This is a genomic window from Streptomyces roseolilacinus (genome assembly GCF_014649335.1).
GTDB classification, from domain to species: domain Bacteria; phylum Actinomycetota; class Actinomycetes; order Streptomycetales; family Streptomycetaceae; genus Streptomyces; species Streptomyces roseolilacinus.
This window is the reverse complement of record NZ_BMSV01000003.1, coordinates 631,139-683,235: the sequence shown is the minus strand read 5'-3', so window position 1 is coordinate 683,235 and position 52,097 is coordinate 631,139. Positions and strand designations below refer to the sequence as shown.

44 protein-coding genes (1 of these 44 cut by a window edge) are annotated in these 52,097 nt (G+C 74.9%); 16 read left to right on the top strand and 28 right to left on the bottom strand.

From position 1 onward, the window contains the following. From IE106_RS10285 to IE106_RS10235, 11 genes are all read right to left on the bottom strand, one after another. A partial coding sequence (locus tag IE106_RS10285) for a condensation domain-containing protein (protein ID WP_189532187.1) occupies positions 1-2,194 on the bottom strand: 2,194 nt, incomplete at its 3' end. Positions 2,195-2,293: 99 nt separating this feature from the next. Further along, positions 2,294-2,509 carry an MbtH family protein gene (locus IE106_RS10280; RefSeq protein WP_189532185.1) on the bottom strand — a complete coding sequence of 72 codons (216 nt, stop codon included), beginning with the start codon at positions 2,507-2,509 and terminating at the stop codon, positions 2,294-2,296. 238 nt (positions 2,510-2,747) lie between these two features. After that, on the bottom strand, positions 2,748-5,066 hold the full coding sequence (locus IE106_RS10275; RefSeq protein ID WP_229840225.1) for an MMPL family transporter: 2,319 nt from the start codon (positions 5,064-5,066) through the stop codon (positions 2,748-2,750). A 203-nt stretch (positions 5,067-5,269) separates the two neighbouring features. Further along, a complete protein-coding gene (locus IE106_RS10270; RefSeq protein ID WP_189532182.1) occupies positions 5,270-5,539 on the bottom strand; it encodes a hypothetical protein in 270 nt (89 codons plus the stop codon). Further along, the gene (locus tag IE106_RS10265; protein ID WP_189532180.1) at positions 5,536-5,856 is read right to left on the bottom strand and encodes an ArsR/SmtB family transcription factor; all 321 of its coding nucleotides are present in this window, start codon (positions 5,854-5,856) and stop codon (positions 5,536-5,538) included. The genes IE106_RS10270 and IE106_RS10265 overlap by 4 nt, the downstream gene beginning before the upstream one ends. Before the next feature lie 113 nt (positions 5,857-5,969). Continuing rightward, positions 5,970-6,539: a DedA family protein gene (locus IE106_RS10260; RefSeq protein ID WP_189532178.1), complete on the bottom strand. Its 570-nt coding sequence runs from the start codon at positions 6,537-6,539 to the stop codon at positions 5,970-5,972. Positions 6,540-6,722: 183 nt separating this feature from the next. Next, on the bottom strand, positions 6,723-7,478 hold the full coding sequence (locus tag IE106_RS10255) for a thioesterase II family protein (RefSeq protein ID WP_189532176.1): 756 nt from the start codon (positions 7,476-7,478) through the stop codon (positions 6,723-6,725). Continuing rightward, positions 7,475-8,047: a hypothetical protein gene (locus tag IE106_RS10250; RefSeq protein WP_189532174.1), complete on the bottom strand. Its 573-nt coding sequence runs from the start codon at positions 8,045-8,047 to the stop codon at positions 7,475-7,477. The genes IE106_RS10255 and IE106_RS10250 overlap by 4 nt, the downstream gene beginning before the upstream one ends. Before the next feature lie 171 nt (positions 8,048-8,218). Beyond that, positions 8,219-8,728 (bottom strand): O-acetyl-ADP-ribose deacetylase, encoded by a 510-nt coding sequence (locus IE106_RS10245; protein ID WP_189532172.1) that lies wholly within the window; start codon positions 8,726-8,728, stop codon positions 8,219-8,221. Between the two features lie 29 nt (positions 8,729-8,757). Then, entirely contained in the window at positions 8,758-10,179 is a 1,422-nt protein-coding gene (locus IE106_RS10240; protein ID WP_189532170.1) for a phytoene desaturase family protein, read from the bottom strand. Positions 10,180-10,301: 122 nt separating this feature from the next. Beyond that, entirely contained in the window at positions 10,302-11,132 is an 831-nt protein-coding gene (locus IE106_RS10235; RefSeq protein WP_189532168.1) for an inositol monophosphatase family protein, read from the bottom strand. A 167-nt stretch (positions 11,133-11,299) separates the two neighbouring features. On the opposite strand from IE106_RS10235, the gene IE106_RS10230 reads away from it, so the two are divergent. Continuing rightward, entirely contained in the window at positions 11,300-15,907 is a 4,608-nt protein-coding gene (locus IE106_RS10230) for a hypothetical protein (RefSeq protein ID WP_189532165.1), read from the top strand. A gap of 63 nt (positions 15,908-15,970) precedes the next feature. On the opposite strand, the gene IE106_RS10225 is transcribed toward IE106_RS10230, so the two are convergent. From IE106_RS10225 to IE106_RS10215, 3 genes are all read right to left on the bottom strand, one after another. Continuing rightward, positions 15,971-16,141 carry a hypothetical protein gene (locus tag IE106_RS10225; RefSeq protein ID WP_189532164.1) on the bottom strand — a complete coding sequence of 57 codons (171 nt, stop codon included), beginning with the start codon at positions 16,139-16,141 and terminating at the stop codon, positions 15,971-15,973. Positions 16,142-16,179: 38 nt separating this feature from the next. Continuing rightward, complete coding sequence (locus IE106_RS10220; RefSeq protein WP_189532162.1) at positions 16,180-16,371, bottom strand: hypothetical protein; 192 nt, start codon at positions 16,369-16,371, stop codon at positions 16,180-16,182. Positions 16,372-16,481: 110 nt separating this feature from the next. Continuing rightward, positions 16,482-17,318, bottom strand: a complete 837-nt coding sequence (locus IE106_RS10215; RefSeq protein WP_189532159.1) for an MBL fold metallo-hydrolase — start codon at positions 17,316-17,318, stop codon at positions 16,482-16,484. A 177-nt stretch (positions 17,319-17,495) separates the two neighbouring features. Here IE106_RS10215 and IE106_RS10210 point away from each other — a divergent pair, with 177 nt between their 5' ends. Further along, entirely contained in the window at positions 17,496-17,756 is a 261-nt protein-coding gene (locus IE106_RS10210; protein WP_189532157.1) for a GlsB/YeaQ/YmgE family stress response membrane protein, read from the top strand. 123 nt (positions 17,757-17,879) lie between these two features. Here the strand turns inward: IE106_RS10210 and IE106_RS10205 are convergent, their stop codons facing one another. From IE106_RS10205 to ggt, 5 genes are all read right to left on the bottom strand, one after another. Beyond that, positions 17,880-18,896 (bottom strand): TIGR03842 family LLM class F420-dependent oxidoreductase, encoded by a 1,017-nt coding sequence (locus IE106_RS10205; protein WP_189532156.1) that lies wholly within the window; start codon positions 18,894-18,896, stop codon positions 17,880-17,882. A 10-nt stretch (positions 18,897-18,906) separates the two neighbouring features. Then, entirely contained in the window at positions 18,907-20,310 is a 1,404-nt protein-coding gene (gene hydA, locus IE106_RS10200) for a dihydropyrimidinase (RefSeq protein ID WP_189532154.1), read from the bottom strand. A 26-nt stretch (positions 20,311-20,336) separates the two neighbouring features. Beyond that, a complete protein-coding gene (locus IE106_RS10195) occupies positions 20,337-21,644 on the bottom strand; it encodes an aspartate aminotransferase family protein (RefSeq protein ID WP_189532152.1) in 1,308 nt (435 codons plus the stop codon). After that, positions 21,641-22,480, bottom strand: coding sequence for a nitrilase-related carbon-nitrogen hydrolase (locus IE106_RS10190; protein WP_189532150.1), 840 nt, complete (start codon positions 22,478-22,480; stop codon positions 21,641-21,643). The genes IE106_RS10195 and IE106_RS10190 overlap by 4 nt, the downstream gene beginning before the upstream one ends. Before the next feature lie 708 nt (positions 22,481-23,188). Continuing rightward, complete coding sequence (ggt, locus tag IE106_RS10185; RefSeq protein ID WP_189532148.1) at positions 23,189-25,012, bottom strand: gamma-glutamyltransferase; 1,824 nt, start codon at positions 25,010-25,012, stop codon at positions 23,189-23,191. Between the two features lie 81 nt (positions 25,013-25,093). Between ggt and IE106_RS10180 the strand changes: the two genes are divergently transcribed. Continuing rightward, the gene (locus IE106_RS10180) at positions 25,094-25,891 is read left to right on the top strand and encodes a hypothetical protein (protein ID WP_229840223.1); all 798 of its coding nucleotides are present in this window, start codon (positions 25,094-25,096) and stop codon (positions 25,889-25,891) included. 25 nt (positions 25,892-25,916) lie between these two features. Here IE106_RS10180 and IE106_RS10175 read toward each other — a convergent pair whose 3' ends face one another. Then, positions 25,917-26,540 (bottom strand): hypothetical protein, encoded by a 624-nt coding sequence (locus tag IE106_RS10175; RefSeq protein WP_189532146.1) that lies wholly within the window; start codon positions 26,538-26,540, stop codon positions 25,917-25,919. A 243-nt stretch (positions 26,541-26,783) separates the two neighbouring features. Here IE106_RS10175 and IE106_RS10170 point away from each other — a divergent pair, with 243 nt between their 5' ends. Together IE106_RS10170 and IE106_RS10165 are read left to right on the top strand one after the other, a co-directional pair. Continuing rightward, a complete protein-coding gene (locus IE106_RS10170; protein WP_229840221.1) occupies positions 26,784-27,968 on the top strand; it encodes a L,D-transpeptidase family protein in 1,185 nt (394 codons plus the stop codon). Between the two features lie 159 nt (positions 27,969-28,127). Then, a complete protein-coding gene (locus IE106_RS10165) occupies positions 28,128-29,723 on the top strand; it encodes an alpha/beta fold hydrolase (RefSeq protein ID WP_189532142.1) in 1,596 nt (531 codons plus the stop codon). Between the two features lie 164 nt (positions 29,724-29,887). Here IE106_RS10165 and IE106_RS10160 read toward each other — a convergent pair whose 3' ends face one another. The 4 genes from IE106_RS10160 to pcaDC form a co-directional block, all read right to left on the bottom strand. Then, positions 29,888-30,331, bottom strand: a complete 444-nt coding sequence (locus IE106_RS10160; RefSeq protein ID WP_189532139.1) for a DUF6278 family protein — start codon at positions 30,329-30,331, stop codon at positions 29,888-29,890. Between the two features lie 69 nt (positions 30,332-30,400). Then, positions 30,401-31,180: an exodeoxyribonuclease III gene (locus tag IE106_RS10155; RefSeq protein ID WP_189532137.1), complete on the bottom strand. Its 780-nt coding sequence runs from the start codon at positions 31,178-31,180 to the stop codon at positions 30,401-30,403. 37 nt (positions 31,181-31,217) lie between these two features. Next, complete coding sequence (locus IE106_RS10150) at positions 31,218-31,850, bottom strand: MBL fold metallo-hydrolase (RefSeq protein ID WP_189532136.1); 633 nt, start codon at positions 31,848-31,850, stop codon at positions 31,218-31,220. 48 nt (positions 31,851-31,898) lie between these two features. Next, entirely contained in the window at positions 31,899-33,200 is a 1,302-nt protein-coding gene (gene pcaDC, locus IE106_RS10145; protein ID WP_189532134.1) for a bifunctional 3-oxoadipate enol-lactonase/4-carboxymuconolactone decarboxylase PcaDC, read from the bottom strand. A 286-nt stretch (positions 33,201-33,486) separates the two neighbouring features. On the opposite strand from pcaDC, the gene IE106_RS10140 reads away from it, so the two are divergent. Next, positions 33,487-35,172 carry a ribonuclease J gene (locus IE106_RS10140; RefSeq protein WP_189532132.1) on the top strand — a complete coding sequence of 562 codons (1,686 nt, stop codon included), beginning with the start codon at positions 33,487-33,489 and terminating at the stop codon, positions 35,170-35,172. A gap of 362 nt (positions 35,173-35,534) precedes the next feature. Here the strand turns inward: IE106_RS10140 and trhA are convergent, their stop codons facing one another. From trhA to IE106_RS10125, 3 genes are all read right to left on the bottom strand, one after another. Further along, positions 35,535-36,323 (bottom strand): PAQR family membrane homeostasis protein TrhA, encoded by a 789-nt coding sequence (trhA, locus tag IE106_RS10135; protein WP_189532130.1) that lies wholly within the window; start codon positions 36,321-36,323, stop codon positions 35,535-35,537. A gap of 618 nt (positions 36,324-36,941) precedes the next feature. After that, positions 36,942-37,145 carry a cold-shock protein gene (locus IE106_RS10130; RefSeq protein WP_030052720.1) on the bottom strand — a complete coding sequence of 68 codons (204 nt, stop codon included), beginning with the start codon at positions 37,143-37,145 and terminating at the stop codon, positions 36,942-36,944. Between the two features lie 409 nt (positions 37,146-37,554). Continuing rightward, complete coding sequence (locus tag IE106_RS10125) at positions 37,555-38,127, bottom strand: TetR/AcrR family transcriptional regulator (RefSeq protein WP_189532129.1); 573 nt, start codon at positions 38,125-38,127, stop codon at positions 37,555-37,557. Between the two features lie 86 nt (positions 38,128-38,213). On the opposite strand from IE106_RS10125, the gene IE106_RS10120 reads away from it, so the two are divergent. Further along, positions 38,214-38,675 (top strand): nuclear transport factor 2 family protein, encoded by a 462-nt coding sequence (locus tag IE106_RS10120; protein WP_189532127.1) that lies wholly within the window; start codon positions 38,214-38,216, stop codon positions 38,673-38,675. A gap of 192 nt (positions 38,676-38,867) precedes the next feature. Here the strand turns inward: IE106_RS10120 and IE106_RS10115 are convergent, their stop codons facing one another. Beyond that, entirely contained in the window at positions 38,868-41,669 is a 2,802-nt protein-coding gene (locus IE106_RS10115; protein ID WP_189532125.1) for a M4 family metallopeptidase, read from the bottom strand. Between the two features lie 521 nt (positions 41,670-42,190). Here IE106_RS10115 and IE106_RS10110 point away from each other — a divergent pair. From IE106_RS10110 to IE106_RS10070, 9 genes are all read left to right on the top strand, one after another. Next, positions 42,191-42,718 (top strand): hypothetical protein, encoded by a 528-nt coding sequence (locus IE106_RS10110; protein ID WP_189532123.1) that lies wholly within the window; start codon positions 42,191-42,193, stop codon positions 42,716-42,718. Positions 42,719-43,088: 370 nt separating this feature from the next. After that, on the top strand, positions 43,089-45,218 hold the full coding sequence (locus IE106_RS10105) for a hypothetical protein (protein WP_189532121.1): 2,130 nt from the start codon (positions 43,089-43,091) through the stop codon (positions 45,216-45,218). Positions 45,219-45,303: 85 nt separating this feature from the next. Beyond that, positions 45,304-46,815 (top strand): GT4 family glycosyltransferase PelF, encoded by a 1,512-nt coding sequence (gene pelF / locus IE106_RS10100; RefSeq protein ID WP_189532119.1) that lies wholly within the window; start codon positions 45,304-45,306, stop codon positions 46,813-46,815. Further along, positions 46,812-48,227, top strand: coding sequence for a hypothetical protein (locus IE106_RS10095; RefSeq protein ID WP_189532117.1), 1,416 nt, complete (start codon positions 46,812-46,814; stop codon positions 48,225-48,227). The genes pelF and IE106_RS10095 overlap by 4 nt, the downstream gene beginning before the upstream one ends. Before the next feature lie 79 nt (positions 48,228-48,306). Then, on the top strand, positions 48,307-49,308 hold the full coding sequence (locus tag IE106_RS10090) for a GDP-mannose 4,6-dehydratase (protein WP_189532114.1): 1,002 nt from the start codon (positions 48,307-48,309) through the stop codon (positions 49,306-49,308). Positions 49,309-49,339: 31 nt separating this feature from the next. Beyond that, complete coding sequence (locus IE106_RS10085; protein WP_189532112.1) at positions 49,340-50,053, top strand: nucleotidyltransferase family protein; 714 nt, start codon at positions 49,340-49,342, stop codon at positions 50,051-50,053. Positions 50,054-50,059: 6 nt separating this feature from the next. Continuing rightward, complete coding sequence (locus tag IE106_RS10080) at positions 50,060-50,989, top strand: NAD-dependent epimerase/dehydratase family protein (RefSeq protein ID WP_189532110.1); 930 nt, start codon at positions 50,060-50,062, stop codon at positions 50,987-50,989. Further along, entirely contained in the window at positions 50,986-51,648 is a 663-nt protein-coding gene (locus tag IE106_RS10075) for a spherulation-specific family 4 protein (protein ID WP_189532108.1), read from the top strand. The genes IE106_RS10080 and IE106_RS10075 overlap by 4 nt, the downstream gene beginning before the upstream one ends. Then, a protein-coding gene (locus tag IE106_RS10070) for an endo alpha-1,4 polygalactosaminidase (protein WP_189532106.1) crosses the window boundary here: on the top strand, positions 51,645-52,097 show its 5' portion. The gene runs 336 nt beyond the window's last position; the window shows 453 of its 789 coding nt (coding positions 1-453); its start codon is at positions 51,645-51,647; the stop codon falls past the right edge of the window. The genes IE106_RS10075 and IE106_RS10070 overlap by 4 nt, the downstream gene beginning before the upstream one ends.

Sequence of the window (52,097 nt, the reverse complement as noted above, 5' to 3'; positions counted from 1 at the left end):
CCACCAGCAGGTCCAGGAACTCGTCGGGCGAGCGGGTCACCTCGCTCGGCACGACGACGAGGGTGCCGCCGTGCAGCAGGGCGCCCCACATCTCGAAGACGGAGACGTCGAAGGCGTACGAGTGGAACAACGACCAGACGTCCGTCTCGTCGAAGGCGTAGTGCTCCTGCGCGGTGGCCATCAGCCGCACCACGTTGGCGTGGGTGAGCGTCACACCCTTCGGACGGCCCGTGGAGCCGGACGTGTAGATCACGTAGATGGCGCTGTCCGGACCCGACAGGGACTCCGGAGGGGTCGCCTCGTACGCGTCGAGCACCGCGCCGTCCCGGTCCAGGACCACCGACTCGCCGTCGAAGACCCCGGCGAGCAGGCCGACCTGGGCCTCGGTGGTGACGACGGTGCGCACCCCCGCGTCGGCGAGGACGTACCCCAGCCGCTCGACGGGGTGGGCGGTGTCGAGGGGGACGTACGCGGCGCCGGACTTCAGGACGCCGAGCAGGGTGGGGACCAGGTCGACGCCCCGCTCCAGGCAGACGCCCACCAGCGACTCCGGCCCCACCCCCAGACCCCGCAGGTGCCGCGCCAACCGGTTCGCCCGCGCGTCCACCTCCGCGTACGTGAGCACCTCCCCACCGGCCACCACCGCCACCGCCCCCGGAGCACGCGCCACCCGCTCCTCGAACAACCCGTGCACCGTCCGCGTGACGGGTCGGGCGCCGAGGGGGCCCGCGGTGACCAGGGCGCGCTCGTCGTCGTCGAGGAGGTCGAGGCGGGACAGCGGGAGCGTCTCGTCGTCGACGGCCTGCTGGAGCAGCCGCACGAAGTGCCGGCTCATGCGGCGCACGGTGTCCTGCTCGAACAGCGCCGTGGCGTACACGAACTGGCCGTGGAAGGTGCCGTCGGCGGCGGAGTTGACCTGCAGTTCCAGGTCGCACTTGGCGACGGAGCCGGTCGCCGCGTACGGCTCGATGGTGAGGCCGGGCAGGGTGACGCGCTCGCCGCCGCGCTCGTGGAGGGTGAACGCCACCTGGTAGAGCGGGGTGCGGGACATGTCCCGTTCGGGCTGGAGTTCGTCGACGAGGCGGGCGAAGGGGACGGCCTGGTGGTCGTAGGCGCCGATCAGGTCGTCGCGGGCCTGCTCGACCAGGTCGGCGAACGCCGGGTCGCCCTGCCAGCGGGCGCGCATCACGAGGTTGTTGACGCCGTAGCCGATGAGGCCCTGCAGTTCGGGGCGCGTACGGCCGGAGGCGACCGTTCCGACGGGGATGTCGCGCCGGCCGGTGTAGCGGGCGAGCAGCGCCTGGAAGGCGGGGAGCAGCACCGAGAAGGGGGTGGCGTTGTGCGCGAGGGCCAGCTTGTGGACCTTCTCCGACAGCCCGTCGGGCAGGGTGAAGGGCACGTCGGCGCCCTCGTGGCCGCGGTGCCCCGGCCGGGGCCTGTCGGCCGGCAGGTCGAGCGGGCCGATCCCGGCGAGCCGCTCGCGCCAGTACTCCAGGTGCGGGGCGAGGGCGCCGCCGGCCTCCTCGGCGCGCTGCCACGCGGCGTAGTCCGCGTACTGGACCGGCAGGGCGGGCAGTGACGGCTCCCGGCCTCCGGCGAACGCCTCGTACAGGGAGGTCAGTTCGGCGAGCAGGACGCGGGTGGACCAGGCGTCGAAGGCGATGTGGTGGAAGACGACGCTGAGGAGGTGGTCGTCCTGCGCGATCCGCAGCAGCCGGGCGCGGACCGGCCAGTCGTGTTCCAGGTCGAAGGGGGTGCGGGACGCCCGCGCGACGAAGTCGGCGGCCCGCCGCTCGCGTTCGGCGGCCGGGACGCCGGTCTGCGGGTCGAGGGGCAGGCCGGCGGGTGCGGGCGGGTCGATGATCTGGGCCGGCTCGCCCCCGGTCGTCGTGTAGCGGGTGCGCAGGACCTCGTGGCGGGCGAGCAGCGCGTCCCAGGCCCGTTCCAGGGCCGGTGCGTCGAGTGCGCCGCGGATCCGGAAGGCGAGCGGCACCAGGTATTCGGCGCTGTCGGGGTCGAGCCGGTTGAGGAACCACATCTGCTGCTGCCCGAACGACAGCCGGAGGGTTCCGTTCCGGTCGGCGGGGGGAATGGCCGGGCGGCGGCCGCGGGAACGTCCGCCGCCGAGCCGGTGGCGGAGGAGCCTCTCCTGAAGGGCGTCGACTTCGGCCTGCTTCTTCTTCTCGACGCTCATCTCTTTCCCGTCCTCCTGCTGCCGCCGCTGTTGAGTGACCCACGGGCGCCCGGCCGCGGGCCGGGCGTTCTCTCTCGGATGTGCCGGGACGGCGCGCGGTCAGCCCGCCGCCTGCTCCATTCGGCGACGCAGGCTCAGGGGGCGCATGTCCGTCCACACCTCACCGATGTGCGCGAGGCATTCGGCGCGTTTTCCCTCGGTGCCCTCCGCGCGCCATCCTGCGGGAAGGTCCCGGTCGGCCCACCAGAGGGAATACTGCTCCTCGTCGTTGACCACGACGCGGTAGACCTGGTCGTCGTCCTGCTCGTCAGCCATGAGAATTCCTTCGCGGTGGACATCGGATAACGGGATTCCTGGTATTCCCCACTCTGCTCGTGCAGTTTTCTCGCGGCCCCGATACTCCGTCTATACCGGAGCTATTCGGCGAAGGGGCCCTCCCGCCGGGCGGCCGGCCGGAGCCGGGCGCCCGGGCGGAAGGGCCCGGGTCGTGCGGTGGTGCGGTGGGACGGCGATGCGGTGGTGCGGTGGGGCGGGGCGGCGGTGCGGGTGCGGGTCAGCGCGGGTCGGCGGACCGGTCGGCGGGCGCCCGCCCCGCGGTTTCGGTGGCCAGGGTCCCGTACGCGTCGGCGGGCGCCGCGGCGGCCGCGGCGACGGGCCGCCGCCGTTCGCCGCCACCGCCGGGAACCCACCCCAGCCACCCGGGCAGCGTCCAGGCCCGTTCGCCGAGCAGGGCCACGGCCGCGGGCAGCAGCACCCCGCGGACGAGCGTCGCGTCGATGAGGATCGCCACCGCCATGCCCACGCCCATCATCTTGTTCTCGATGGCGGACAGCGTGATGAAGACGGTGAACACCGCGGTCATGATGACGGCCGCGCTGGTCACGACGCCCGCGCTGGCGGCGATGCCGCCGACGACGGCGTCCCGCGTGGAGGCCCCCGCCAGCCGGCGTTCCCTGATCCGGCTGAGGATGAAGATGTGGTAGTCCATGCTCAGGCCGAACAGGATGACGAACATGAACAGCGGGAGCCACGCGGCGACGCCGCCGTAGGGCGTGAAGCCGAGCGGCGAGCTGAGCGCGCCGCCCTGGAAGACCCAGGTCAGCACCCCGTACGCGGCGCCCATCGACAGCAGGTTGAGAGCGATCGACACCAGGGGGACGGCGAGGGAGCGGAACACGACCAGCAGCAGGCCGAAGGCGAGGACGAGCACGAAGCCGATGACGAGGGCCGTGCGCCCGCCGAGCTGCTCCTCGAAGTCGTGGGCGAAGGCGGTGCGGCCGCCGACGGCGTAGCCGACCCCGTCGACCGTGCCGAGGGTCGCGGGCAGCGCCACCTCGCGCAGGGCCTCCAGGGCGTCGACGGACGCCTCGTCGGTGCCGGTCCCGGCCAGCGGCACCCGCACCATCAGGACATCGTCGACCCGGACCGTCGACACGGGGCCGGAGAGCCGGCCGTCGCCCGCGGCGATCCGCTCGCGCAGCCGGTCGACGGCGGACAGCACCTCGGGCGTGTCCGGCCGGCCGCCGTCCTCCTTCCAGACGGCGACGCGCGCCGGGGTCGGCGCCCCGGGGAACGCCTCCTGCATGCGGACGGCGGTGTCGACGGTGGGGGCGCTGCGGGGCAGGCTGTTGACGACGGCGGCGTCCTGGAGGCGCATGTCCGTCATGGGGACCGCCATCACGAGGAGCACCAGGGCGGCGGCGCCGCCCCACGCCTTGGGGCGGCGGACCACGGCGGCGGCCAGCCTCTGCCAGCCGCGGGACTCGACGACGGTCGTGCGGCGCTTGCCGAGCCACGGGAGGCGGCCCTTGTCGACGCGGTGCCCGAGCGCGGCGAGCAGGGCGGGCAGCACGGTCACGGAGGCGAGCATCGCCAGGCCGACGACCAGGGCCGTGCCGAGGGTGAGGCCGCGGAAGACGTCGAGGCCGGTGAGGAGGAGGCCGCTGACGCAGACGATCACGGTCAGGCCGGAGACGGCGACGACGTGTCCGGAGGTGCGGGAGGCGATGTGGAGGGATTCGGCGACACCGCGTCCGGCGGCCCGCTCCTCGCGTTCCCGCCGTAGGTAGAACAGCGAGTAGTCGACGCTGACCGCGACGCCCACCAGCAGGATCATGGAGGTGACGGCGCTGTTGACGGCGACCCACTGTTCGAGCACGGCGACCAGGCCGAAGGTGCCGGCGACGGTGGTGGCGGCCAGCAGCAGCGGGATCGACGCGGCGACGAGGGCGCCGAAGACGACGAGCAGGATGATCAGGGTGAGGGGCAGGGAGGTGGTCTCCGCGCTGGCGAGGTCCTCCTTGACGGCGTCGTCGACGGCGCGGGACAGGCTGACGTCCCCGGCCTGGGCGACGCGCACGTCCCGGTGGCGGTCGGCCACGGTCCGCACGGCCTCCGCGACGGTGTCGAAGTGGGCGTCCATCCTGTCGTTCGGGCCGGCGACGAAGAAGGTGACCAGGCCCGAGCGGCCGTCGGCGGAGACCTGCCGTTCCGTGCCGGGGTCCTTCGGGGAGCGCAGTCCGGTGACCGCTCCGGGGGTCTTGGCGAGTTCGGCCACGAGGTCGTCGGCCGCCGCGACGAGTGCCGGGTCGTCCAGGAACTTCCCGCCGCCGCCGTCGAGGGGCTGGATGAGGACGTTCTCCAGGATCGGCTCGTAGTTCCGCTGCGCGTTGACGACGCGCTTGACGACGCCCGACTCGCCCGGGTCGTCGGTGTGGGCCGCCGGTCCCGTCATCAGGGAGCCGGCGAGCACGGCGACGGCCACGAGGGCCAGCCAGCCGCCGACGGCGAGGGCGCGGTGGCGGACGGACCAGCCGGCGATCCGCTCGACGATCGCGCCCTGCCCCTTGCGGTGGGTACCTGATTCGGCCATCTTGGGCCCCGGGGGTGCGCCCGCCCCCGTCGGACCGGACTCTGCCCGGTTGCCTTGCTCACGACGCTGCCTGCTTTTGCGCAGCATGAACTAAAGTTCCTTCCCTGAAGGAGCGATCCGGTGAAAACTCGCCATCGGCGAGGGTGTTGCTTCTTCTCACCGGGCCGTCGAGTTGCCGCTCGACGGCCCGGTATCCGCAGGGGCTACTCGACCTCCTTGAGGATGCGCTCGACCGACCGCATCCGGGTCTGGACGTCCGTCAGACGCTCGTCGATGCCGGCCAGCCGGCGGTCGATCGCGTCCTGGTGGTGCACCGTCTGCTCGGCGAGTCGCCGGTAGGCGTAGTCGCGCGCCAGGATCGCCCGGGCCCGCCAGGTCGCGGCCAGGTTCCAGACGACGATGGTGACCACCACGATGACCATGCCGAAGATACCGATGGCGCCTATGACTTCCTGCCAGCCGTGGTACGTCATGACAGAGGGGTCCTTTCTCCCTCGCCGTCCGGCCGGACGGTTTCGTGCGGGCTGAGGGTCGGCGCCACAGCCGCGATGTCCTGCGGTGTCAAGTGGAGTGCGAAGGGGGTCACTTCGTAGAACTTCATGGCCTTTCCGTCGCTGGATACCTCCAGGTGCGCGGAGACCAGGCCCGCGGCTTCCAGCTTTCTCAGGTGGGCCTGCAGCAGCGCCCGGCTGATCCCCAGCTCCCGGGCCAACTGGCTGACGTAGGTACGCCGTCGGAAGAGCGCGGCCACCACCCGCAGGCGGTGCGGGTTGGCCAGCGTGGCCAGCATGCGCACCAGCGTGTCCCCGTCCGGCGCGGGCTCCGTCACGGCGCACCCCGCGGACCACGCGCCGCGAGCGGCCGCCCGCCCCCCGTCCGTCTCCGGCCCGTCCGCCGGCCCCCTCACCGTGCCGCCCGTTCCGGTCGGCGGCCGGGCCGTCGCTGCACGCCCAGGGCGATCGCGGCGACCAGCAGCGAGACCGCCGGGCCGACCAGCAGCGAAGCGGGACCGCCCCCCGTGACGAACCGCCCGCCGAGGTAGCCCAGGCCGACGGTGTACGACACGAAGAGCGCCTCGGCTATGCCGGCGCCGATCAGGTAGCGGCGCATCGGGTAGCCCACCATCCCCGCGGTCAGCCCGCCCACGCCGCGCCCGGTGGGCACGAAGCGCACGGCGATGACCGCCGGGATGCCGTACCGGTGTATCCGGTCGCTCACCCACTCCAGCATCGAGCGGCGCCGGGCGTCCCGTGACAGCCATCCCAGCGCCCGGCCCCGCGCCCGCCGCCCCACCGTGAAGACGACGAGGTCGCCCAGGACGGCGCTGGTCAGGGTGACGAGCACCAGCAGGGGCAGGCTCAGCCCGCCGGACGCGGCGAGCGCGCCCGCCCCGGCGAGCAGGGCCGAGTTCGGCACCATCGGCGGCACGGTGGCGAGGACGAGCAGCGTGTAGAACCAGTACGAGCAGTCCACGCCGATCAACTCCCTCTGGTCCCCGCGTCCTCACCTGCATACAAACGCTGGCAGGTGCAACGCCCGGGTGCAACCGCCCGCGGGGTGGCCCAGGGAAATCTGCGAGCTGACCCCTAGGGGTCGCGGCGGGAGGGGCTCGGGGTCGCCCCGGGTCCCTCCCCCGTTCCCCGCCGGGCGGCCCGACTACCGCGGCTGCCGGGCGTGTTGGCCCAGGGTGGCGGTGAGGACCGCGACGAGGGGGTCGAGCGCCTCGTCGAAGTAGAAGTGCCCTCCCGCGAGGGTGTGCCGCTCGGCGCCGCCGACGGCGTAGTCCCTCCACGGCGCGAGGTCCCCGGGCGGGACCGAGGCGTCGTCCTCGCCGCCGATCGCGACCAGCGGACAGGTCAACGGCGCGCCGGCTGCGTACCGGTAACGCTCGATCAGCCGCAGGTCGCCGCTGAGCACCGGGTAGGCGAGCCGCCACAGCTCCTCGTCCGCCTCCAGGGCCCGCGCGCCCTCGCCCCCGAGGTCCCGGAGGTAGGCGCGGACCTCGTCCTCCCCGAAGCCGATCCCGCGCGGGACGCGCTCCGCGGGCGCCTTGCAGGCGGAGACGAACAGGGCGGTCAGCGGCGAGGGGAAGCGGGGTCGCAGCCGCCGCGCCGCCTCGAAGGCCACCAGCGCGCCCATGCTGTGCCCGAAGAACGCGGTGGGCCGGTCGAAGGGGGCCTCGACGGCCCGGACGACCTGCTCCGCGAGGGCGCCGACCGACTCCGGCAGGGGGTCGGCGTACCTGTCCTGCCTGCCGGGGTACTGGACGGCCCGCAGTTCGACCCACTCCGGCAGCCGGTGCGCCAGCCCGTGGAAGGCGCTGGCGGCGCCCCCGGCGTGCGGGAAGCAGTAGAGCCGTACGGAGGCGTTCGGGCGCGGCAGGAAGCACCGCAGCGGGCTCGCCGGGGTCACCGGGCGCCCTCGTGCCCGGCCTCGGGGACGCCGACCCCGACGGCCTTCGGGACGGCCTCCTCCCGGGTCCGGGCGCGGGAGGAGGCCCGCCGGCCGCCGTCGTGCTCCGGTGCCCGCGGCCGGGCGTGTGCGGCGCCGGACGGGACGAGGGCGGGGAGGCGCTCCGCGCCGGGGGCGCCGCGGTGTCCGACGCCGAGGCCCACGCGCCCGTCGCCGGCGGTGACGGCCGGCGCCGGGCGGGCGCCGGAGCGGGAGGGGCCGGGCTCCGGCCGGGTCGTGGGCGGGACGACGCGGGGGCGGCCGTGCGCGGGGTCGCCGCAGCGCGGGCAGGGGTGCCCGCCGGGCCGGATCGCGCCGGGCGGGCCGCCGAGGCGGTGGTCGGCGAGGACGCGGCGCACGGCGGCGTGCGCCGTCGCGTGGGGGGACCCGGCGGCGTGCCGGCCGTGGACGAGGCGGAGCCCCCCGTCGTCGAGCACGGCCAGGGCGTCCGGGTCGGTCCCGTCCGCGGCGTGGCCGTGCCGGAGGCGGACGGCGCCGGTGGCGGCGGGAGGGCCGCTGCTGTCGGTCATGGCGGGCGGTTCCTGACGGGACGGGGAGCCCACGGTCGGCTCCGTGCGGAGGAGGGGGAGCGCGGGGAGGGGCCGGGGTCCCGCCACGACCGCCCCGGTACGGCGGTCCCCCAGCCTGCGCGGCCCGGCTATACCCCCGCTATACGCGCCCGCCGGCGCCCGGCGGGCCGTTCAGCCGACCTGCCGGGCGAACGCCTCGTACGCCCGCTCGTCGAACAGCACGAAGACGACCTCCTCGACCGCGGTCCTCGCGCCCCGCACCGTCTCCACCGCGATCCGGGCGGCGTCGTCCATCGGCCAGCGGTACACGCCGGTCGAGATGGCGGGGAAGGCGACGGTGCGCGCGCCGAGTCCGTCGGCGACCCGCAGCGACTCGCGGTAGCAGGACGCCAGGAGCTCCGGGTCGCCGCCGTCCTCCCGGTACACCGGGCCGACGGTGTGGATGACCCAGCGGGCGGGGAGGCGGCCGGCGGTGGTCGCGACGGCCCGGCCGGTGGGGAGGCCGCCGCCGTGGTGGGAGGCGCGCAGCGCGCGGCACTCGGCGAGGATCTCCGGGCCTCCGGCGCGGTGGATGGCTCCGTCCACGCCCCCGCCTCCCAGGAGGGAGGAGTTGGCGGCGTTGACGATCGCGTCGACGCGCCGGCGGGTGATGTCCCCGCGGACCAGGGTCAGTTTCGTCATGGGCCGATCCTGCCCCGTCCGGCGTGACCTCAGCGCGGCTGCCGGCGCAGGTGGCGCCAGACCGCCTTCGCCGCGTTGTGCCCGGACATGCCGTGGACGCCGGGGCCGGGCGGGGTGGCGGAGGAGCAGAGGAAGACCGCGGGGTGCGGGGTGTGGTGGGGGCGGAGGGTGAGGCGGGGGCGGAGGAGGAGCTGGAGGCCGCGGGCGGCGCCGCAGGCGATGTCCCCGCCGACGTAGTTGGCGTTGTGGGCGGCCATCTGGGGCGGGCCGGCGGTGGCGCGGGCCAGGACGAGGTCGCGGAAGCCGGGGGCGAAGCGCTCGATCTGCCGCTCGACCGCCTCGGTGAGGTCGCCCTCCCAGGCGTGGGGGACGTGGCCGTACGCCCAGAAGACGTGCTTGCCGGCCGGGGCGCGGCCCGGGTCGACGAGGCTGGGCTGGGCGGTGATCAGGAACGGCGTGTCGGGGGCCGTGCCGCCGGACGCCTGGCGCAGGGCCGTGTCGATGTCGCGGCTGGACGGGCCGACCTGGACGGTGCCGGCGCGGCGGGGCTCCTCGGCGGCCCAGGGGACGGGGCCGTCCAGCGCGTAGTCGATCTTGAAGACGGAGGCGCCGTACCGGTAGCCGTCGTAGAAGCCGCCGAGGCCGGCGATCCGGGCGAGCGCCGTGGGGGAGGTGTCGAAGATGTAGGCGCGGGCCGGCGGCAGGTCGTCGAGCCGCTTCACCTCGTAGTCCGTGTGGACGGCGCCGCCGAGATCCTTCAGGTACGCGGCGAGGGCGTCCGGGATGGCCTGGGATCCGCCGCGCGGCAGGGGCCAGCCGTTGGCGTGCGCGGCGAGCGCGAAGACGAGGCCGATGGCGCCGGTCGCGAGGCCGCCGAGCGGGGCGATGACGTGGGCGACGAGCCCGGCGAACAGGGCGCGGGCGCGGTCGTCGCGGAAGCGGCGCATCAGCCAGGTGGACGGGGGCAGCCCGTCGAGGCCGAAGCGGGCGAGGGTGACCGGGTCGCGGGGCAGCGCGGTCAGCGGCAGCGCCATGAAGTCGCGGGCGAGCGTGTCCCACTTGCCGGTGTACGGGGCGACGAGGCGGCGGTACGCGCCCGCGTCGCGCGGCCCGAACGAGGCGGCCGTTTCGGACACCGACCGGGACAGGACGGCGGCCGTGCCGTCGTCGAAGGGGTGCGCCATGGGCAGCGGCGCGTGGAGCCATTCGAGGCCGTAGCGTTCGAGCGGCATGGCGCGGAAGGCGGGCGAGCCGACGCCCAGCGGGTGCACGGCCGAGCACGGGTCGTGGCGGAAGCCGGGGAGGGTCAGCTCCTGGGTGCGGGCTCCGCCCCCGATCGTCCCCTTCGCCTCGAACACGGCCGTGGAGAAGCCGCGGCGGGCGAGTTCGACGGCGGCGGTCAGCCCGTTGGGGCCCGCCCCCACGACGACGGCATCGAGCATCGACGGCACCTTCGGACTCCTTCGTCAGCCGATGGCCAGGACAGCCCAGGATAGGACGCCGCGGCCCGCCGCCCGGCGGCGGGCGGCCGTCACCGGGCGGACGGCCGCCGTCGCGGGGGGCCGGCGGGGCGTCACTGGGGGCGGAGGAGGGAGGCGACGCGCGCGGCCGTCGCCTCGTCCCGCGCCGCCGTGAACGGCAGGGCGTTGCCGCCGGTGATGCGGAACGGGGCGCCGTCGATCGTGCGGTGCGCGCCGCCCGCCTCGGTGACGAGGAGGAGCCCGGCCGCGTGGTCCCAGGCGTACTCCCACGTGAAGGCGACCGCGTCGGAGGCGCCGCGCGCCACCGCCAGGTACTCCAGGCCCGCCGAGCCGCACGGCCGGGGGGCGACGCCCTCGACGGCGAGCCCCTGGAGGGCGTGCTTCTGGGCGGGCGTGGTGTAGTCGGGGTGCGCCGTGGCGACCCGGAGCGCCGCGTCCGGCTCGGGCGCGCCCGCCAGCAGCGCCTCGCCGTTCAGCCGGGCGCCCCCGCCCCGTACGGCGACGGCCATCTCGCCGAGCGCCGGCGCGTACGTCCAGGACGCCAGGAGCCTGCCGTGCCGGGCGAGGGCGACGAGCGTGCAGAAGCCGGGTTCGCCGTGGACGAACTGGCGCGTGCCGTCGACCGGGTCGACTATCCACACGGGCGCGTCGCCGCGCACCGCGTCGTACACGCCGGGGTCGGCGTGGACGCCCTCCTCCCCCACCACGACGGAGCCGGGCAGCAGCGCGGTCAGGGAGGCCGTCAGACGCGTCTCGGCCTCGCGGTCGGCGATGGTGACCAGGTCGTGCGGGCCGGACTTCTCGTCGACCTCGTGCGCGGCCAGCTGCCGCCAGCGGGGCATGACCTCGGCGGCGGCGGCCGCGCGGACCGCGTCCTCGACGGCGGACAGGAAACCGGTGTCGTCCAGAAGGTCATCGATCATGCGTCCATCACACCACGCCCCACTGACGGCCGGGGTTCCCGGAGGGCGACGCCCGGTGGCGCGGGCGGCCCGCGGCGACACCCGCCGTTCCCCCGGGGTTCGCCGCCGGCGCCCGACTCCCCTCCCGGGCGGGGGCGTTGTCGGTGGGGCCTGCCAGGATCGTCGGCATGAACGTCCACGTCCCGCTCCCCTCGGAGCTCCACAGGTCGCAGGTCTACGTCGACTGGGTGCGCGCCCACGATCCGGGCGCGGAGCCCGCCGCGCTCGCGCTGCTCGACGAGGTGGGGCGGGGGGTGCACCGGGCGCGGGAGAAGCCGGGCCGGTTCGTGGAGGACCTGGAGCGGCGGGTGCGGGAGCTGCCCCCGGCGCACCGGCCGTGGTTCTGGGACACGGTGGCGCACCGGCTGTGCGGCTGGAACGACCGGTACGCGGGGCGGGCGTTCGCCCTGGCGAGGAAGGCCGAGCGGGAGCACACGCTGCCGGTGGACACCGCGTGGCACGCGGCGAACGTACGGCTGCTCGCCGGGACCGGGGCGCTGCCCGCGAAGGAGCTGAGCGACCATCAGCGCCGGCTGGCGTCGGCCCTGGACGCCGGGGAGGCGCACGAGGAGTTCGTGCGCGTCCTGACGGCGTGGGCGGCGTCCCCGGGCGAGCTGCCCGCCGACCTGGCCCGCCGGGTCCGGGCGTCGGCCCGCGCCGCCGGGCTGGGCACGGCGGAGGACGCCCGGGTCCTCGCGCGCGTGGTGGCCGGCGCGCGCGGCAAGGCCCTGCCGGACGTGCTGCTGGACGCGGTCACGGCGCTCCTGGCGGAGCATCCGCAGGACGACGGGGTGCACGCCGCGCTGGTGGACCTGTTCCCCGACTCGCGGGGGGACGCGGCGGCCTGGCTGCGGCTGCTGCTGCGGTCCGGGGCGGCCGACGCCGTGGTGGCGGGGCGGGTGACGCCGGAGGGCGGCGTCGCCGGGTGGCTGGGCCGGTACACGCGGATGTACTCCCACGGGCGGCGGGGCGGGGGCGTGTTCCGCCAGCGCATGCCGGAGGAGCTGTTCGACCTGGTGGCCCGGTTCGCGCCGCGGCTGCGCGCGGCGGAGGTGCCGGTGCGGCTGCACGAGGACCGCTACCGCTACCCGGGGCTCGACGCGGACCTGCTCGACGCCTGCCTGGCCGAGGGCGTCGCCGTGGAGGACCCCGGGGACGCGGTGCGGCTGGAGTTCTGGGGCGAGCGGTCCCGGCGCGACCTGAAGGCCCTCGCCGCCGACCCGGTGTTCGGGCGGCGGCTGGAGGGCACGGTCCACGCCGGGCTGCGCGGGGGCGGCACGGCGATCACGCGGTTGCCGGAGAACGCGGGCATCGCCGCGGAGGTGCGCGCCCGGGTCGAGGCGCTGCTGGGGGAGGTGCGCGGCGGCGGGATCGCGGCGGCCGACGAGGCGGTGGACGCGCTGGCGAAGCTCCTGGACCGGCCGACCGCGACGGCGCTGGACGGCATCGAGGAGGCGCTGGCCGGGCTCGACCTGACCGGTCCCCTGGCGCGCGCCCTGCGGGCCGGGCTGCCCGAGGAGCTGGGCTGGCCCGCGCTGGAGGCCGTCACCGAGGAGTTCGGACCCGGCGGGGTGCGCGGGGTGACCTGCACGTGGCCCGTGCTCACCGTCTACGGGCGGGACCGGGCCGTCGCCGTCGACCAGGCGGGGCGGCGCGCCGCGTGCGCGTTCACCGTCCCCGAGGACGCGACGACGCACGTGGCGCACTTCGCGGGCGGCCGGTTCCTGGTGAGCTGGACGGCGGAGGAGGGCGGCTGCGGGACGCACGCCTTCTGGTCGGACCGGCCGGACGAGGTGTTCGAACCGGAGCACCGGATCGGCCTGCGGCCGTTCGACGGGCTTGTCGACGGCGCGTTCGGCTTCCACTTCGCCTCCTCGGACGGCGGCGGCCGGCACGACGGGAACCGGGTGCTGCGGCCCGGCGACCGGCACGGCGTCGACCACCGCGAGCTCCAGATGAGCGACGGGACGCGGTGGTGGAGCGCCAGGGTCTTCCGCGGCGACTGGGAGCGGGTCGACCCGGTCACCGGCGCGCTCCTGGGGGACCGCACGCTGCCCGCGTTCCACCGGGACGGCGGGGTTCCGCCGGGGTGGTCCGTGTTCTCCGACTCGCTCACGCTGGCGGCCCTGCCGGAGGGCGCGCCGCCGTCGCCGCTGGGGCAGGACGGGCGGCTGGTCGGCTGCCGCGTGCTGTACCGGACGCCGTACGCGGGGCCGTCGCCGCGGGACTTCCTGCTGGAGGGCGTCGACGGCCGCCGGGCCCGGTTCCGCGGCGCGGAGCCGGGACGGCGCCCGTGGGGCGTCGTGCGGATGCCGGCGGGCGGCGAGGACGCGGTGCTGGTCGATCCGGACAACGTACGGGTGCACGCCGCGGAGGACGGCTCGCTGCTGTGGGAGGCGCACGGCTTCCCCGGCGGCGAGCGGCACACGTGGCGCAGGCCGTCGGGGCACGCCGTCGGACCGGTGCCCCCGCCCGCGTACTGGCACTTCCTCACCCCGCGCGACGAGGCGGCCTCCAAGGCGCTGCGCGCGGTGGGCGACGACGCCGTGCGCGCGCTCCTCGCCGCGGGCCGCGACGGCGAGGGGGCCGTGCGGGCCGAGCTGGCGCGCGTCCTGCCCGAGGTGGCCGAGCCGCGCGTGGCGGCCGGTGCGGTGCGGGTGGCGCTGCTCGCCGCGGACGTGCTGCGGCGGCGCGAGGAGCTGTCGCGGCGCGTGGCCGTGATGCGGTCGGGCCCGGTGGTGACGCTGCCGGACGAGGTGCCCGACACGGTGCTGCTGCCCGCGCTGTACGGGCTGCTGCCCGAGCTGCGGCCGTACGAGGCTCACACGGCCCGGCCGCTCCCGGCGACGCTCACGGCGGTCGCGGCGGACGGCCGCCGGCTGCGCGGGGAGATCGACGACGAGACGCGCCTGCTGGCCCTGCCGGCGCCGCCCGGGGAGTGGGCGGCGCTGACGGGCCGGATCGACGCGGTCGGCTGGCGGGCGGCGGTGGGGACGACGACCGACGGGGAGCGGGCGGCCCTGGCGGCGCTGCTGCGCACGTGGAGCGGGCAGCCGTTCGCCGAGCGCGGCGGCCGGTGGCGTACCGGCAGGGCGCCGTACGAGGGCCTGGACGCCTGCCGGGCCGCCGGGAGCGTGCTGGTCACCGGCGCGGAGCGGGGCGGCACGGCGCGGTTCCTGCAGCGGGCCGCCGACCCCGTGCCGGACGGCGCCGAGGACGTGGTGACGGTCACCGTCGACCGGGACGACGCGGCGCGCCTGCCGCGGCTGCTGGAGCTGGTGGAGCGGCACGGCCCGCTGTCGCCGGCGCCGGAGGCGCTGGACGCCTTCGCGCGGCGGACGGGTGTGCGGCGGCCCGTCGCGGCGCTGGTCCTGGGCGGGCTGCCGCGCCGCGAGCGGTACGACGACGACCGGAAGATGCTGCGGTCGAAGCCGTACGCCGCGACGCGGGCCGTCGCCGACGCGTACGCGTCGCTGTGGCACCGGCTGGGCGCGCGGGGGCGTGCGGAGGTCCTCGCCGCGGGCATGCCGGAGGACCCGGCGGAGCTGTGGGCGCGGGGCGGGACGACCGCGGCCGCCGAGCGGATGGCGGAGGTGTGGACCAGGCTCCTCGGTACGGCGGTGTACGTCGACGAGGACCTGGCGGGCGCGGTGGAGGAGGAGCTGGGGCTCGGCCCGGACTGGGCGCGGAGCCTGGCCACCGGGGAGCCGCCCGCGGAGGTGCCGGGATCCGGCGGCGCCGGGTTCGTGCTGGTCGAGGACGGCAGGGGCGGGCTGACCGTGTACGAGGCGGCCGAGGACGGCACGGCCGGCGCGTACGTGGGGCCGCGCGTCGTGGACGGGCGGCTCGTCTCCCTCGTCCTGTGGGCGCTCACCGAGCGGCCGGCCGGCGACCCCGCGTCGGCCGCCGCCGCGGCGCTCCACGGGCGGCTGCGGGAGCTGCTGGACGATCCGCGGACGCTCGTCCCCCTGTACGGGGAGTGGAGGCTGGCGAAGGCGCTGGCCGCCGACCCGGACGTCCCCGCGTACGCGGGCCCGGTGCTGCCCTGCCCGAGGCCGCGCGCCGAGGGGGCGACGGCGGTGACCGGCGTGTACGACGACGGGACGTTCGTCGTCGCCCTGCCCGGCGGTGACGCGTTCCTGCGGACGGCGGCGCTGGGCGATCCGGAGCGGCTGGAGCGGGCGGCGCGGCTCTGCGGCGAGCTGGAGCGGCCGGTGCTGCTGGAGAGGATCGACCGGTTCCGGGAGATACGCGACGGCGGGGTGGCCCGCATGGTGGAGCGGGCGGCGGCGACCCCGGTGGGGTCGGGCGGGTACGAGCTGAACCCGGCGCTGAGCGTCCCGTCCCTGGTCGCCGAGGCGGCCGGTGCGCTCGGGGTCGGCGCGGACGCGGCGGCGCTCTACCTCCAGCTGCTGGCGCTGGCCCGGCCCACGGACCGGAACGTCCGCCGCTGGAACGGCTGGTCGCCCGCCCGGCACAAGGCCGCCCAAGCGGAGCTGGTGGCCGCGGGCGCCGTCGAGACGGGCCGGCGGGCCCGGGCGGGGCGCACGGCGTTCGTACCGGGGCCGTGGACCGAGGTGAAGGCCCCGGACCTGCCGTTGGAGACCGCGAAGCTGGCGGCGTACCGGGCGTCGGTCAGCCGCAAGGAGGTGTCGTCGGTGGGGGTCCGGCTGCTGCCGCCGGTGCCGCCGCACGAGCTGTTCGCCGAGGCGTGGGCCACCCGGCCCGCGGTCTAGCGGACGGCCGGTGCGCGTGCCGCCGCGGCGGTACGCGCACCGGGTCCGGTCCCGCGCGTCGTGTCAGGTCTCGTCCCGCACGTCGTCCGGGCTGAGCCCGGCTTCCTCCATCGCCTCGCTCAGGGTGCGCCCGGTGGCCCCGTTCTCCTGCCCGGTGCGTGTGCCTTCGGCAGGCGTCTCGACGACGTCGTCGGTGGACGTCGTCTTGGGGCGGTTCTCCTCGGGAACGGTCACGACTTCTCCTCGCGTGTCTCGCGTGTGTGCGGGGTGGCTCAGGCCGGGTGGTCGGGCTGCTGTTCGGGGGGCGTGCCGCCGCCCTTCCCGCCGCCCTTGTTCCCGCGGTCCGTGCCGTGGGCGCGACCGCCGGCCCCGGTGGGTTCCGCCGCCTTGCGGGCCTGGCTGTCCTCCGGGGTGCCCCCGCCCTTGTCGCTGCGCCGCAGCTCGGGCTGTTGTGGATTCGGCATCGGCACTGCTCCTTCCCGTGGTGCTCGCCGAAACGGCTTGCCGATCACACGGGTAGCCGCACGATTCCTTACGAAACGTGCGAAACGGCCCGCGGCGGGGTCCGGGGCGGTCACCCGGCCGGATCGGGGCCGACCGTGACGCGCTCGCCGCGCCCGCACCTCAGGAGGCGGGTGCCGTGGCCGCGGCGTTCGGCCTCCGCGAGGAAGGCGGACAGCGGGGAGCGGAACACCGGGTAGTCGTCGTAGTGCACCGGCAGCGCCCGGCGGGGGCGGATCATGTCGAGCAGGTCCGCCCCCTGCTCGCCGTCCATGGTGACCACCAGGCCGCCGGGCAGGGTCGTGCCGCCGAGGTGCACGACCGCCAGGTGGATGTCGGGGAACCTCCGGGTGATCTCGCGCAGGCCGTCGTACACGAGGGTGTCGCCCGTCACGTACACGACCAGGCGGACCTCCCCGGAGCGGTCGCCGAACTCCAGCAGGCTGCCCATCACCGGCGGCAGCAGCGCCCGTGCCGGCCCCGGCGCGTGCCGGCCCGGCAGGGAGGTGACGCGGACCGAGGTGTCGCCGTGGAGCAGGGTGTGGCTCTGCCAGGTGCGCAGCCCGGTCGCCCGGCGGAAGCCGAACAGCCCCCGCAGGACGCGCGAGGCGTGCGGGGTGGTCAGGAACGGCAGGCCGCGGTCGAGGCGGCGGCGCGCCTCCCGGTCGAAGTGGTCCCCGTGCAGGTGGGACAGGACCACGGCGTCGAGGTCCCGCTCCGGGAGGTCCAGCTCGTCGAGGGCGGGTTCGGTCCGGCGCCGCGACACCAGCCCGTACCCCAGGTGGGCGAGCTGCCCGCGGTGCAGGAAGTTGGGGTCGGTGAGCAGTGTCGACTCGCCGTAGCTGATCAGCAGGGTCGCGTTGCCCACGAAGAGGATCTCCGCGGTGCCTTCGGCCGCCGGTCGTCCCATGGCGCCTCCCTGAACGTCGCCGCCCGGCCCGGGTAACCAGGGCGCGGGTCCTCTAACGCCGCGGCGCGGTGTCCGGCGGCCACCCGGGGATTCCCGCGAAGGGCGATGCTTACGACCACCGCGGGCGGGCACGAGGAAGGACACCCGAAGGTCGGGGCAGTGAACGGAAGGAGTGTCGTGTCGTTCCTCTGGGCCATCATCGCGGGGTTGATCATCGGCTTGCTGGCGAAGCTGGTCGTTCCCGGACGTCAACCCATCCCCCTGTGGCTGACGGTGCTCCTCGGCATCCTCGGCGCCGTCGGCGGCAACGCGCTCGCCACCGCCTTCGGGGTGCGTGACACCGGCGGCATCGACTGGATCCGCCACCTGTTCCAGATCGGCATCGCGGCCGTCCTCATCTCCCTCGTCGCCCCCTTCTGGGCCCGACGGCACGCCTGACCCCGCGGTCGATGGCCGGGGCGGTCGGACACAGTGACGCTGTGTCCGACCGCCCCGGCCATCGGCCTTCCGGACGGCGCGCACGCGCGGGCCGGCCGCGCCGGGTGCCGGCGCGGCCGGCCCTCAGGTGCCGAGCGCCGGGATGACCTCGGAGCCGTACGCGTCGATCGCCGCCTCCTTCGCGTCGTGCATGCCGTAGAGCGCGAACTGGTCGACGCCCAGCGCCCGCAGCGCCCGCAGTCTGGCGACGTGGGCGGCCGGCGGGCCGATCAGGCAGAAGCGGTCGACGATCTCGTCGGGGACGAAGGCCGTGGAGGGGTTCCCGGGCCGCCCGTGATGGCGGTAGTCGTAGCCCCGGCGCTCCTTGACGTACGCGGTGAGGGCCTCGGGCACCAGGCCGGAGTGCTCGCCGTAGCGTGCCACCAGGTCCGCGACGTGGTTGCCGACCATGCCGCCGAACCAGCGGCACTGCTCCCGGGCGTGCGCGAGGGCCTCCGGCGAGTCGTCGGCGGTGACGTAGGCGGGCGCGGCCACGCAGACCGCCAGGCCGGCGGGGTCGCGCCCGGCGGCCGCCGCCGTCTCCCGGACCGCCCCGACCATCCACTCGGTCAGGTACGGATCGGCGAGCTGGAGGATGAACCCGTCGGCCTTCCGCCCGGCCAGGGCCAGCGCCTTCGGCCCGTACGCCGCCATCCACACCGGGAGCCGCCCGTCGCGGACCCAGGGCAGCCGCAGCGGCTGCCCGTCGACGACCGCCTCGCGGCCCTCGGCGAGGTCGCGGATCGCGGTGACGGCCTCGCCGAGCCGCGCCAGGGTGACGGGCTCGCGGCCGGCGACGCGCATCGCGGAGTCGCCGCGCCCGATGCCGCACACGGTCCGGTTGCCGTACATGTCGTTCAGCGTGGCGAACGTGGAGGCGGTGACCTCCCAGGTGCGGGTGCCCGGGTTGGTGACCATCGGCCCCACCGTCAGCTGCCGCGTGTGTTCGAGGACGCGGCTGTGGATGACGAACGGCTCCTGCCACAGGACGGCCGAGTCGAAGGTCCAGCCGTAGCGGAAGCCGTTGCGTTCCGCGCGCCGCATCAGCTCGACGACCCGGGAGGCCGGCGGGTCGGTCTGCAGGACGAGTCCGAAGTCCATCGGGGCCTCCTCAGCCGAGGTACTGGCAGGTGGCGCGCGGCGTGTACACGCCGTGTCCGGCACGGCCCGTGTACGTGCGGCGGTCGATGACGAACTCGCCGCGCGACAGGACCGTCTCGACCCGGCCGGTGACGGTGCGGCCCTCGTAGGCCGAGTAGTCGACGTTCATGTGGTGGGTGCGCGCGGACAGGGTCTGCGTGGCCGACGGGTCGTAGACGACGAGGTCGGCGTCGGAGCCGGGCGCGACGGTGCCCTTCTTCGGGTACAGGCCGAACATGCGGGCCGGGGCGGCGCAGGCGATCTCGATCCAGCGGCGGCGGCTGATGTGCCCGTCGACGACGGCCTGGTGGAGGAGGTCCATGCGGTTCTCGACGCCCGGCAGCCCGTTGGGGATCCTGGAGAAGTCGCCGCGGCCCAGCTCCTTCTGGCCGCGGAAGCAGAACGGGCAGTGGTCGGTGGAGACGACCTGGAGGTCGTCGGTGCGCAGCCCCCGCCACAGCGCGGCCTGGTGCTCCCGCGGCCTGAGCGGGGTGCTGCACACGTACTTGGCGCCTTCGAAGTCCGGCTCGGCGAGGTCGTCGGCGGACAGGAAGAGGTACTGCGGGCAGGTCTCGCCGAAGACCGGCAGCCCCTGGTCGCGGGCGGCGACGAGTTCGGCGAGGGCCTCCCGGGCGGAGACGTGCACCACGTAGAGGGGCGCGCCCGCGACCCGGGCGAGCTGGACGGCGCGGTGCGTGGCCTCCGCCTCCAGCAGGACGTGGCGGGTCTCGCCGTGGTGGCGGGGGTCGGTGTCGCCCCGGGCGAGGGCCTGTTCGACCAGGACGTCGATGGCGGGTCCGTTCTCCGCGTGCATCATGACCAGCCCGCCGTTGAGGGCGGAGCGCTGCATGGCGCGCAGGACGCGGCCGTCGTCGCTGTAGAACACGCCGGGGTAGGCCATGAAGAGCTTGAAGGAGGTGACGCCCTCCTCCACCAGCAGGTCCATCTCCTTGAGCGAGGAGTCGTGGACGTCGGAGAGGATCATGTGGAAGGCGTAGTCGACGGCGCACCTGCCGTCGGCCTTGGCGTGCCAGGCGTCGAGCCCTTCGCGCAGGGTGTGGCCGACGGCCTGGACGGCGAAGTCGACGATGGTGGTGGTGCCGCCCCAGGCGGCGGCGCGCGTCCCGCTCTCGAAGTCGTCGGACGCGAACGTGCCTCCGAAGGGGAACTCCATGTGGGTGTGGGCGTCGACGCCGCCCGGGATGACGTACCTCCCGGTGGCGTCGATGGTGCGGTCGGCGGTCCACGCCGCGGCGGCGGCGCTGCCGTGGGCGGCGAGCGCGGCGATCCGGCCGTCCTCGACGAGGACGTCGGCGTGGGTCTCCTCGGCGGCGGTGACGACGAGGCCGCCCCGGACGAGGGTGCGGGTGCTCATGGTGTGTCGGCCCTTTGCTCGTGGGCTTACCGGAGGGTGCGCAGGGCCTGTTCGAGGAGGGCGGCGCCCTCCTCGGCCTCGGCGACGGTGAGGGACAGCGGCGGGGCGACGCGCAGGACGCTCGTGTCGTGGCCGCCGCCCTTGCCGATCAGCAGGCCGCGTTCCCGGGCCGCTTCGAGGACGGCGGCGGCGGCCTGCGGGTCGGCTTCGCCGGTGGCGGGGTCGGCCAGTTCCACGCCGATCATCAGCCCGCGGCCGCGCACCTCCCGTACGCGGTCGATGCCTGCGCCGATGGCGCGGAGCCGTTCGATGAGGAGGCCGCCGACGCGCCGTGCGTTGCCCTGGAGGTCGTGTTCGAGGAGGTACGAGAGGTTGGCGAGGCCGGCGGCCATGGTGACCGGGGAGCCGCCGAAGGTGGAGATGGAGTGGGCGGTGAGGCAGTTCATCACCTCGGCGCGGGCGACGACGCCGCCGATGGACATGCCGTTGCCGATGCCCTTGGCGAAGGTCAGGATGTCCGGCGGGCCGCTCGCGGCGTGCGCCTGCCAGCCCCAGAAGTGCTCGCCGGTGCGGCCCCAGCCGGTCTGCACCTCGTCGCTGATCCACAGGATGCCGTGCCGGTTCAGGACCTCGCGGAAGGCCGCGTACAGCCCGTCGGGCGGGGAGGTGAAGCCGCCGACGCCCTGGATGGGCTCGGCGATCAGCGCGGCGACGTCCCCGGTCTGGCCGATGAGGTCTTCCAGGTCGGCGACGCAGGCGGCGGTGAAGTCGGCGTCGGACAGGTGCGCGAAGGGGCCGCGGCCGCGCACCGCGCCGTGTACGTAGAGCGTGCGCAGCCCGGAGTGGCCGGTGGTGGCCCAGGTGCGGTTGCCGGTGACGGAGACGGCGGAGAAGGAACGGCCGTGGTAGCTGTTGCGCATCGCCAGGATCTGGTGGGTGCGGCGGTACGCGGTGGCCAGGAGGAGCGCGGTGTCGTTGGCCTCGGTGCCGGAGGTGGTGAAGAAGACCCGGGCCTCGGGGATGCCGGAGAGGGAGGCGACGCGTTCGGCGAGCTCCACCATGGGGCGGTCGAGGTAGAGCGTCGAGGTGTGGAGGATCCGCCCGGCCTGCTCGGTGACGGCCTTGGTGACCTCGGGGAGGGCGTGGGCGGTCAGGGTGGTGAGGATGCCGCCGAAGAAGTCGAGGTAGCGGTTGCCCTCGGCGTCCCAGACGTGCCGGCCCTCGCCGTGGGTGATCTCGATGGGCTCGTCGTAGTAGAGGGACAGCCACTCGGGCAGGACCGCCCGGTGGCGGTCGTGGAGGTGCCGGTGGGCGTGGAGGGTGCGGTCGTTCACGGTCGTACCAGTCCTTCGTACGCGTCGGGGCGCCGGTCCCGGTAGAAGGCCCACTGCTTCCGTACGTCCTCGATGAGCCCGAAGTCCAGGTCGCGCACGAGGAGTTCCTCCTCGTCGGAGGCGGTGTCCCCGACGATGCGGCCGCTCGGGTCGACGAAGTAGCTGGTGCCGTAGAAGTCGTCGTCGCCGTACTCCTCCCGGCCGACGCGGTTGACGGCGGCGACGTAGTAGGCGTTGGCGACGGCGGCGGCGGGCTGCTCCAGCTGCCAGAGGTGGGCGGAGAGGCTGCGGTGCGTGGCGGACGGGTTGTAGACCAGCTGGGCGCCGTTCAGGCCGAGTTGGCGCCAGCCCTCCGGGAAGTGGCGGTCGTAGCAGATGTACACGCCGACGCGGCCGACGGCGGTGTCGAAGACGGGCCAGCCGAGGTTGCCGGGGGTGAAGTAGAACTTCTCCCAGAAGCCCTTCAGCTGGGGGATGTGGTGCTTGCGGTACTTGCCGAGGTAGGTGCCGTCGGCGTCGATGACGGCGGCCGTGTTGTAGTGGAAGCCGGGTCCCTCGGTCTCGAAGACCGGGGCGACGACGACCATGCCGGTCTCGCGGGCCAGGTCCCGCATGCGGCTCACGGTCGGGCCGTCGGGGACGGGTTCGGCCCAGCGGTAGTGCTCGGTGTCCTGCACCTGGCAGAAGTACGGGGCGTTGAACACCTCCTGGAATCCGATGATCCGCGCGCCCCGGCGGGCGGCCTCGCGGGCGTGCTCCTCGTGTTTGGCGATCATCGAGTCGGTGTCGCCGGTCCAGGTCGCCTGGACGAGCGCGGCGCGCACGGTCGGGGACATGAGCTGCTCCTTCGGCACGGCGTCAGAGAGCCTCTACGCACGTAGAGCGGTGCGTAGGAGGAGAACGTAAGCCTCGTCACATCGCGGAGCAAGACCGCCGCCGCCTCCCGCCGGACTCGATCGCGTTTCATACCCAAGTGGTCCATAACGATCGCTTCTCGCTGTGCCGCCGAACGGCTCCGATACCGCTCCGGTACCGCTCCGGGGCGGTTCCCGAGCGGCCCGGGATCAGCGGGTGACGAGGCCGGCGACGCGCAGGGCGTGGACGAGCGCCGGCCCGCGCGCCGGGGCGGCGGCGCGGACGGCGGCCGGCACCTCGGACACGGGGCCGTGCGCCTCCCCGCCCCGCCCCCGGGCCCGCGGCCCGACCAGCGCGGCGACGGCGTCCCGTACCGCGGCGCGTCCCGCCGCGTCCCCACCCGGGACCGGGGTGCGGCGGGAGCCTCCTCCCGGCCTCTCCCCCGGCCCCGCGCCCGCCCCCGAACCGCGCGGCGCGCGGCGCGGCGACGGGCGCCGGACCGGGGCCGGGCGCCGGCACCGAGCGAGCGCCGGGTGCGCGGGCCGGGCCGGGGCCGGGGGTGGGCGCCCCGGGCCGGTGGGGGGCGGGCGCCGGGGGGTTCCGACGGCCGGAACCTGGTACGGAGCATGCGAACCCAGCCGTGTCACGGTGCGGCCACAGCCGGTTTCCGGCCGGGACCGGCTCGCCCGTCAGCCCGCCGGGCGGACGACCATCGCGGATCCGCCGCCCCGGCGGACCGTCTCGGCGGCCGCCACCCAGCGCCCGTCCGGGAGCCGCTGGATCCCGGTGGCGGCACCGATCTCCGGGTTCTCGCGGAAGGCGTGGCCCAGTGCGGCGAGGCGGGCCCGCAGCGGGCTGCGGTACAGGCCGGGTTCGAGATCCGTGACGGGCTGGTTGCGCTGGCTGGCGCGCGGCGCGGCGATCGCGTCGACCAGGGGGAGGCCCCGGTCGACGACGCCGGTGAGGGTCTGCAGGACGGTGGTGATGATGGTGGCGCCGCCGGGCGAGCCGAGGGCGAGGACCGGCCGGGCGTGCCGGTCCAGGACGATCGTCGGGGACATGGAGGAGCGGGGACGCTTGCCGGGGCCGGGCAGGTTCGGGTCGTGGACCGCGGGGTCGGCCGGAGCGAAGGAGAAGTCGGTCAGCTCGTTGTTGAGGAGGAAGCCGCGGCCCGGCACGGTGATGCCGCTGCCGCCGGTCGACTCGATGGTGAGGGTGTACGCGACGACGTTCCCCCAGCGGTCGGAGGCCGTCAGGTGCGTGGTGTTCTCGCCCTCGTACGTCGTCGGCGCCGCCCTCCCGCCGGTGGCGCACGGCTCGGGGTCGCGCGGGTCACCGGGGGCGAGCGGGCTGGTCAGCGCCTTGTCGTCGCTGATGAGGCAGGCCCGCGCGTCGGCGAACCGCTGCGACAGCAGCCCCCGCACCGGGACGTTCTCGAAGGCCGGGTCGCCGACCCACCTCCCGCGGTCCGCGAAGGCGACGCGGCTCGCCTCGACGAGCCGGTGCAGGTACCTCTCCTGGGAGGCGCGCGACAGGTCCGTGCCCTCCAGGATGTTGAGCGCCTCGCCGACCGTGGTGCCGCCCGACGAGGAGGGTGCCATGCCGTACACGTCCAGGCCCCGGTAGGAGACCTTGGTGGGGCGCCGGGACACCGTCTCGTACCCCGCGAGGTCCCGCACCGTCAGGTCGCCGGGCCGTACGGTCCGGGTGGCGCCGGGCCGCACGGGCGGGGTGCGGACCGTGCGGACGATGTCGCGGGCCAGGTCGCCCCGGTAGAGCGCCCCGGTGCCCTGGCGGGCGAGCTTCTCGTAGGTGCGGGCGAGGTCGGGGTTCTTCAGGACCGAGCCGACGACGGGCAGTTCGCCGCCCGGCAGGAACAGCTCGGCGCTGGCCGGGAAGTCCCGGAACCGGTCCTCGTTCTCGCGGGTCTGCGCGCGGAACGTCTCGTCGACGACGAAGCCGCCCCTGGCCAGCCGTACGGCCGGCTTCAGCAGGTCCCCCAGCGACTTGGTGCCCCAGGCGTCGAGTGCGGAGTCCCAGGTGGCGGGGGTGCCGGGCGTGCCGACGCCGAGGCCGCTGGTCATGCCCTCCGCGAAGGGGATGGGCTTCCCACCCTCCAGGAAGAGGGACGCGTCCGCCGAACGGGGCGCGGTCTCGCGGCCGTCGACGGTGTGGACGGTGCGGGTGCGGGCGTCGTAGTAGACGAAGTAGCCGCCCCCGCCGATGCCCGCCGAGTACGGCTCCGTGACGCCGAGGGCGGCGGCGGCGGCGACGGCGGCGTCCACGGCGTTGCCGCCCGCGCGCAGCACCTCGATCCCGGCCGCCGACGCGTCGGCGTCGACGCTCGCGACGGCCCCGCCGTACCCGACGGCGACCGGTTCCTTGACGGGTGCCGGGGCGGCGGGTGCCGGGGCGGACGGCGCGGGGCCGGGTGGCGGTGCCGCCGCGCCGACCGCGAGCACCGTCGCGGCGACGGCGGCGAGGGAGACGTTCCGTACGGTGGAGCGACGCATTCGGGTTCCTCCAGTCAACGGCCGTCCGCGCAGCGTAACTTCACACCGCACGGCACGTCAGGACCGCTAGCATGCGCGCCCATGGACCAGGACCTGTGGAACATCGTGCTCGGCGTGGCCGCCAGTGGGCTCAGCGCGTCACTCGGATGGCTGGCCCGCGCGGCGCTGTCCCGCCGCCGTCTCCGCCGCAAGCAGGGCTTCTTCGGGTTGCCGGACGACTCCGACTGCCTGCTGGTCGTCAATCGGGAGGCGGGCGGCGAGGGCGTGCACCGCAACGACGTGTTCGCGTTGCTGGAACTGTCCGCGCTGATCCGCGACTGCGGCGCGCACGCCCGGATCGTCCGGCACGACCGGGCCGTCCAGGGCTTCGGGGACCGTACGGAGTTCTGCCTCGGCGGGCCCACCTCCAACCAGCGGATGGGGGCGCACCTGCGCACCCTCCTGCCGGGGCTGGTGGTGGAGCAGGGCCCCGGCAGGAGCCCCGACGTGTACCGGATCGGCGAGGAGGCGTACCGGGCGGAGCACGGCGTGAGCGAGTACGTCGTCCTGGCGCGGCTCACCGCGGGCGAGGGGCGGCGGCCGGTGTTCCTGTTCTGCGGGCAGAAGGCGATAACGAACCAGGCGGCGACCCGCTACCTGGTCCGCCACCACGAGGAGCTGGCCCGCCGCCACGGCCGCGGGCCGTTCGCCCTGCTGCTGAAGGTGGTGAACTCGGAGGCGTACGGCCCCGACGTGGTCGAACTGGTGGCCGACGTCACGAGCGCCGCCACCCGGCCGGCCCCGTCCCCCACCCCGGCCCCGGCCCCGGCGGACACCGGGGACGCCCCGGACACGCCGGACGCCGCCGGCACGCCGGACGCGGGGGCCGTCGCCCCGTGAGGGGGCGGGGACGGAAGGCCGCCCCTCAGGCGTCCGGGTTCTGTCCGGTCGCGGCCTTGCGGACGCGTTCGACCTGGAGCCGCGCGAACTGCCCGAGGGTCTTCTCGTCGGTCACCCCGCTGCCCTGCATGCGGATGAGCACCGCGCCGGCGCGCATGAGGACCTCGCTGTCGCCGTCGCCGTCGGCGAACGCCTCCGCCGCCTGCGCGCCCGTGTCGACCTTCAGGTCCCGGGCGCCGCTCCCGGCGTCCTCGCGCTCCTGCGCGACCGTGCCCTTCATCGCGACGGAGGCGTTCTCCGCCGTGTCGAAGGAGTAGACGCTGTACTTGATCTTCTCGTCCGACTCGTCCGACGCGCCGCTGCGGTAGTAGCGGCCGCCGCCGCCCGCGACGAGCCCCGCGCAGTTCGACCCGGTCTCCTCCTGGCAGGACTCCAGGGCGCGCTCACCCGTCGCCGACTCGGGGTCGCGGGCCTTCCACCCGTCGGGCGCGGAGAGCTTGCCGGGCAGCGCCATCAGCATCCGGCCCTCGTCGAGGGTCAGCGGCCTGCCGTCCTCCCCCGTCCAGTCCGCTCCCCCGTCGCCCCCGCACGCGGTCAGGGCGACCATCAGCGCCGCGACCCCCGCGATTCCCCGTACAGCACCGGCCACCGGACTTCCTTCCCTCGGCCATGAAATTGATCATGTCCACTCAACCGCATGGCCGCTTCCCGCCTCAACTCCGTTACACGCGGCGGACTTCGCCGTAGCGGGTTCAGGACATCCGCGCGCGCCGGCGCACCCCCTGTCGGGCGCCTCACACCCCGCCCCCGTGAAATCTTCGGATCCCCGGCAACCCGGCGCCGCCGTTCCCCCTCTCTCCCTGCGACAGAGAACGCATCGGAGGTTGTCCCGTTGAGCCGCACACGTGTCCGTACCCCGCTCCGCACCACCGTCCTCGCCGGTACCGCGGTTCTGACCGCGGCCCTGACCGCGTGCTCGGGCGGTGGCGGCGGGTCCTCGACCGGCGGGGACGGCAAGGCCAAGCCCGAGACGCGCATCACGGTGAACCTGTCGGGCAAGCAGGCCAGGCCCGGCAGCCCCGTCGAGGTCACCCTCGCGGAGGGCCGGCTGGCCCAGGTCACCGTCACCGACTCCAAGGGCGCGACCCTCGACGGCAAGGTGTCGGCGGACGGCCGGACCTGGACGTCCACCCGCAACGCCGCCCCCGGCACCGGCTACACCGTCGAGGCGCGTGACGCGGGCGGCGGCACGGCGAAGGCCGACTTCGCGACCGCCGCGCCGGAGAAGGTCAACAAGCTGAGCCTCGCCCCCGGCAAGAACAGCACGGTCGGCATAGCGCAGCCGCTGTCGATCGTCTTCGACCACCCGGTCAAGGACAAGGCGGCCGTCGAGAAGGCCCTGAAGGTCACCACCTCGAACAACACCGAGGGCTCCTGGGGCTGGATGCAGGACTGGTCCGGCAAGGACCGCGTCGACTGGCGCCCCAAGGAGTACTGGGAGCCGGGCACGAAGGTGACGCTCGACGCCCGGCTGAACGGCGTCGACTCCGGCCCGGACGGCGGCTGGTTCGTCCGCGACTACGCGACCGGCTTCACCGTCGGCAGGAACCAGGTGGTCAAGGTCGACCTGGACGGCCACCGGCTGAAGCTCGTGCGGGACGGGCAGCTCGTCCGGGACGTCCCCATGTCGGCGGGCACGCCCGGCGGCGAGAAGGCGTCCTGGCGCGGCCGGACGGTGCTGATGTCGAAGGAGGGCACCATCAACATGCGCTCCGAGACGGTCGGTCTCGGCGACGCGTACGACAAGATGGTCGACTACTCGATGCGGCTCACCTGGTCCGGGATGTACGCGCACGCCGCGCCGTGGAACGCCCGGTACATGGGCAACGCCAACCGCAGCTCGGGCTGCATCGGCATGACCGACGACAACGCCCGGTGGGTGTACGACCAGGTGCAGGTCGGCGACCCGTTCGAGATCGAGGGCGCCGACGCCAAGGGCACCCAGGCGCTGAACAACGGCTACGGCGAGTGGAACCTGTCCTGGAGCGAGTGGCAGGCCAAGAGCGCCCTGCGCTGACCCGGAACCGGCCCGGCCGGCCCTCCCACGGGGGGCCGGCCGGCGCAGGGGCCGATTGTTACCGTCGCGTGATCGACCCAGGTGTTACCTTGGGTAAACCCAGGCGGTTACCGTCGGGTCACTTTCAACCACCGCAGACACGCGAGTGAGGAGTGACCCGTGGGACACGCACGCACGGCCATGCGGACGGCGGCCGTCGGCACCGCCGCGGCCGTCCTGGCGACCGGGGCGGCCTTCGGGCTCGCCCCCTCCGCCACGGCCCGGCCCGCCGCCACGACCGCGGCCGCCGAGACCGCCGGCATCCGGTTCGTCGACATCGCCGGCGACGGCGGCACCGTCCTCAAGGCCAACGTCGTCCTCCCCGCCGGCGCCGACGGCACCCGCCGCCACCCGCTCATCGTGCTCCCCACCAGCTGGGCCCTGCCGCAGGTGGAGTACCTCGCCCAGGCCCGCGAGCTCGCGGACGCCGGGTACGTCGTGGTCAGCTACAACTCGCGCGGCTTCTGGCAGTCCGGCGGCCACATCGAGGTCGCCGGCCCGCGCGACGTCGCCGACGCCTCCAAGGTCGTCGACTGGGCCCTCGCCCACACCCCCGCCGACCCCGACCGCGTCGGCATGGCCGGCGTCTCGTACGGCGCCGGGATCAGCCTCCTCGCCGCCGCGCACGACAAGCGGATCAAGGCCGTCGTGGCGCTCAGCGGCTGGGCCGACCTCATCGACTCCATCTACAGCGGCCGCACGCAGCACCTCCAGGCCGCCGCCCTGCTCGGCGGCTCCGGCCACCTCACCGGCCGCCCCGGCCCCGAGCTCCAGAGCATCCTCTCGGGCTTCCTCTCCTCGGACCTGGGCCGCGAGCAGGAGATGATCGACTGGGGCCGCAAGCGCTCCCCCGCCGCCCACCTCGACCGCATCAACGCCAACGGCACCGCCGTCATGCTCGGCAACGCCTGGGGCGACACGATCTTCCCGCCCAACCAGTACGCCTCCTTCTACGAGCGGCTCACCGGCCCCAAGCGCCTGGAGCTGCGCCCGGGCGACCACGCCACCGCCGAGCTCACCGGCCTGTTCGGGCTGCCCAACGACACCTGGACCAGCGCCCACCGCTGGTTCGACCACCACCTCAAGGGCGCCGACAACGGCGTCGACCGCGAGCAGCCCGTCCGGCTCAAGTCCCGCACCTCCGGCGGCTACGAGGGCTACCCCGACTGGACGTCGGTCGGCGCGCACGAGAAGCGCCTCGCCCTCGGCGGCGAGCAGGAGGTGCGCACCGGCGTGGACTCCGGCGCCAACGGCGGCATCGTCATGCTCTCCAACGCCCTCGACCAGTTCCTCCGGATCCCCCCGGTCGTGTCGGTGCCGCTGCTCCCCCGCTCGCACGCCGCCGTCTGGCAGTCGGAGCGGTACGCGACGGCGCAGCGCGTGCGCGGCACGGCGAGGCTGCACACCACCGTCACCGCCACGGCGGGCAGCGGCACCCTGGTGGCGTACCTGTACGACGTGGGCCCCCTCGGCGTCGGCAAGCTGGTGAGCAACGCCCCCCACACCTTCCACGGGAAGACGCCGGGCGAGCCGTTCACGGTGGACCTGGAGCTGTTCTCGACGGCGTACGACGTGCCGGCCGGGCACCGGCTCGCCCTGGTCGTCGACACCGTCGACCCCCTGTACATGGAACACAACCCGGCCGGCGCGCGGCTGACCTTCTCCTCGCCGCCGTCCGACCCCTCGTACCTGTCGGTGCCGCTGCGCGCGGAGTGATCTCCGGCCGCTGCCGGACCGTACAGGAGACCTCCCTCCCCCTTTCGCAGGCGCCGGGGGGCCAGCGCAAACTATCCAGCGCCGGAAGAGACCTCACGTCTCGACACGCAAATCGGGCATTAGCGGTATTTCACGACGAAGCGGAACAAGCGGGGCGGCCAGGGCTAACGGCCCTCGGCCGCCTCGCCGTACACCTGGGACAGCTGGGGCGACCCGGTGATCGCCCAGTCCAGGCCCGCGCCGACGACGTCGATCTCCCGCCCGGAGGCCAGCCGGACCACGGCGCGGCCGCCGGGCAGCACGTCCCACACGGCGCCCGGCACCGTGCGCACGATCACCGTGCCGAGGTACAGGCCCGCGTCGTTGCCCAGCCAAGGCAGCTCCTCGGGGTCCTCCCGCCAGTGCGGCGGCAGCTGGTCGAGGGCCTCCAGGGAGCGCGGCGTGTCGTCGAGCGGCACCCCCGCCTCCTCGGCCCGGGAGCGCAGCAGGGCGCACTCGGAGAGCAGGCCGGCGACGCCCTCCGGATCCCTCTCGAAGACGGAGGCGAGTGTCGCGCTCCGGCCGCCGCCGCGCCGCTTGCGCCAGGAGTCCAGGAAGGGGAGATTCATACGGCCAGCGTGGCACCCTGCGGGCCCCCGCACTACAGGACGCGCGCGGCCGGTACGGGCGGGGCCGGGCTACAGGTCGAGGTCGACGACGACGGGGGCGTGGTCGGACGCGCCCTTGCCCTTGCGCTCCTCGCGGTCGACGTAGCCGTCCTTGACGGCGTCGGCGAACGGCTTGTTGCCGTACACCAGGTCGATGCGCATGCCGCGGTTCTTCGGGAAGCCGAGCTGGCGGTAGTCCCAGTACGTGAAGGGGTGGTCGTACTTGAGGGGGCGCGGCACGATGTCGTCGAGGCCCGTCTCGCGCAGCGCCTCCAGCGCGGCCCGCTCGGGCGCCGTGACGTGCGTGGAGCCCTCGAAGAGGGAGCGGTCCCACACGTCGGCGTCGGTGGGCGCGATGTTGAAGTCGCCGAGTACGGCGAAGGGCCGCGGGCCCGCGGCGTCCCCGGCGACGGCGGCCCGGAGGGCCTCCAGCCAGCGCAGCTTGTACGCGTAGTGGTCGTGGGCGACCTCGCGGCCGTTCGGCACGTACACCGACCAGAGGCGGACGGGGCCGCAGGTCGCGGAGACCGCCCGCGGCTCCTGCACGCCCTCGTACTCCGGTCCCCCGGGCAGTCCCGACACCACCTCGTCCAGGCCCACCCGGGAGACCAGGGCCACGCCGTTCCACCGGCCCGTGGCGTTCACCGCCGACTCGTAGCCGAGCTCCCGCAGCTCGGCGGCGGGGAACTGCTCGGCGGCGCACTTGGTCTCCTGGACGCACAGCACGTCCGTGCCGCTGCTCTCCAGCCAGGCCAGCAGACGGGGCAGCCGAGCGGTGATCGAGTTGACGTTCCAGGTGGCGATACGCATGCCGGACAGCCTAACGGCGGGGTCCGACAACGGGCGCTCACAGCTCCGTGTACGCCCCCGGGGCCAGCCGGCGGTGGTCGGCGCCGCCGAGCTCGCCGATCCGCAGGTCGTACAGGGGCCGGGCGAGCGGGGCGAGCAGCGCGTCGTGGACGTCGATGGCCCGTCGCGGCTTCACCTCGCGGACGTAGTCGATCACCTCGGAGATCTTGTTCCAGGGCGCCATGACGGGCAGCAGCAGGGTCTCCACGGGCCGGCCGGGGACGGTCAGGGCGTCGCCGGGGTGGAAGACGGCGCCGTCGACGAGGAAGCCGACGTTGGTGATCCGGGGGACGTCCGGGTGGATCACGGCGTGCAGCTCGCCGTGGACCTCCACCTCGAAGCCGGCGGCGGTGAAGGTGTCGCCGTCGCCGACGGTGTGGACGCGGCCGGGGAAGGCGGCGGAGAGCTGGTCGGCGACGCTGCGCAGGGTCCAGATCTCCGCGGCGGGGTTGGCCTCCATCCCCGCGCGCAGACGCCCCTCGTCGAAGTGGTCCGCGTGTTCGTGGGTGACGAGGATCGCGTCGGCGCCGAGCGCCGCGTCCTGCTCGCTGAACCCGCCCGGGTCGATGACGAGGGTGCGTCCGTCCTTCTCCAGCCGCACGCAGGCGTGCGCGTTCTTGGTCAGCTTCATGACCCCATCCTGCCCTGCCCGTTGCGCCCGCGCCGCGCCGCGCCGGGCTCAGGGCTCCAGGGTGGTCTCCTCGCGGATGACGCGGGCGGCCACCCGGAAGGCGGCGTTCGCGGCGGGGACACCGCAGTACACGGCCGTCTGGAGGAGCACCTCGCGGATCTCCGTGGGGGTCAGGCCGTTGCGCAGGGCGGCACGGGTGTGCACGGCCAGCTCGTCGAGGTGGCCCCGGGCGGCGAGCGCGGTGAGGGCGACGCTGCTGCGGGTGCGGCGGTCGAGGCCGTCGCGGGCCCACACCTCGCCCCACGCGTACCGGGTGACCAGCTCCTGGAAGTCGCGGGTGAAGTCGTCGGCGGCCTCCAGGGCGGCGTCCACGTGGGCGTCGCCCAGGACCTCCCGCCGGAGCCCGAGACCCGCGTCGTACGGGTCGGGCCGGTGCGGCGCGGGCTGTTGCGGGGCCGCGGGCGCCGGGACCTGGGCGGGCTGCGCGGCCGCGGGGGCGGGGGCCGCGGCCGGGGCGGGGGTGAGGGCGGCGGGCGCCTGGGGCGGTACGGGGACGCCCGCGAGGGTGTCCTGCCAGGACCCGGCGAAGTGCCGTACCAGCAGGTCGGTGACGGCCGCCGGCTGCTCGACGGGCGCCAGGTGCGCCGCGCCGGGGACGACGGCGAGCCGGGCGTCGGGGATGCCGGCGACGAGGGTGCGGGCCTCGGCGGGCCCGGTGACGCGGTCGTCGGAGCCGACCAGGACGAGGGTGGGGACGCCGACGCGGCCGAGGTCGGCCCGGACGTCGAAGGTGGCGAGGGCCTCGCAGGCGGCGATGTAGCAGCCGGGGTCGGTGGTGCGGACCATCTGGACGGCCCAGTCGACGATCGCGGGCTGGGCGGCGGCGAAGGCCGGGGTGAACCACTGGTCGGGGGCGAGGCGGGCCATCGGTTCGAGGCCGTGGGCGCGGACGACGACACCGCGCTGCCGGTGCTCGTCGGCGGTGCCGAAGCGGGGCGACGCGGCGATCAGGGCGAGGGAGGCGAGCCGGTGCGGGGCGCGCAGGGCGAGGTCGGCGCCGACCGCCGCGCCGAGCGCCGCCCCGGCGTACCCGAAGCGCTGGACGCCGAGGCCGTCGAGGGTGGCGAGGAGCCGGTCGGTGAGCCCGGCCACGGACGGGACGGGTTCGGCGGGGGCGCCACCGTGTCCGGGCAGGTCGAAGCGGATCACCCGGTAGCGCGGGATCAGCTCCGGTATCTGGCGGTCCCACATGTGCCAGGTGGTGCCGAGGGAGGGGCCCAGGACCAGGACAGGGGCGTCCTCCGGCCCGTCGAAGCGGTACTGCAGGGTGCTCGGTGGTGTCTCGCTCACCCGTCAGACCCTCTCACCTCTCGCGGACGCCCCCGTGATCGGGGGTGGGTGGACGCCGTCCCGGCCGGCACGAGCCGCGTGAGCCGTTCGGCGTCCCGCGCGACGGCCCTCCGCACCCGTGCCCGGCCGGCTGATCGGGAAAGCGCGTGAGCGCATCGGGAGAGGCCGTCGCACCGGGATCCCGTCGGGGTGTTCCCCGGCGGGGCCCCGCCGTCCCACCCGCTGCCGCAGGGAGATCCCCCAGGCAACGGATCATGCCGCCCCGCACCACGGGTAACGTCAGGGTATGAGTCATCCACACCCCGAACTGAAAGCCGCCCCGCCCCTTCCCCGAGGAGGGCTGCGGGTCATCGCCCTGGGCGGTCTGGGGGAGATCGGCCGCAACATGACCGTCTTCGAGCACGCGGGCAAGCTGCTCATCGTCGACTGTGGCGTGCTGTTCCCCGAGGAGACCCAGCCCGGCGTGGACGTCATCCTCCCGGACTTCACCTCGATCCGGGACCGGCTGGACGACATCGTGGCCGTCGTCCTCACCCACGGTCACGAGGACCACATCGGTGCCGTGCCGTACCTGCTGCGCGAGCGGCGCGACATCCCCGTCGTCGGCTCCAAGCTGACGCTGGCGTTCCTGGAGGCCAAGCTCAAGGAACACGGAATCCGGCCGCGCACGGTGCGGGTGCGGGAGGGAGACCGGCGGGGCTTCGGGCCCTTCGACTGCGAGTTCGTGGCGGTCAACCACTCCATCCCGGACAGCCTCGCGGTCGCGATCCGCACCGGCGCCGGCATGGTGCTGCACACCGGTGACTTCAAGATGGACCAGTTCCCTCTCGACGACCGCATCACCGATCTGCGCGCCTTCGCCCGGCTCGGCGAGGAGGGCGTGGACCTGTTCCTCACCGACTCCACCAACGCCGAAGTGCCCGGCTTCACCACCTCCGAGCGTGAGCTGAACCCGGCGATCGAACAGGTGATGCGCACCGCGCCGCGCCGGGTCATCGTCTCCAGCTTCGCCAGCCACGTGCACCGCATCCAGCAGGTCCTGGACGCCGCTCACCAGCACGGCCGCAAGGTCGCCTTCGTCGGCCGGTCGATGGTCCGCAACATGGGCATCGCCCGTGACCTGGGCTATCTGAAGGTCCCGTCCGGTCTGGTCGTGAGCACCAAGGAGCTGGAGAAGCTCCCGGACCACAAGATCGCTCTGGTGTGCACCGGCTCCCAGGGCGAACCGATGGCCGCGCTGTCACGGATGGCCAACCGCGACCACGTCATCCGCATCGGCAAGGGCGACACCGTCCTGCTCGCCAGCTCCCTCATCCCCGGCAACGAGAACGCCATCTACCGGGTGATCAACGGACTCACCCGGTGGGGCGCCCACGTCGTCCACAAGGGCAACGCCAAGGTGCACGTCTCCGGACACGCCAGCGCCGGGGAACTCGTCTACTGCTACAACATCGTCAAGCCCCGCAACGTGATGCCCGTCCACGGCGAATGGCGCCATCTGCGGGCCAACGGCGACCTCGCCATCCGTACCGGCGTCGACCCCGACCGGGTCGTGATCGCCGAGGACGGCGTCGTCGTCGACCTCGTCGACGGGCGCGCGTCCATCACCGGCAAGGTCCCCGCCGGCAACGTCTACGTGGACGGCATGGAAGTCGGCGGCGCCACCGAGGCGTCCCTCAAGGACCGCCTCACCCTCGCGGAGGAAGGCGTGGTCACGGTGGTGGCGATCGTCGACGCGGACACCGGCGCGCTCACCGAGCCCCCCGACTTCCTGGCCCGGGGCTTCGTCCACGACGACACCACCTTCGAGCCGGTCATCCCCGTCATCGAGAAGACCCTGGCCGCCGCGGCCGAGGAAGGCGTCGGGGACGCGCGCCAACTCGAACAGCTGGTCGCCCGTGCCGTGGCGAACTGGGCGTTCCGCACCCACCGCCGCAAGCCCCTCATCATCCCCGTCATCATCGACGCCTGAGCCGCGGCCCGGCCGTACGGTCCCCGGCCGCGGTCTCGTCGGCGTCACGGCCGGGCACGGGAGTCGGCGGCCGCCCCACCCTTGGGGACGGCCTCCGAGGTGTCCGGGACGTCGAGCCGGCGTCACGGTCACGCCGTGCGGGGGGCGTGCGGGGGTCCCGTCCACCCGTACGCCGGCACCCGCGACGGGACCGGCGGGCACGACCGGGACGACGACCGGTCGTACTCCGCGGAACGGGCGCGACCGGGGCGACGACCTTGGCGGCGACTCCGGCGGCAAAGACCCCGGCGCCCGTGGAGTCGCCCGGCGTGGTCGCGCGCACCCTGGGTGACCAGCGGCGCGGGCCCGGACGCTGTCGCGGGTCAGTGGGTGGTGGCCAGGAGGATGGCGGTGTAGTGCGCGGTGAAGGCCGCCACGGTCAGGGCGTGGAAGACCTCGTGGTAGCCGAACCAGCGGGGTGAGGGGTCGGGCCGCTGCAGGGCGTAGACGACCGCGCCCGCGCTGTAGAGGAGGCCTCCGACGACGATCAGGGCGACCACGGCCGCCCCGCCGGTGTGCAGGAAGTCGGGCAGGTAGCGCACCGGCGCCCACCCCAGGGCCAGATAACACGGGGTGTACAGCCAGCGCGGAGCTCCGACCCACAGGACCCGGAACACGACGCCGGCCACGGCTCCGGTCCATACGATCCACAGCAGCGTGGACCGCTGTTCCGGCCGGAGGAGGAGCACGGCCAGGGGGGCGCAGGTGCCGGCGATGATCAGGAAGATGTTGGCGTGGTCGAGCCGTCGCAGAAGGGCCTCGCCCAGGGGTCCCCAGGTGCCGCGGTGGTAGACGGCGCTCGTCGCGAACAGCAGCCAGGCGGTGACCGCGTACACGGCGCAGGCCAGGACCGCTTGCGGAGTGCGGGCCTGGCAGACGAGCACGACGCCCGCGATCAGTGTGGCGGGGACCATTCCGGCATGGAGCCAGCCACGCAGTCTCGGCTTGATCGGTTCGACCAGGTCGGCCGCCCGCTCCACCAGGGCGGAAACCGAGTGGTCCTTCCCCTCCGCGTGTCCGCCGTGCGATCCCTCGGGCGGTCCGTCCTCACGGCGCTCTCCAGGTGCTGAGGCGACGTGACCGTGTTCGACTTCAGCGGCATCACGGCACACAGCTTCTCGTTCTCCCTCGGGCGGCGGGGCGTCACTGGCGGCAACGCGGCAATGCTAGACGGCGGCGTTCACGGGAGGTCGGTCCACAGCCGCGTCGCCGGGGCCGGGCCGGCTCGCCACCGCGTGGACTCCGGCCCGGTCGGCCTTCCGCCGACCGGGCCCGCCGAAGCCGGGTGGAACGGCCGGCCGGGGGAACGGCCAGGGGTTCCGAACGGGCGTTTCCGCTTGCCCGCGCGCCAGGGCCGCCGATGCTTCCCGAGGTCCGCTCCCACGTGTCCACCGCCCTCGCGGACCAGGGGGAACACCGGCTGGACCCGGCTTCGCACCTCGGGGCCGGCCGGCTCGATGCGGAGGCCGTCGGGCACCGCGCACCCGCTGCCCGTCGGCCTGGAGGCGCCCTCACCGGGCGACGCTCGGAGCGACCGGGGCCGGGGAGTCCGGCCGAGGTCGCACCCGCCTCCGCCTCGACGGATCAGGGACCGCGCAGCCACGGCTGCGCGGTCCCTGATCCGTGTACGCCCGGCCCGGAAGCAGACCCTTCGCCCGCCGGGCGGCGAGGCCCCACGGGCGGCGCTCCCCGGACGCGGCGTGCGCGGCCCCTCGGGCGGGTCCGCGAGGTCAGGCCAGGTTGATGTTCTCGGCCTGCGGGCCCTTCTGCCCCTGGGTGACGTCGAACGTCACGGCCTGGCCCTCCTGGAGCTCGCGGAAGCCCGTGGAGTTGATCGCGGAGTAGTGCGCGAAGACGTCCGGGCCGCCGCCGTCCTGGGCGATGAAGCCGAAGCCCTTCTCCGCGTTGAACCACTTCACAGTTCCCGTTGCCATGTCTGATGCCTTCCAGTCGATGAACGCCTCCCACTTCCTGTGGAAGGCAGAGGTGATCGCCCTGGTCCCTGCGGCACAGCACAGCAAAACGCCCACACCGGAGGCGTGGGCAAGAGGGAATTCCGAACCACGACAGCTGACACAGACGTTACACGCCCACACGTCGCGTCACCACAGGAAACGATCACACCGCACGGCAGACCGGGCGCGCGGTGCCCGCCGGCACGGAGGGGCACACTCCTCCCACGCCGCCGCGGCCGGGGGCGCCGGTCCGGGGGCGCGGGGATCGCGGTCGCCCGCGCCACGGCGGTCACCCGCCCGCTCACGCTCCCGTGCCGCCCGGGGCTCCCGCGGGAGGGAGCGGGGTGATCCGCCGGGCCCCGGGAGGAGGGGAGGCCGGGGCCGCGCGTCACGGGCCGGGGGTTCCGAGGAGCGTCGCGGCGGCCGTGCGCGCGTGGTGGGCCGGGGTCGGGTCGCCGGTGATGCCGGCCGTCACGATGGCCCCTTCGGCGAGGAGGAAGACCGGATCGGCCGCCGGCAGCCCGGCGGCGTGCGCCCATGTCGCGATCTGGTCGCGGAACGCCCGCTTGTGCGACCTGACTTCGGCCAGTACGGCCTCGGACGACGGGCCGAGCTCGCCGTGGGCGTTGATCCAGGCGCAGCCCCGGAAACCGGGTTCCGCGAACCACGCGGCGAGCCAGTCGAAGATTGCGAGCACGCGTTCGCGGGGGTCCTGGACCCGCTCGACGCAGGCGGACAGGTCTCCCCTCCAGCGTCGGTCGCGGCGCCGGAGCACCGCCACCACGAGGTCCTCCTTCGTCGGGAAGAAGCGGTAGATCCGCTTCAGCGGCAGGCCGGACGCCGCGCGGACCTCGTCCATCCCCACCGCCTGGATGCCCCGCGCGTAGAAGAGCCCCTCCGCCGCGTCGAGCAGGGCGGCGCGGTCCAGGCGGTTCTGTTCCTCGGTGAGGGGGGCGGGCATCCCGGCTCCTTGACGTTGAGAACGATCGTTCCCTACCTTAGGCCCACCAGATGGAGAACGCTCGTTCTCCACGTGAGGAGGTCATCGTGCCGGAAGGCCGCCCGCCCTGCCCGCCGTTCACGCGGGAGACGGCTCTGCTGAAGGTCCAGGCCGCCGAGGACGCGTGGAACACCCGCGACCCCCGGCGGGTGGCCCTGGCCTACACGCCGGACTCGGTGTGGCGGAACAGGGACACCTTCGTCAGCGGGCGCGAGGAGATCGTCGCCTTCCTGACGCGGAAGTGGGAACGCGAGCGGGACTACGCGCTGCGCAAGAGCCTCTGGGCGTTCCACGAGGACCGCATCGCCGTCCGCTTCCAGTACGAGTGGCGCGACGCGGAGGGCCGGTGGTGGCGCAGCCACGGCAACGAGCTGTGGGAGTTCGACGGGCACGGCCTCATGCGGCGCCGCGAGGCGAGCATCAACGACGTCACCATCGCCGAGGCCGACCGGCGCATCCACGGCCCCCGGCCGGCGGAGGAGTACGGGGCCGACCTCCCGCTCCGGTAGCGCCCGCCCCCGCCCCGCCCGGCGGCGCGCCGTACGGCCTCCGGGCGGAGGCGCCGGCCGTCCGGCGCGGCGCCGGGCGCGTCCCCGAGCACCCGGCCCGCCCCCGTTCGCCCGGACGCACAGCGCCCCGGTGACCGTGCGACCGGCCCCGGGGCCGTGCCGGCGGGACCGGGGCGCCCGCCCGGGGTGGGGTCAGCCGCACCGGCCCGTGGGCCGGGCGCGGGTCACCACGCCGGTGGTGCCCGTCGTCGCGTCCAGCCACACCACCCGGCTGCCGCCGACGGCCGCGGGGTGCGTCTGGCTGCCGCGGTTGCAGGAGACGCGGCCCCGGTAGGTGCCCTGCCCGCCGGGGGCGCCGGCGGCGGTGAACTGGTGGAGCTTGGGGGTCGCCTCGTTGCCGAGGGGGGCGTCGGGGTCGTAGGCGGCGACCGTCACGCTGTCCCCGGACGCGGTCAGGTCGTGGACGCGCAGCGGGCCCCATCCGGCCTCCGGGGCGAGTTCCACCACGCCGGAACCGTCGAGCGGGGCGCGGAACAGGGCCGTCCCGCTCCCGGCCGTGTCCCGCTCGGCGAGCCAGAGGACGTGGGTGCCGTTGAGGGCGGTCGGACCGTGGCTCGTGGTGCTCGGGGCCTCATGGACCACCGTGGTCCCGCCGGTGGCGGCGTCGACCACGAGCGTCCTCCACTCGTACGCGGCACGAGTCGCCAGCGACACCCTCCGCCACTCCTGGTAGGCGACCTTGCCGCCGCTGACCGAGGGGGAGTAGGCCCGGCGGTAGGTGCCCCCGCCGACGGTCCTGACGTCCGCCGGGTCCTTCAGGCTCAGGTAGGCCACGCCCGAGCGCCCGCCGACGTTCGCGTAGCCGAAGGCGACGAGGTCGCCGTCGACGCCCGTCGCGCTTCCCCCGCCGCGGCCGGCCCACAGCTTCCGCACGGGGCCGCCCGCGAGCGGCCGGGCCAGGATCTCGACGGCGCCGGGGCCGTACGCCTGCCACACCACCGTCGTGCCGTCGGTGGCGGGGTTGACGTGGTGGCGGCCGTCGTTGGGGCTCATCAGCCTGGGCCAGCCCTTGCCGTCGGCACGGCCGGCCCACACGGAGTACGGCTCCGAGCCGTCCTCGTTCGACTTCGACGCCGCCCACCAGCCGCCGCCCGCTCCCAGGCTCGTACCGGTCGTGTTGACCCGGTCCAGGAGGGGGTCGGAGTCGATGCCGAGGGCCGACTCCCAGCCGGGCACGATGCCGTGGGCGGTGAAGGCGCGGCGCAGCGCCCTCAGCCCGTCCCCCGCGACCGAGAGGTCCTGGGCGGCGGCGAGCACGGCGTTCCGGCCCTCGGTGAAGCCGTCCAGGGGGGTGAGGTATTCGGTCAGGGCCCTGTAGACGACCTTGTCGGCGAGGTCCGCGCCCAGTTCCTCGCGGGCGTCCCACAGCGCGCCGCCGAAGATGGTGGAGTTCAGGTGGACCCCGCCGTTGTCGTTGAGGAAGTCCAGGCCGAGGAAGGATCCGGTGGTGGTCCGCCCGTCGTCCAGGTCGCGCAGGGCGCACTCGCGGGGGGTCCTGGTGCGGCAGAGCCGCTCGCCGAGGAGGCCGGAGTCGGGGTCCGTCGCCGGGATGCCCAGCACGTCCGTCTCGACGGCGTTGCCGAAGTAGTCGGCGACGGCCTCGCTCAGGGCGCCCGACTGGCCCGCGTAGACGAGGTTCGCCGAATGCTCGATCACGCCGTGCGTCATCTCGTGGCCGACGACGTCCAGAGCCGCGGACAGCGGCCGGTACTCCTCGTCGCCGGTGCCGTACACGGTCTTGTGCCCGTCCCAGAAGGCGTTGACGTACGGCTCGCCGAACTCGGTGACCCCCACCAGGGAGTCGATGTCCATGCCGCGGCCGTCGAGGCTGTTGCGGCCGTGCTCGTGACGGTAGTAGTCGTGGACCCGCGCGGCGGCCCAGTGCGCGTCGACGGCGCCCGCCCCGGTGGCCTCACCGCCGAACTCCGGGGTGGGCGAGGAGAACTCCCGGACGCCTTCGGGCCATTTCCCGCTCACGTCACCGACATGGGTGCCGCGGGCGTCCCAGGTCGTCAGGGCGCGTTCGCCCTGGCCGTCGTCCGGTATCCGGGTGCGGTCCCGTAGCACGTACAGGCCGCGCTCCTCGTCACGGGAGACGTCCAGGTCGACGGCCGTGCCGTCGAGCCGGACGCCGCCGCCCGTCTCCCGCGCGGTCGTGGGGCGCGGCCCGGCCGCCTCCGGCGCGGGCGGCCCGGGGGTCCGGACCGGTGTCCGGAACGTCTTGATGCCGCTGTAGCCGAGGACCGGGTAGCCGGTGCGGGCGTCGACGTACACCTCTCGCAGTACGGGCTCGCCGCCGGCGGGATCGACGCCGTGCACGGTGACGTGCCGGGTGAGGACGCCCGTCCCCCTGGGCAGGACGACCAGGCCGCGGGCGGTGCCCCGCAGCGGGGACGACTCCTCCTCGCCCTCGCGCGGCGCCGTCGCGAAGTTCTCGGCGCCCAGGTCGTCGAGGACCCGGTCCACGGCCCGTTCGACGGCGAGTTCCTCCCCGACCTCGGCCGTCGTACCGGTGGTCAGCCCGGTGAAGTACCTGCCGGAGGTGCCGGTGACGATCCGCTCGCCGCCCCGGTTCTCCATGCGGACGACGTACTGGCCGCCCAGGACGGGCACGCCCCGGTGCCGCTGCTGGAACCGTACGGACTCCCGGGTCCCCGAGGCGGTGGTCCCGGCGGGCACGAGGTCGCGCCGGGCGTGCGCGATGCGGTACCGCCCCTCCTGCGCCTCCAGGTACGCCCGGGCCGCGCCCGCCGCGCTCCCCGAGTCGGGGGCGTGCTCCCGGATGCCCCGGACCAGGGCCGGTGTCCCGGTCCCCTCCCCGGGAACCACCTGCCCCGGGCCGGGCGGTGGCACCCCCGCCCCGGTCGCGGCGCCCGCGGGCACCGCCGGAACGAGGAGGGCGGCGACACCCGTCAGCACCGCCACCCTCGCCATACCGCCCAGCCGCCGTCCGCGGCCCCTGGTCCCTCCGAAGTGACGCACGGCCCCCCACACCCCCACTGGTCGCCGGTACCGGCGGCGCAGCGCCCCGGCAGGGGCCATCGAAGCGGTGGCGGGCCGTCACATCAACGGGGAGGAAGTGGCCACCGGCGACTTCCGGCCGACCGCCTTCGCCCGGCACGGGGCACGGGGCAGGGGGCACGGGACGCCGGGCCGGCGGGCGGCGGCCCACCGGGGGGAGCGCACGGCCGGCCCCGGGCGCGGTCCTGCCGGGCGGAGGCGGTGCGACGGGTACCGGCCAATACCTCCGCCCTCGTCCTTCCGGGGTGCCGGGCCCGGCCCCGTCACCGGCGCCGTCCGCCGCCCCGCCTCCACCGTGCGCGTATGCGCTCCACCCCCCGCCTGCACAGTTACCTCACATCTGCTTCACGGAACACCCGCTTTCGGTCGCCTTCACCCTGAGTGCCGGCATGGGGGCAGACGGTGCACCCGCTCCGTGTCTAGCCTCCCGGGCCATGCGATCACCCTCGATGAGACGCTTCGGTCTCGCCACCGTCCTCGCCCTCGCCCTCGCCGTGTTCGGCCTGGCCCCCTCCGCGAGCGCGGCCGACCCGAGCCCCGCCGACCTGAAGTTCACCACCAGCGCCGCCACCACCACTCCGGGCGGCACGGTGAACCTGACGATGACCCTGACCAACAACAAGACCTACGACCTCTGGTTCGTCTACCAGACGCTCAACCCCACCTGGCTCACCACGCAGCGCCCCGACCTGAAGTACGCGATCACCGGCTGCAGCCTCGCCACCGCCGACGGCAGCACCCCCTGCTCCGGCACCGGTCCCTCCGACCTCGGCAGCAACTACAACGCCCCCATCGCTCCCGGCCAGAGCCGGACGGTGACCCTGACGCTGCAGATCGCCGCCGACTCCGGCTGCAACGGGAACATCGGCTTCTACTCGTACTTCTACGCCGAGTTCAGCGACAGCACGAGCCACAGCGGCGGCCCGGTCTACACGCCCGAGACCCGCGTCCTCTGCGCCTGACGCACACGCCGGACGAGGCGTTGGCCTAAAACCGGCCAACGCTTCCCGGCACCGCGCGAACCGCACCCACGTCTTCCTCACCGGCGGGCCCCCGGCCCGCCGGTGAGGCACACTTCCTCCACCTGCGCGACCTTCCCGGCGCGGGGCGGGGTGGGCCCGGGCGGCGGGCCCGCCCCGCCCCGTGATCACCCCCTGCGGTTTTCCGCCAGGTTTCGCAGCACGACCACAAAACGCACACAGAGACCTCACCATGTGACGCGACGGACGCGTCGACGACCGACCCCTGAAGGGGGAAGCCGGCGTCACGCGAGGGGGTGCGTCCGCTCCGCGGAGCGATGTCCCCCCCTGCCCTGGGAGGGGACACCACCGCATGAAGCGGACCATACGCACCGCCCTGCTCACCGCGGGCGCACTCATAGCCACCCTCGGCGTACCGGCCACGGCGGCACCCGCCGGCGCGTCGGCGCCCCGCATCGACCTGCGGGTGCTGATCGTGAGCGACGGCGGCCCGTCCACCGAGGCCATCGCGGCCGAACTGGACACCGCCGGAACGCCGTACACCGAGATCGACCTCACCCGGTCCGACCGGCCGGTGATCGACGCCGGCTACCTCGCGGACACGGTCGGCGGACGGGACCGCGCGAAGTTCCAGGCCGTCGTCCTGCCCAACGACAACCCCTTCCCCGCGAACTCCGCGGAGATGGCCGCGCTCGTGGCCTACGAGAAGACCTACGGCATCCCGCAGGTCGACGCGTACACGTACGCCCGCCCCGAGGCCGGGCTGCAGTACCCGGTCCACGGCGGCTACTCCGGCAGCGTCGACGGGGTGCGGGCCGAGGTGACGGCCGCCGGCCGCGCGGGCCCGTTCGGCTACCTCGACGGCCCGGTGCCGTTCGAGGACAACTCCCCTACCGTCGGCGAGAGTTACGCCTACCTGTCGACACCGGTGGCCGGTGCCGACTTCACCCCGTACGTCCAGGCGCCGATCCCGGGCACGACGAAGCGCGGCTCCCTGGTCGGCGAGTACCGGCACGACGGGCGGCGCGAACTGGTCGTCACCTTCGTCTACAACCGGCACCAGCAGCAGTTCCGGCTGCTGGCCCGCGGCATCGTGCGGTGGATGACCGGCGGCGTGCACCTGGGCACCTCCCGCAACTACTTCGCCGTCCACGTCGACGACGTGTTCGCGGCGGACGACCGCTGGAACACCACCCTCAACTGCACTCCCGGCGACGTGGACTGCACGGACCCGAACGCCGTCCCGGACCCGATCCGCATGTCGCCCGCGGACGTCGACCACGCCGTCGCCTGGCAGCGCGAGCGCGGCTTCACCCTGGACTTCGCCTACAACGGCGCCGGCAGCGCCGACCACCGCGAGGACAACAACGGCGCCGACCCGCTGGCCGACAGGCTCCTCGCCCAGCGGAACGAGTTCCGCTGGATCAACCACACGTACACGCACGCCTTCCTCGGCTGCGAGCAGGACACCACGGTGGTGCCCTGGCGGTGCGCCACCAACGCCGACGGAAGCACCAAGTGGGTCAGCCGGTTCGAGGTCGCCGACGAGATCGCCCACAACCGCGTCTGGGGACAGCTCGCCGGACTCCCCCTGAGCAACGACGAGCTGGTCACCGGCGAGCACTCCGGCCTGCGGGTGCTGCCCCAGCAGCCCTCCGACAACCCCAACCTGGCGCTCGCCCTGGGCGACACCGGCATCACCTGGCTGGCCTCGGACAACTCCCGCGAACCGCAGCAGCGGCGGGTCGGCCCCGCCACCACGGTCCCCCGCTACCCGATGAACGTCTTCTACAACGCCGGGCGGGCCGCCGAGCAGGTCGACGAGTACAACTGGATCTACACCAGCCGCGCCCAGGGCGGCAGCGGCATCTGCGAGGACAACCCGGCCACCACCACCTGCCTGCCCGCCCCGCTCGACCCGGCCACCGGCTACACCGGCCACATCGTGCCCCTGGAGCGGCGGATCGCCCTCGGCCACGTCCTCGCCAACGACCCGAAGCCGCATTTCATCCACCAGTCGAACCTGGCCGAGGACCGCATCGCCTACCCGGTCCTGGACGGCGTGCTGGACGCCTACGCCACGCTGTTCGCGGACAACACCCCGGTGGTCAACCCGCGGATGAGGGACATCGGGAGGGAGCTCCAGCGGCGTGCCGCGTGGCGGGCCGCCGTGCGGGACGGGCGGGTCACGGCCTACCGCGTCGGCGACACCGTCACCGTCGACGGCCCGGACGGCGTGGCGGTCCCCGCCACCATGCCGCAGGGCACCACGCGCGCCGGCACGGCCTTCGGCGAGGCGTACGCCGGCGAGCGGTCCGGCTGGACCACCCCCGTCCTCACGCCGCTCACCCTCACCCTGCCGGCGTCGGCGCCCCCCTCCACGGCCGGCGCCGGCGGCGCCGCACCGGCCACGGCCCCCGCCCCGGACACCCGGGTGCCCGAGGGCGTGGCCGAGCCGGTGCTCCCCGGCACGGCGGACTGACCGGCGTACGGCACCGGGCCCCGGCCGCCCACCGGCGGCGGGGGCCCGCACGACCCCTCCCACACCTCGGCCGTGGAGCACAACCATGCACGTTCACCACGGCGCGCGGCGCTCCGGCGCACCACGCGTCACTCTGCTCACCGAAGGCACCTACCCGCACAGCCACGGCGGTGTGAGCGTCTGGTGCGACCAGCTCGTCACCGGCATGCCCGACCTCGACTTCGAGGTCATCGCCGTCACCGGCACCGGGCGCGAGCCGATCGTGTGGGACCTGCCCGGACACGTGTCGCGCGTCGTGACCGTGCCGATGTGGGGCGCCGCTCCCCCCGGTCGCCCGCCCCGCGGCCGTGCCCGCCGCCTGCTCGCCGACGCCTACGAGCGGTTCCTGACCGCGCTGGTCGACCCGTCCGCCGAGGACGGTTTCGCGCCCGCCCTGTACGCACTGGCCGGGGCGGCGCGGGACGGCCTGCTCGGCCCCTTCCTGCGGGACGACGCGGCGATCACGATCCTGACCGGGGTGTGGACGCGGCCCGGGCTGGCGGTTCGGGAGGCGAGGCCGACGCTGCACGACGCGCTGACCGCGACCTCCCTGCTGGAACACGCCCTGCGCCCCCTGGCCGCGTCGCCGCCCGTGGAGGGCGTGGCGCACGCGGTCAGCGGCGGTGTCGCCGCCCTGCCGGGGCTGGCGGCGCTCGAACGGCACGGGGTTCCGCTGCTGCTCACCGAGCACGGCGTCTACCTGCGCGAGCGCTACCTCGGCTACCGGACCGCTCCGTACCGCTGGCCGGTCAAGGCGGTGGTCCTGGGCTTCTTCCGGCTGCTGGCGGAGGAGACCTACCGCCGGGCCGCGCTCATCACCCCCGGCAACCGCTACAACCGGCTGTGGGAGGAGCAGGGCGGGGCCGACCCGGCGTCGATCCGCACGGTCTACAACGGCGTCGACCCCGCCGCGTTCCCCCCGGCCGGGCCCGAGCCGGAGGACCTCACCCTGAGCTGGGCCGGGCGGGTCGACCCGATCAAGGACCTGGAGACCCTGATCCGTGCCTTCGCCCTCGTCCGGGCCCAACTGCCCGACGTCCGGCTACGGCTGTTCGGCGGGACGCCCCGGGGCGGGGAGGGCTACCGGGAGGGCTGCGAGGCGCTGGCCGCCGAACTGGGGCACGCCGGCGCCGTGACGTTCGAGGGACGCGTCGACGACATCAAGGACGCCTACGCCGCCGGGAACGTCGTGATGCTCTCCAGCATCAGCGAGGGCTTCCCGTTCACGCTGATCGAGGCGATGTCGTGCGGGCGGGCCACCGTCTCCACGGACGTGGGCGGGGTGCGGGAGGCCGTGGGCGACGCGGGACTGGTGGTGCCGCCGCGCGACCCGGACGCGATGGCCGCCGCCGCGCTGGAGCTGCTGCGCGACCCGGCCCGGCGCCGGGCCATGGGCGAGGCGGCCCGGCTGCGGGTCATCGAGCAGTTCACCCTGCGCCAGACCATCGACACCTTCCGCTCCATCTACCACGAGCTGTCCGCGGCCGCGGAGGAGACGCCCGCCCGGATCGTCCTGCCCGCTCCGGCGGTCACCGGCCTGGGGAGTCTCACCGGATGAGCGGGCCGATACCCCTGGAGCCCGTCGGCGCCGACCAGGAGACGCTGGCGCTGCGGCTGGCTCGGCCGCCGCGGCCCCGCCGCCGGCCCCACTGGGCCCTGGACGACACCACGCTCGCGATACGGCTGCCCCGCCAGGGGCCCGACGAAGAGGCCGTCAGCGCGCTCGCCGCCGAACTGGCCGACCGCATCGGCCCCGCCGTCCACCCGTACGAGGTGGCCGCGCTGCTGGAGTCGGAGGGCATGACCGCCTCCCTGATCAAGGACCGCTACGGCCACCCGAACCTGTTCTCGCTGGCCTCCGCGCTGTACGCGAGGGTGCCCCGGACGTTCCCCGAGCCGCCGCCCGCGGCCGACCCCTGGCGGCCCGACACGGCGCGCTGCCTGCTGCGCGGGGTGCTGTTCGCGCTGCCCGCCCTGGCCTACCTGCTCACCGCCCCGCTGTGGCGGGTCGACCGGCACGCCACCGTCCTGATCGTCGCGGGCGTCGCCTCCTGGGCGTGGGGGCAGGCACTCGGCCACCGGGCGCACCTGCGGCTGGTGGCGGGGCGCCGGGAAGCGGCCCGCACCCTGCTGACCGGGGCCCTGCTCGGCGCGGCGGTGGCGACGGGCCTGGCCGCCCTGCCCGCCGGGGGCGGTCCCGTCACCGCGGTGGCGGCGGCTCAGTCGCTGTACCTCGCGGCGGCGGGGGTCCTGCTGGTCCTGGGCCGGGAGCGGCTGCTGCTGGCCGCGCTCAGCCCGCTGATCGCCGGTGCCGCGGTGCTGCCGTGGTGGGAGCCCGGCCTCCCGCTGCGGACGGGGCTGCCGCTGCTGGCGCTGCTGGCCACGCTCGCCGCCGCCGGACGGGTCCTGTGGACGGGCCTTGCCGCCCCGGCCGCGTCCGACGGGCCCCGGCCGCGGCTGCTGTCCTCGCTCCCCTACGGCCTGTTCGGGCTGGCCGCGGCGGTCCTCGTCACGCTGGAGGGCCGGCGCGATCCGTACGCGGTGATCGCCCTGACCGTGAGTATGGGCCCGGCCGAGTGGCTGCTGTACCGCTACCGCGGCTGGTCGGTCGCCGCGCTGCGGGTCAGCGCCACGCCCCGGGGGTTCCTGCTCCGCTCGACCGCGGTCCTCGGGCTGTGCCTGTCCGGGTACCTCCTGCTGTTGCTGCCCCCGGCCCTGCTCACCGGCTCCGGCCCGGCCGCGCTCCTGCCGCTGGCGGCCGCCTTGTGGACCGCGCTGCTGCTCCAGGCGTTCGGGGTGGCCTGGCCGCCGGCCGTGCTCTGCCTCCTGGCCGCCGCCGGTGCCGGGGCGGTCACCTGGCTGGACCTGCCGCCCGGCCCGGCCGCGCTGCCACCGCTCTGCGGGGCGGCCGCGGTCTGTCTCGCGGCCTGCGCGGTCCGTGTGCTCGGCAGGCCCTCCCCCCACTCCTGACCACCGGACGGCCGCTCCCGGTACCGCTCCCGGAGCCCCGCGGCCTCCCCGCCACCACCCGACGAAAGGAAGACCACAGGTGACCTCCGCACCGCTCGCCGCCGTCACCGGAGCCGAAGGGTTCATCGGCTCCCACCTCACCGAGGCGCTCGTCGCCTCCGGCCACCGTGTCCGGGCCATGGCCCAGTACAACTCGTTCTCCTCCTACGGCTGGCTGGAGACGCTGCCCGCCGACGTCCTGGACCAGGTGGAGATCGTCCTCGGCGACGTCCGCGACCCCGGCTCGGTGCGCGGCCTGCTCGACGGCGCCGACTGCGCCTACCACCTCGCCGCGCTCATCGCGATCCCGTACTCCTACCAGGCCCCGCACAGCTACGTGGACACCAACGTCACCGGCACGCTCAACGTGCTGGAGGCGGTGCGCGCGCTGGGCACCCCGCGCCTGGTGCACACCTCCACCAGCGAGACGTACGGCACCGCGCGGACCGTGCCGATCACCGAGGACCACCCCATCAACACCCAGTCGCCGTACGCCGCCTCCAAGGCGGGCGGCGACCGGCTGGCCGACAGCTACCACGCCAGCTTCGACACGCCCGTGGTGACGCTGCGGCCGTTCAACACCTTCGGGCCGCGGCAGTCGATGCGCGCGGTGATCCCCACCGTCATCGGGCAGGTGGCGGCCGGGCAGCGCACCCTCACCCTCGGCGATCTGCGCCCCACCCGGGACTTCACCTTCGTGGCGGACACCGCGCAGGCGTTCCTGGCGGTGGGCACCGCGCCGGCTCAGCGGGTGGTGGGCCGCACCTTCAACGCCGGGACGGGCGGGGAGATCTCCGTCGGCGATCTCGTCGCGCTGATCGGCAAGGTGATGGACGCGCCCCTCGACGTCCGCGAGGACCCCGCGCGCCTGCGGCCCGCCAACTCCGAGGTGATGCGGCTCGTCGCCGACGCCACCCGGTTGACCGCGGCGACCGGCTGGCGGCCGGGCCACACGCTGGAGGAAGGGCTCGCGCGGACCGTGGAGTGGTTCGGCGAACCGGCCAACCTGGCCCGCTACAAGACCGGCATCTACAACATCTGACCCGACCGGCAGCACCCGCAGGAGGTAAGCCATGCACGCAGTCATCCTTGCCGGAGGAAAAGGCGTCCGGCTGCGGCCGTACACCACCGCGCTGCCCAAGCCGCTGGTGCCCATCGGCGACCAGCACGCCATCCTGGAGATCGTGCTGCGGCAGCTGTCCACGGCCGGCTTCACCCACTGCACCATCGCCATCGGCCACCTCGGCGAGATCATTCGCGCCTACGTCGGCGACGGCTCCCAGTGGGGCATGGCCATCGACTACGCCACCGAGGAGAACCCGCTGGGCACCATGGGCCCGCTGCTCACCCTGCGCGAACGCCTGCCGGAGAACTTCCTCGTGATGAACGGCGACGTGCTCACCGACCTGGACTACGCCGACGTGCTGCGCCGGCACGAGGCGTCGGGCGCGCCGCTGACCATCGCGACCTACGCCCGCAAGGTGCGCATCGACTTCGGGGTGCTGACCACCGACCAGAGCCGGGTCGTCGCCTTCACCGAGAAGCCCAGCATCGACTACCGGGTGTCCATGGGGGTCTACGGCGTCTCCCGCTCCACCCTCGACGGCTACACGCCCGGGCTGCCCCTGGGCTTCGACGAGCTGGTGCTCGACCTGCTCGCCGCCCAGCGGCCGCCGCACGCCTACGACTTCGACGGCTACTGGCTGGACATCGGCCGTCCCGACGACTACGACCGGGCCAACGCGGAGTTCACCAGCCGCAAGTCGCTTCTGCTCAAGGGAGCCTGACCTTCCATGCACATCCTCGTCCTCGGGGCCACCGGTTACCTGGGCGGCCACGTCGTCGAACGGCTGCGGGCCCTGCCGGGCGCGCGGGTCCTCCTCGGCGGCCGCTCCCCCGCCGCCGACGTCACCTGCGACCTCGCCTCCGACCGCCCCCGTGAGCTCGCGGCCGCGCTGGCCCGGGTCGCGCCCGACGCCGTCGTCAACTGCGCGGGCGCGACCGGCGGCGACGCCCTCACCCTGGCGGAGGTGAACGCCCGCGGGCCCGCCGTGCTGTGCGCGGCGCTGCGGGAGGCCGCCCCCCGGGCCCGCCTGGTGCACCTGGGCTCGGCCGCCGAGTACGGGCCCGGCGCGCCCGGCCGGCCGGTGGCCGAGTCCGGGGCGACCCGTCCGGCCGGCCCGTACGGCGCGACCAAGCTGGCGGGCACGGTGGCGGTGACCGCGTCGGGACTGGACGCGGTGGTGCTGAGGGTGGGCAACCCGGTGGGCCCCGGGGCCCCGTCCACGGGGCTGCCCGGCCGGGTCGCCGCGCTGCTCGCGGACGCCGGGCGCGACCCGGGGGCGACGCTGCGGCTCGGGGATCTGTCCGCGTACCGCGACTTCGTGGACGCGCGCGACGTGGCGGAGGCGGTGGCGCTGGCGGTCACCGCTCCGGGGCCGCTGCCGCCGGTCCTCAACATCGGCGGCGGCGACGCGGTCCCGGTGCGGGAACTGGTGCGCAAGCTGGCGGACGTGGCCGGGTTCCGGGGCCGGATCGTGGAGGAGGACGCGGGCGGCTCCACCCGGTCCGCCGACGTCTCGTGGCAGTGCTCGGACACCACCGCCGCCCGCGACGCCCTCGGCTGGCGGCCGTCGCGCTCCCTGGAGGCGTCGCTGGAGGCGCTGTGGGCGGCCTCGGGCGCGCGGTCCCGCGGCAGCGCCGGAGGAGTGGCGGCGCGGTGAGCCTGCTGGTTCCCCTCTACGTCCACCCGGCCGAGGACCCCGCCGCGTGGCACCGGCTGATCACTCGGGCCGCGGGCACCTTCGCCGTCGTGCTCAACCCCGCCAGCGGGCCCGGCGACAGCCCGGATCCGGCGTTCGCCGCCGCCGCCGAAGCGCTGCGCGCGGCGGGGGCCCGGCTGCTCGGTTACGTCGACACGGACTACGGCGCGCGGGACCCGGCCGGGGTCATCGCCGATCTGCGCAGGCACCGGGAGTGGTACGGCGTGGACGGCTGCTTCCTGGACCAGGTGACCGCCGCGCCGGACGGGCTGCCGGCCTGCCGCCGCCTGGTGCGGTCCGTGCGCCGCCTCGGTGCCTCGCCCGTCGTCCTCAACCCGGGGGTCCATCCCGCTCCCGGCTACGCGCGGCTCGCCGACCTGACCGTCACCTTCGAGGGCCACTGGTCCCGGTACGCGTCGACGTTCAGCCGCCCCGCGTGGGCCGCCCGGCATCCGCCCGAGCGGCTGTGCCACCTGGTCTACGGGGTGCCCGAACCGCTCGTGCCGCTCGCCGTGCGCACCGCGCGCGAGCGGGGCGCCGCCGTGTGCGGTCCGGTGACGGGCGAACCGCCCAACCCCTGGTCCCGGCTGACCCCGGCGCTGGCCGAGGCGGAGCGGTGAGGCGGCTCGCGGCGGCCGTGGTCGCCCTGTCCCTGGTGGCGGCCCTCGCCGCGTGCTCCGGGGGCGAGGGGTCCGGCGCCGGGGGCACCTGGTGGCGGCCGCGCCCCGGGCTGGCCTGGCAGTGGCAGCTCGACGGCAGGGTCGACCCGTCCGTCGACGTGCCCGTCTACGACATCGACGGCTTCGAGAGCAGCGCCTCGGACGTCGACCGCCTGCACCGGGACGGACGCAAGGTGATCTGCTACGTCAACGTCGGCGCCTGGGAGGACTTCCGCCCCGACCGGGACGCCTTTCCCCGCTCGGTGCTGGGCGGGCCCAACGGCTGGCGGGGCGAGCGCTGGCTGGACATCCGCCGGACACGGGCACTGCGCCCCGTCATGGAACGCCGGTTCGACATGTGCCGGGACAAGGGGTTCGACGCGGTGGAACCGGACCTGATGGAGGGCTAC

Coding starts and splice junctions, on each gene's coding strand:
- IE106_RS10280 (WP_189532185.1), bottom strand. CDS start 2,509: ATGGCTGACGAGCAGGACGACGACCAGGTCTACCGCGTCGTGGTCAAC.
- IE106_RS10275 (WP_229840225.1), bottom strand. CDS start 5,066: ATGGCCGAATCAGGTACCCACCGCAAGGGGCAGGGCGCGATCGTCGAG.
- IE106_RS10270 (WP_189532182.1), bottom strand. CDS start 5,539: ATGACGTACCACGGCTGGCAGGAAGTCATAGGCGCCATCGGTATCTTC.
- IE106_RS10265 (WP_189532180.1), bottom strand. CDS start 5,856: ATGCTGGCCACGCTGGCCAACCCGCACCGCCTGCGGGTGGTGGCCGCG.
- IE106_RS10250 (WP_189532174.1), bottom strand. CDS start 8,047: ATGACCGACAGCAGCGGCCCTCCCGCCGCCACCGGCGCCGTCCGCCTC.
- IE106_RS10245 (WP_189532172.1), bottom strand. CDS start 8,728: ATGACGAAACTGACCCTGGTCCGCGGGGACATCACCCGCCGGCGCGTC.
- IE106_RS10235 (WP_189532168.1), bottom strand. CDS start 11,132: ATGATCGATGACCTTCTGGACGACACCGGTTTCCTGTCCGCCGTCGAG.
- IE106_RS10230 (WP_189532165.1), top strand. CDS start 11,300: ATGAACGTCCACGTCCCGCTCCCCTCGGAGCTCCACAGGTCGCAGGTC.
- IE106_RS10220 (WP_189532162.1), bottom strand. CDS start 16,371: ATGCCGAATCCACAACAGCCCGAGCTGCGGCGCAGCGACAAGGGCGGG.
- IE106_RS10215 (WP_189532159.1), bottom strand. CDS start 17,318: ATGGGACGACCGGCGGCCGAAGGCACCGCGGAGATCCTCTTCGTGGGC.
- IE106_RS10205 (WP_189532156.1), bottom strand. CDS start 18,896: ATGGACTTCGGACTCGTCCTGCAGACCGACCCGCCGGCCTCCCGGGTC.
- hydA (WP_189532154.1), bottom strand. CDS start 20,310: ATGAGCACCCGCACCCTCGTCCGGGGCGGCCTCGTCGTCACCGCCGCC.
- IE106_RS10190 (WP_189532150.1), bottom strand. CDS start 22,480: ATGTCCCCGACCGTGCGCGCCGCGCTCGTCCAGGCGACCTGGACCGGC.
- ggt (WP_189532148.1), bottom strand. CDS start 25,012: ATGCGTCGCTCCACCGTACGGAACGTCTCCCTCGCCGCCGTCGCCGCG.
- IE106_RS10180 (WP_229840223.1), top strand. CDS start 25,094: ATGGACCAGGACCTGTGGAACATCGTGCTCGGCGTGGCCGCCAGTGGG.
- IE106_RS10160 (WP_189532139.1), bottom strand. CDS start 30,331: ATGAATCTCCCCTTCCTGGACTCCTGGCGCAAGCGGCGCGGCGGCGGC.
- IE106_RS10155 (WP_189532137.1), bottom strand. CDS start 31,180: ATGCGTATCGCCACCTGGAACGTCAACTCGATCACCGCTCGGCTGCCC.
- IE106_RS10150 (WP_189532136.1), bottom strand. CDS start 31,850: ATGAAGCTGACCAAGAACGCGCACGCCTGCGTGCGGCTGGAGAAGGAC.
- IE106_RS10140 (WP_189532132.1), top strand. CDS start 33,487: ATGAGTCATCCACACCCCGAACTGAAAGCCGCCCCGCCCCTTCCCCGA.
- IE106_RS10130 (WP_030052720.1), bottom strand. CDS start 37,145: ATGGCAACGGGAACTGTGAAGTGGTTCAACGCGGAGAAGGGCTTCGGC.
- IE106_RS10125 (WP_189532129.1), bottom strand. CDS start 38,127: ATGCCCGCCCCCCTCACCGAGGAACAGAACCGCCTGGACCGCGCCGCC.
- IE106_RS10115 (WP_189532125.1), bottom strand. CDS start 41,669: ATGGCGAGGGTGGCGGTGCTGACGGGTGTCGCCGCCCTCCTCGTTCCG.
- IE106_RS10110 (WP_189532123.1), top strand. CDS start 42,191: ATGCGATCACCCTCGATGAGACGCTTCGGTCTCGCCACCGTCCTCGCC.
- IE106_RS10105 (WP_189532121.1), top strand. CDS start 43,089: ATGAAGCGGACCATACGCACCGCCCTGCTCACCGCGGGCGCACTCATA.
- pelF (WP_189532119.1), top strand. CDS start 45,304: ATGCACGTTCACCACGGCGCGCGGCGCTCCGGCGCACCACGCGTCACT.
- IE106_RS10095 (WP_189532117.1), top strand. CDS start 46,812: ATGAGCGGGCCGATACCCCTGGAGCCCGTCGGCGCCGACCAGGAGACG.
- IE106_RS10085 (WP_189532112.1), top strand. CDS start 49,340: ATGCACGCAGTCATCCTTGCCGGAGGAAAAGGCGTCCGGCTGCGGCCG.
- IE106_RS10080 (WP_189532110.1), top strand. CDS start 50,060: ATGCACATCCTCGTCCTCGGGGCCACCGGTTACCTGGGCGGCCACGTC.